The following is a 57,671-nucleotide window of genomic DNA, read 5'->3' on the forward strand; positions in this document are numbered from 1 at the left end:
ATAACTTATATATTCTTTAAACTTGTAAATATTATCGGGTTTAATTTCTTCTTTTTTACAAGAAAAAATCAATAGAAAAATAAAAATAATAGAAGGTAAATATTTTGTTTTCATAGTTGTAGCCTTTATTAGCACAACTCAAAAATACGGATTATAGTATGGCAATTTTTATCAAATGAGAATTCGTAACAATTTGTTTAGAATTTGATAAAATAAAAGAGTTTAATTTTTTAAGACTCTGATTAATTCATCTGAAGAAATTTTATATCACATTTCTTATAATTAATTCCACCATCAATTAATAACAATTCTAAACTTTGACGTTCAAAGCCTAATTCTTGATTTGGATAAATTTCTAAATTTAAACAGAAAATAACTATTATGGGAACCAACTATAGTAATAGATACACTGCATCACAACATGACGTAAAAAATTATGACACAGCAAGAATAAGAGAAGAATTTTTAATTGATAATTTAATGACTTATAACACAATAAACCCTACCTACTCTCATTATGATCGTTTTATTACAAGTAGTGCAGTTGCAACAACATCTCCTCTAAAGTTAGAAATTATAGATGCTTTTAAACCTATTTTTTTTAGATAGAAGAGAATTAGGTATTATATATATTGGTCAAGGAAATATAAATGTTGAATTTTTTAGTGATTCTGATGAAAATCCAGCATTATTTTATTTAAATTTAACTCCAGCTCATAAAGCTTTTCCTACTAAAAAAATAGGAAAAAATGATGTTGAAACTATTGAGCTTGGATCACCAGACACTGCAAATGCAAGAACATTAAGAAAGTATATTGTAAATAGTGTTGTAGATGTTTGCCAGTTACAAATGGGAATGACAACTATAAAACCTGGTAGTTCATGGAACACAATGCCTGCACATGTGCATGATAGAAGAATGGAGGTTTATTTTTATTTTGAAGTGCATCCAGATCAAGCAGTTTGTCATTTTATGGGCGAACCTCAAGAAACAAGACATATTTGGATGGCAAATAATCAAGCAGTAATTTCTCCTCCATGGTCTATTCATTCTGGTTCTGGTACAAGTAATTATTCTTTTGTTTGGGGAATGGCTGGTGAAAATTTAGATTATGGTGATATGGATCATTGTAAAATTAACGAATTAAAATAATAAATAATATGTCTATAAACTTATTTGATTTATCAGGAAAAGTAGCTTTAATTACTGGTGCAACTCATGGTCTTGGAATGGCAATGGCAAAAGGAATAGGAAATGCTGGTGCTAAAATTATTATAAACGGAAATTCTTCGCAAGAAAAACTAGACAAAGCAGTAGCAGATTATAAATCACAAGGAATAGATGCTTATGGTTATCTTTTTAATGTTACAAACGAAAATGAAGTAAAAGAAAACATAACAAAAATTGAAACGGAAGTTGGTAAAATTGATATTCTTGTAAATAACGCAGGTATTATTAAAAGAACTCCTTTAGTTGAAATGAAAGTTGAAGATTTTAAGGCTGTTATTGATGTAGATTTAGTAGCTCCTTTTATTGTTTCTAAACATGTAGTTAAAGGAATGATTGAAAGAAAAGGTGGTAAAATTATAAACATTTGTTCTATGATGAGTGAGTTAGGTAGAAATTCTGTTGGTGCTTATGCTGCAGCAAAAGGAGGTTTAAAAATGCTTACTCAAAATATGGCTACAGAATGGGCTAAATTTAATATTCAAACAAATGGAATTGGACCTGGGTATTTTGCAACAAGCCAAACTGAACCAATTAGAATAAATGGGCATCCTTTTAATGACTTTATAGTTGGAAGGACACCAGCAGGAAAATGGGGAGATCCAGATGATTTACAAGGTGCAGCAATCTTTTTAAGCTCTAAAGCTAGTGATTTTGTAAACGGACAAGTAATTTATGTTGATGGTGGAATTTTAGCTACTATTGGCAAACCTGCTAATGAAGATTAAAAAATATCATTATAAATAATGAACAAAACCTGTCTTATTCTAATCTGACAGGTTTTTAAATTTAAAATCCAAACAAAATGAATATCATTAAACTGTTTTTGATTTTACTTTAGACTTTAAAAGTATTACCATTAAAAAAGATAAAAATTACCAAATTTTATAATCAAGAAAGACCTCATTTGTCTAATTATATGTCAAGTCCTAAATAAAATACAAATGAAAACATATAAATCAAAAAAACTGAACAATGTTACCATTGTTCAGTTTTAAATATTAATTTTAATCCTTTATTAATCTGTATCGATTATTTAGGCCTTGACATATTTTTATAAAATTTCACTTCTTCTTATTTTAATTCGCATTGATCCTTCAATAGGTTTTTCAGAAACCATAATTAAATATCCAGCACCACCAGCACCAGCTAATTTCCATGCCATTGCTTGATCTTTATATTTATCGATTTCTTTTAAAATTCTATCGTTTACCATTGCTGGAAACATTTTAACTTGTGCATTAAACGAGTTTAAAAATGCGTCAGCAAAACTTTTTAAGTTTTTATCTTGTATAGCACTCCAAACATCATCAGCTGCACTAGCTAAAGATTTTACATTTTCTTCATTAATATAGGTTTCTCCCAAAAGATCTAGACCAGCTTCTCTTGGCCATAAAAGCACCATAGAAATATGTTCTTCTAGCCAAGTTAAAATACTCTCATCTTGTTCAGATTCTAATTTGGTAGGCCAATAACCATCACTATAATAATGTCTTGTTAAACCAGGCATACAAATTCCAACAGCATCTTGTGCACCAGATATCATTGTAGATCCAGGAGTATTCTCAAATTTAAAAAGAATTTCTGCTAATTTTTCTGGCTTTTCTAATGGCAAATAGTAAGGCCATATTTTTTTTGCAGCATTTCTTGTGGAAGTAGACATTCCACATCGTTCATTGTATTCAACTATAGGTTCTAATGAAACTGTAATAGCCCATCCTGGATGATATTTAGAAACATAAGGTTGATCTATCCAAGTACCTCCAAGATCTATTCTATAAGGTAAAGTACAGTTTCCACCAGTTCTAATTGCAGTAGTTGAACGCTCAGGAAGCCCTGAGTCTGGAATTCTTTTTAATTTTTTTAATTCGATATTTAGTTCCTGACACAGTTCTTCTTTCTTTGGAGAAAAACCATCTTCATTCACAACAAAGTAATCAGGTTTTAATTTGATGAGGTCTTCTTTAAAATCTAAGATTCCTGAACCCGAATTTACAAAGGCATTTTTAACATATTTAATAGCATTTATCATATAAATTCTTTCTTGTTCAGAATTTATCGTTAGCCTTCCTTTTAGTTCTGATATTGTACTATCAGAACCAATTCCAACATATAAATCTCCATATTCAGAGGCCTCTTTAAAAAATGCTATATGTCCACTATGCAACATATCAAAACATCCAGAAACAAATACTTTCTTTTTCATATTTAATATTTTAATAAGTAATTTAGTAAATCTACAACTTTTTCACAAAATAGTTGTTCCATCAATTGTTTTTGCTCTTCTTTTGACAGAGGCATGGTATGGTTAACACCTATGTTACCAAGTGTTGCTGCTCCATACATAAAAGATTCCATAAAAATAAACTCCAATGAGATTTGCCAAATGCTTGTAAAATATTGTTGAGATTCATTTTTGGTAGCATAACCAAACCGTTTCTAATCTCTCTAAGTCTATAAAACCAAAACTTAGTGAATCACAAAGAATAACCAAAACTAGGTATTCAGCAACTTAAGCACTTTTTAAACCATCTCCTCTTAAATAATCTTCTGTAAGATGATATAACAACTGAAACCATCTCTTATTACCTTCTGTTAATTTTATTCTTTTTGTAAGTGGTATATTTTGTTCATTAACACCCATTTTTCATCTTTTTTCGCAATAGGAAGTGCTTTTTGATATTTCCACATTAACTCTTCCCATTCTTGAACTTTTTTATTGTTACCATCATTAGAAGCTCTTTTATCTAAAGAAAAGTCTTGATCTACATCAGTAACCATAAACAAACGATTGCTTACACAATAAATTTCCATAGATTGAATGTCAGAATCTAGTATACTTTTTTGAATTTCTGGCCAAACGTTATTGTGATACTCAATATATTCTTGAATTAATTGTTCGTCATCAACTAAATCTAGAGCGTAACAAAATCTTTTCATTAACTATATGCTTTTAAAATTCTGTAACTATAATTAGCTACAATACAAAAATAAGTTAAAGATAATATAAAAATTCACTCCAGAAAAAAGTGGCAATTTTATACATATCTAATCACTTTTAAGCAATATGTTAGCTTTATTTCAATGATACCTAGATAAACGTTATCGAAAGAAATAATAATTAAAATGCTTAAAAAAATTGGGCTTGAAAGTCATCAAAATAATCTTTTCCTCTATAATTGGTAGTTAAATACCTACATTAAATAGGAATACCTTTAGAATAAATATGATTTTTTACGAATTGAATAGAAAACAAAGTAAATCGTGGAATTATATAAATTGTCTGGATGCATTTCATAAACTTTTCCTTTATGAGTTAATTGGCAACTTCATTTTTATTTCAATAAATTCTTCAATAAAGAAACACCATAAAATAGCAATCTCACATTCTTAAAAGTCAATATCTATAACAAAGAATAATAAGCTTAATATCTTTAATTTTTGGTTGTTAGATACAGGATTTCCTAAGTCTTATAATTTTTTTGAATATTTTTTAAAAAAACTAATGTTTAAATTAGATACAAAATTACAGATTTTAAATTTTTGATAAAGCAATTGTTGGTTTTATTTTTGTTGAATTAAATAATAATAATAATAATTATGAAAAAGTTACACTTTCATAAGATTTAGAAAAAGAAAAAGTATCTGAAGTTACAGGTTATTTATAGCTACGTGAATAGACAGAATGAAATGCAGGTAATATTTCTATGAACTTAACTTCTTTCTTCAACATAAAATATTTAAAAGAAATTGATACAGAAGTACCTTTTCACTTTTCCAAAAGGAGCTACTGAGTTTGTATTTTACATAAAAGATACAGGTTGTTATTTAAGAGATTTTGTAGAAAATATAGGTACTGAATTTGAAGTAAATGAAAAATTACTCAAATATTTTGGTTGTAATAATACTACCTATTATCAATTAATATTAGAAACCTGTAAAAAGTTATTAATCTAATATCAGATAAAAACTTGCTATTAAAATACATTTATATATCTAGTGATTTTAATAGAAATAGAATATTTATTATTAAAACAGAATTATTACATAAAAAGCATATAAAATTATTGACAAATAAATACTATTTATTTTATTAAATATAATAAAAAAATAATTTAATTTTGATAATATGATAAAATCTCTATACATTTTATACTTTCTTCTTTTAAATGTTTTTATAACGTTTGGTCAAACCTTTGAAAGAATTTCTAATAAAGAAGGTTTTAATCAAAATACCATTAGTGATATTGAGCAAGATGAATATGGCTTTTTGTGGTATGGTACCCCAAATGGCTTAATAAAGTACGATGGTTATCAATTTAAAACCTATACTACACAATCTAAATCTAACCAAGCCTTAAGTAGTAATTTTATAGCTACACTTTACAATGATAAAAATGGAATTTTATGGATAGGTACCAATCAAGGAGTAGATTTATACATTTCTTCTTTAGAAAAATTTATTAAAGTTCCCTTAACAGAGAAGTTTTTAATCACAAAGATAACCCAAGATAGTACAGGCAATATTTGGTTTTCTGGTAAAAATCAATTGTATAGATGTAAGGTTATAGATATAGAAAAAAATTTAATTGAGGTATCTAAAAATCTTTTACCTCCAAATTTTAAAAATAATATATTAGACTTTACTTTTAAAAATAAAGAAACTTTAATTCTTGCTACAGAAGAAGGTTTAACAAAAGTTGTTTTAGATACCGTAAATCAGAAAATAAATTCAACACTTGGTTTTAATTCATTTCTAAATACATCTATAAATACGATTTGTAAGGTTAACGATTTCTTTTTGGTTGGCACAGAAAAAGGAGTTTTTAAAATAGCTATTGATGATAATGATTTACACATCATAAAAGATTTTAATCAACTAACTACTAAACCATCCTTAAATAAGGCAACAAATGTAACCGATATTCTAAATGATAATTTAGGCGTTATTTGGATTGGCACAAAAAATAATGGTTTATATAAATATAATGAAGAGAAAGATGTTTTACAACATTTTAAATATAGCTCTAAAAACAAATTAGGTATTAGCAGTAACCAAATCAATGCATTATATAAAGATGATTTTGATGTTTTATGGATTGGTACAGCTCAAGGAGGAATTAACAAATTAGACATACATCAAAAGAAATTTATAAATTATAGTGATAATCCTTATGACCCTAATTCTTTATCAGGAAATTTAATTACAGCAATTTTAGAAGATAAAAGAGGCGTTTTATGGCTATCTGCCTACAATACACCTTTGTTTAGAAGCACAGTGTCAGTAAATGAAAAGACTGTAAATAACCTAAATTTCAAAAACTTAGGCGTAGAAAATTTATTGCAAGAGAAAGATTTTGTAAGATGTTTGTTTGAAGACAAAAATGGATTTATATGGGTAGGTTCCGATTTTTCAGTATTGGTTTATAACCCGAAAACAAATAAGGTTAAAAAAGTAAATTTTGTTCATAATAACGCACCTTACTCAGAAATTTCAATTCGGGCAATTTCAGAAACAGATACCAATGAAATCATTTTTTCTGGAAACAAAATTTTGGCAGTAAAAAATCCTTGGAAAGAATTAAGCAAATCTAAAATTAATTTAAATGTAGAATCAATTTATGATTTAGGCATAAATCGAGCAAAAACCATTTTAAAACAGGATAATAATATTTTTTGGTTTGGTACAAATTATGGATTATTAAAAACCTCTTATACTGATGATAAATTTACGGTCATCAATCATCTTACAAAAAACTCAGATGAGTATAAATTAAGTTACGATAATATATTTTCTTTATATAAAAATGATTCTACACTTTGGGTAGGAACATTTGGTGGTGGTTTAAATAAGATTTCTTTTAACAAAAAGAATAAACCCAACAACATAAAATATTTTAGAAAGAATAATGTTTTGCCAGATGATGCCATTTATGGTATTCTAAAATCTAAAGATTCTGTGCTTTGGTTAAGCACAGATATGGGGTTAGTGAAGTTTAACATGTTAAACGAAGAAGTAAATGTATATGATGTTAGAGATGGTATATCTCAAAACAACTTTAGACAAGGTGCCTATTTTAAGGGAAAATCGGGTTATTTTTATTTTGGGGGTTTAAATGGATTAACCGTTTTTAAACCAGAAGAAATTTTGGAGAACAAACAACCTCCAGAGATTTTAATATCTGGTTTATCTGTAAACAATAACCCTATTAAAATTGGAGAAAAATTCGAAGATAAAGTTGTTTTTGAAAAATCGATTTCAGAAACCGATGAATTTTCAATAAGTGAAAAAGCACAAATTATATCTTTTAATGTAGTTGCAAAACATACCTCTACACCATCTAAAAACAAACTGGCATATAAACTAGAGGGTTTTAATGATACTTGGAATGAAACTGAAGAAGGCAAAGAAGTAATAACCTACACAAATCTTTCTGCAGGAAGTTACAAATTTGAAATAAAAGCAAGTAATGGAGATGGAATTTGGGGTAAAAGCAAAACGTTACAATTGCATGTATTACCTCCTTGGTATAAGACTATTTGGAGTTTTGTTTTGTTTTTTATAATAATTGTTTCAACAATAACTTATGTAATGTTTTATTTCTTAAAACATCAAAAATTAAAAGAAAGATTAAAATACGAAGAGCTAGACAAGCAAAGAGTCGAAATTGTAAACCAAGGGAAATTTAGATATTTCACTAATTTATCTCATGAATTTAGAACTCCGTTAACATTGATAGCTGGGCCATTAGAACGTGTTATGGAGCAAAACTCAGATTCTTCAAACAACAAGTATTTAGCAATTATTCAAAAAAACACAAAAAGATTGTTAAGTCTTGTAGACCAATTAATTACCTTTCGTCAAGCAGAACAAGGTTATATAGATCTAAAATTGGTAAAATATACCTTAGGCGATTTTATATACCCAACAACAGAAGCTTTTGAAAATTATGCTTTAGAAAAAAATATTAATTTTTTCTACAAAGTTAATCAACCAAATGAAGAGATTATTATTGATGTAGAAAAAGTAGAACGTATCATTTTTAACTTATTGTCTAATGCTTTTAAAAACACACCTTCACAAGGAACCATTAGTATAGAAGCTGGAATACATTTTAAAGGAAATGAGAAAATAATAGAAATAAATGTAGTTGATTCTGGTAAAGGAATCCCAGAAGAAAAGTTAAACAATATTTTTGAGCGTTTTTATCAATTAGGAAATTCAGAAAGCGATGTTAGTGGTGGTGGTATTGGTTTAGCATTTTGTAAATCTTTAGTAAATATTCTTGAAGGCGATATATCAGCAACAAGTAAACCTGGTGTAGAAACGCGGTTTACAGTGAAAATACCATCAAAAGAACTCAAAGATTTCGATATTAAAACAAGTCAAGAGTCAAAAAAATCTTTTATAAAGAACTGGGTACCATTAACAAGTGATGTCATTAATGAAGAAGATCAACTTTCTAACACTAATAAAAAGAAAGAACATTCTATTCTTGTTGTAGAAAACGAATTAGATGTACAGCATTTCTTATTAAGTACTTTAGGTAATCAATACGAAGTTACAATAGCTAGCAATGGGTTAGAAGGTCTTGAAAAAATTAAATTAAAAAACCCAGATTTGGTTATTAGTGACGTAATGATGCCAGAAATGGATGGTTTCGAATTGTGTAACAAAATAAAGTCAGATTCTAAAACATGTCACATTCCTGTATTACTCTTAACTGCATTAGGGGCAAATGAAGATATTGTAAAAGGATTAGAATTTGGCGCAGACGAGTATCTTAGCAAGCCTTTCTCAATTAAACATTTAGAGCTTAGAGTTAGTAAGCTTATAGAAAATAGTATACGCTTAAAAGAATATTTTGCGAAAAATAGTGATTTACCCAAAGAAAAAAATGTAATAGAAATTTCTGCTAAAGACGAAGAGTTTTTAGAGAAAATTATAGAAATTATAGAAAAAAACCTTTCCAATTCTAGTTTTGGTGTAGAAGAACTATCTAAAGAAATTGGTTTAAGTACCTCTCATTTTTATAGAAGATTAAAGCAACTTACAGGTCAAGTACCAAATGTATATATTAGAAACTTTAGATTACAACGTGCTGCAAAACTTTTAAGCAGTAATAAAGGGTATAATGTTGCTCAAGTAATGTATCAAATAGGTATAGAATCTAGCTCTTATTTCTCTTCATCTTTTAAAAAATTACATGGTGTTTCACCATCAGAATATCTTAAAAAACATCGAAACCCCTAGGTTTTTCGCTTAAAAAGTAGATTTCAGCAATTATATGGGTCAATTGAGCAATAGTTAAAAGTACTTCTAATTTAATTTTGAGGCACTATTAACTTAAACAATATAATTATGAAATTAAAATTACTAATTCTTTTAACATTAATTACGGTTACGAATGCTTTTTCTCAGCATCATACTGCAACTTTAACAATTCCCACAGGTACTTATACTCCAGATGGATCTGGTAACATGACTTTTGAAACAGGAACGTTAACACATGAAGGAGCTACATTTACATTGCAAGTTACTATAGCTGCCAAGAGTTCTATAGATGGAGATGGTGCTTCTACAACACTAACACCACAAGGTATCATTGCTGATGGAACAAGTTGGGGTGTAACTTATCAAGATCCAAATATGGTGCTTCCTGATGATCTTGCTCAAACTTTTGATGCTGATTCTAAAGATGAAGCTACGGTTAGCTCAATTGTAGTAACTAATTTTGTGGATAACGGTTCAGGATTTACAGATGCTGCTATTACAGATATGTATTTTAAGTCTATAGGAATTGGTATTGCCAACAATAGATTTGATAAAGTAGAATTTGAAATTAATGGTGGAGATTTTATAAATATAGGGAAATTAGCTTCAACTGATGAAATTGTTCCATTTGAAGATGAGTATAATAACATAACCCTTAGTAATGAAGCTGTAACTTCTTTTAAACTTACTAATAATAACACTAATCAAGGAGGTTCAAATAGAATATCAGCAAGAAGCATTGTAATAGCTTACAAATTTGAATTATCAACTACTTGGGATGGTGATACTAGTTCAGATTGGACAAATGCTGATAACTGGTCAAATGGTGTGCCAACAGTTAATCATAATGCTATTATACCAAACGTAGGAATTTCTCCAATTATTACTTCAACACAAGAAGCAGCAACAAACGATCTTACAGTAAATTCTGGGGCTTCAGTTACAATAGAAAGTGGAGGTGCTTTAATTGTAGAAGGTGCTTCATCTGGTGATGTAACTTATCAAGTAACAGCAAATGATACAAATTGGCATTTATTAGCAAGTCCAGTTGTAGGTGCAGCCTATGATGGTACTTGGGTTGATGTTAATGATATTGATAATACAACAAGAACTGTAGGTACAAATGTAGGAATTGGTACTTATGCAAATACAGGTGCTGCAGAGGGTACTTGGACTTATGCAACAGATGCAGCTGAATCTGGTACATTTACTAATGGACAAGGGTATTCTTTTAAGAGAGATGCCACATCAAATGCATATTTAAGCTTTACAGGAACAGTAAAAACTGACAATCTTACAAGTACTATTAATCAGAATGCTGGTAATTGGAATTTTGTAGGAAACCCTTTTTCTTCTTATATTCTTGTTAGCGATTTATTAAATATTAATGCTGATAATTTAACTGATACACATGAAAATGTATATGTTTGGAATGGTTCAGCTTATACAGCATTAGCCACTACAGATTACATTCACCCAGGCCAAGGTTTCTTTGTGAGTGCAGATAACTCAAATGCTAGCAATTTTACAATTAATTCAAGGAAAATAAGTGGTCAAACAGGCGTTACCTTATATAAAGGCGCTTCTAAAACAGCAATTACCTTATCAATTAATGATGGCACTAATATTAAAACAACAGAAATCAATTTTTCAGATGATAAAACAACTGGTTTAGATCCTAGGTTTGATGTTGGTACATTTACGGGTACTACCAAAAATTTAGATGTTTATACGCAATTGGTTTCAGATAATGAAGGAGTAGCTTTTATGCGTCAATCATTACCTAATTCAGATTATGAAAGTATGATTGTTCCTGTAGGTATAAAAGCTGCAGCAAATAAAGAAATTACCTTTTCTGCAACCTCTCTAAACTTACCTTCTGGAGTTAAAGTTGTCTTAGAAGATAGAGCAAACAATGTTTTTACAAATTTAGATGATGGCAATTATAAAATTACTTTAACAGAAGCTGCTGATGGAGGGGGTAGATTTTATTTACATACATCTTCTAAATCTGTTTTAAGTGTAGATGATAATGTAGCGTTAAATAGTATTAGCATATATAAAACAACTGCTTCTACTTTAAGAATTGCTGGTTTACAACAAGGTGATGCTTCAGTTAAATTGTATAATATTCTTGGTAAACAAGTGTTAAATAGCTCTTTTGAAGCAAATGGAGTAAAAGATATTGCTTTACCACAATTAGCAACTGGTGTTTATATCGTTCAGCTTCAAACAGCATCAGGAAGTTTAAGCAAGAAAATTATTATGGAATAATAAGGTAAAAACATATTAGCGAACTCAAAAAATAAAACATTATGAATAAAAATATAGACAACACAAACAATAAAGAACAAGAAATTTCACGTAAAGATGCTATTAAAAAAATAGGAAATTACGGTAAATATGCAGCATTAACAGCACTTGGTACATATATGATTTTAAATCCACAAAAGGCGCAAGCAGCATCAGTTCCTGCAGATCCTGGAACTGGGTTCTAATAAAATGAAATAAATATTGTAATGTACTTAATAGCATTGCAGAATAGATATATTAAAGGTAGTGATTAAAAATCACTACCTTTTTTGGTTTTAGATAGTTGTCTTTTGCTTGTATTGCTTCATTTTTGGTCTACATAAAATTAGAGTGAATATCTATTAAATTTCGGTGCAATATGTCCTTAATTTTAATACTGTTGTATAATGAAAAGAACGCCTATTTTATTTGATAGAGAGTTTTAGTTTATTCGTTTTAGTAAATCTGTAAAATATGACGACTATAGAATTTCTATGAGCTTCATAGGTCTAGCAGCTATATCATATCTCCTATCATTATTTAAAAACTCGCTTGTGGTGTGACCTGTTGTAGAATCACTTAAAAACTCACAAAACGCTAATTTTTAATGCAAAAAGTAGAATTAAGCAAACATATGGGTTAAATAAGCAATGGTAAAAAATGGTTCTTACCTAATTTTGATTTAACAAATTATTAAAGCACCATAAATATTCCAAAAATATGTTCAAAAAAAAATACCACTTACCTATTCTATTCATTTTCCTCCTTTTAAGTCAAAGTGCATTCTTGCAAGACAGAGAGGAAAAGCAAGAAAGTATGGATAAAATGTGGGGAGAAACTTCTGTTGTTGATGGAAATATAAGAGAAGGTAGAGGGAAATTTTTTGATGAAAGTAATTTTGGAATGTTTATTCATTGGGGCTTATTCTCAAATTTAGGAGGAAAATGGAAAGGTAAAACCTACTATGGAATTGGTGAGTGGTTAATGAACCCAAGAGTTGCAGATATTCCACCAAAAGAATATATGGAGGTGGCAAAAGATTTTAACCCATCTCATTTCGATGCGAAAGCAATTGCACAATTAGCAAAAGATGCTGGTATGAAATATATTATAATTACCAGTAAACATCATGAAGGTTTTGCTATGTTCGATTCTAAAGTAAGTGACTTTAATATCGTAGATGCTACGCCTTTTGCTAGAGATCCAATGAAAGAGTTATCTAAAGCATGTCATGATTTAGGCCTTGGTTTTGGGTTTTATTATTCTCATAATCAAGATTGGACTGCTCCAGGAGGAGCCAATGGCCCAACAACTCATGATGATGGTTCTAAAGCTTCATTTAAAGAATATTTCTACGAAAAATGTAAACCTCAAGTAAGAGAAATTTGTACAAATTATGGTGATATAGATTTTGTTTGGTTTGATACACCTGGAGGTATGAAAAAAGAATACGTAGTAGAGTTAGCAGAAATGGTAAGAGAATTACAACCTAATGCTATGATGTCTAGCAGAGTAGGATATGGTTTAGGAGACTATGTAACTCATGGTGATATGGAAGTACCTGCAAAAAATTTAGATGTTTTATGGGAAAGTTGCGATACTAATAACGATTCTTGGTCTTATGCGTGGTATGATAACAACTTTAAAAGTCCTAAAGAAATATTACATAGACTAATTTCTACTGTTGGACGTGGAGGAACTTACCTGTTTAATGTGGGGCCTAATGCTAAGGGAGAAGTACCAAAAATTGGTGTGAAATTTTTAGAAGAAGCTGGTAAATGGATAAAAAAATATCCACAAGTAGTTTATGGAGCAGGTAGTTCTCCTTGGGGACATGCATTTCCATGGGGAGATGTTACAACCAAAGGAAAATCAATATTTTTATCCATATTCAATTGGCCACAAGATGGTAAAATTTATTTACCAGGTTTAAAAAATGATATTGTATCTGCTAAAATTTTAGGAGATAATTCCATAAAAAAAATAAATATCAGCAAAAAAAATGGATGGCTTGTATTTGATGTTCCTTATAAAATTCCAGACAATCCTGTTTCTGTGATTGAAATTACATTGAAAAATGATGCCAAAGACTTAAAAGTTGAAAAAGCTCTAGGAATTTATCCGAATATAGAAACTGAGTGTTTAGTAGAGTTTGCAGAAGTAAAAAATGCAACCAAAAAACACATCAGATGGATGGAAAAATTTGGAGAATGGAAAAAAACAAACCAAGTAAGTGACTGGGATAAAGGCAGTAAAGCCACTTTTACAGTAAATGTATTAGAACCAGGATATTATTATTTAGACTTGAATTACAAAGGTGAAGGTCGTTTAGTTTGGAAAACAACTACAGATGAAGATATTATTGTGCAAAACCAACAAGCAGCTACAGAAAAATATGCACCCTACTCAATGGGAATATTAGAATTTAGAACTACTGGTAAACATACTGTCTCTGTATCACTTGTAGAAGGAGATCCAAATACGTCAAGCTTAAAATCAATAATTATTAAACCAATTCAATAGTCTTTTTTAACACTAAAATCATTAACAAAAACCGAATGATAAAATTTAACAAATACATAGTTTTACTTACCTTCTTAACACTAGGTATTTCTTGTAAACCTAACAAGTCTGAACAAGTAACTAAAAAACCGAATGTTATTATTGTAATTACAGACGATCAAGGTTATGGAGATTTAGGGCATACAGGTAACAAGGTTATTAAAACACCTACTATAGATAAGTTTGCTGCACAGTCTGTTAGTTTAACCAATTATCACGTAGGGACAACTTGTGCGCCAACACGTGCTGGAATTTTAACAGGTAGAAATTCTAATAGAAATGGAGTTTGGCATACGATTATGGGCGCTTCTTTATTAAATAGAGAAGAAGTAACAATGGCAGATGTTTTTAAAGAAAATGGTTACAAAACAGGTATGTTTGGTAAATGGCATTTGGGAGACAATCATCCATTTTTACCAGAAGATCGTGGATTTGACAATGCATTTTATCACGGAGGTGGTGGTGTTGGTCAAACTCCAGATTATTGGAACAATGATTATTTTGATGACACCTATTTTAGAAATGGAGTGCCAGAAAAAGTAGAAGGGTATTGTACAGACGTTTGGTTTAATGAAGCAATTCAATTTATAGAAAACAAAAAAGACGATCAGTTTTTATGTTATTTAAGCTTGAATGCACCTCATTCTCCTTTTAATGTTCCTCAAGAATATTATGATTTATATAAAAACGAAGAAGGTTTATTAGAAACTCAAAAACGTTTTTATGGAATGATTACCAATATTGATGATAATTTTTCGAAACTATTAAAGAAATTAGATGATCTAGAAATAGCAGATAATACCATCGTAATTTTTACTACAGATAATGGAACATCTAATGGTTATAAAACAGATAAAGAAGGAAAAATCTATGGTTACAATGCAAAAATGCGTGGTACAAAAGCTAGCGAATATGAAGGTGGTCATAGAGTGCCTTTTATTATTAGATGGCCAAATGGAAAATTAGAAGCAGGAAAATCATTGTCAGATTTAACTGCTCATGTAGACGTTTTACCCACCTTAACTTCTTTAGCAGGTATTGATTTTACTTCTGATAAAGTTATGGACGGAACAAATATTGATTCTTACCTATTAGGAAAATCAGAAATTGAAGATCGTTACTTAGTAACAGACACACAACGTATTTCTTGGCCTGTAAAAGGTAAACAAAGTTGTGTTATGGATGGAAACTGGAGACTGGTAAATGGTGATGAATTATATGATTTATCAAAAGATCCAGGACAAACAAAAAACTTGGCAGCTCAGTATCCAGAAAAAGTAACAAGTATGAATGCTTTTTACAATACTTGGTGGGATAGTGTTATTGCAGAAACAAAATATTCTACAATAGATTTAGGTGAAGAAGAAATCGAAGTAATCACTTGTCATGATGCAAGAACAATTGATTATTTCCCTCCATGGAATCAAAGAAAAATAAGAGAAGGCAAACCAATGAAGCCAGCACCATTCTTTGTGAATTTTGTGAAACCAGGTAATTATATATTTAAACTAAGACGTTGGCCAATGGAAAGTGGTGTTGCTTTAGGCGCTGAAATAAATGATGCAATACCAGAAACATCAACTTCAGATCCTCGTATTAAAGGAAAGGCAATGAAGTTTAAAAAAGCGTTCCTAAAAATAGGCGATAAAGCTGTTTCTGTAAATGTAGATAATACAGCTAAATCTGCAGATCTTGAATTTACAGTTAAAGAAAAAGGTAAAACTGAGTTATTAGCTTGGTTTGAAATGGAAGATGGAACATTAAGTAATGCATTTTATGTGAATGTAGAAAATAGTAACAAATAGTAATAACAAAAATAATAGCAATTAAAAAACGTAAAAAATGAAAAAAATTTTAGCAATAGTATTTGTAATGTGTTTAACATTATCAGCAACAGCTCAAAAGAAAAAAAAGAAACCTGCAAATAACGACTGTTATTTAACAGAAGCCGCAACTACATTTGATTTATCAGAAGATAAAAAAAGTGAATTAAATGAACTTTTAGTTCAAGCTTCAAAAGATCGTGCTTCAATTAAAAAAGGCGTTAAAGCAGGAGAAATTACTAAAGATCAGGTTAAAGGAAAAACTAGAGGAGTTAATCGTAAATATTTTAGTGATTTAGCTAAATTAACAGGGAAGTCTAAAAAAGAGGTGATGACTTTTGTTAAAGAAGTTGGAGGTAAATGTAAAAAGAAAAAGAAAAAAAAGAAACAAGAATAACACATTCAAAAACAACTCTAAATACCATTGTTAAAAAATGAAAATTATATTTTTTAATATAAAAATCCATAAAGTTTTTACAATACTAGTTTTAAACTTACTATTTCTTCCAACTTCTGTTGCGCAAGAAATAGTAAGTTATGCAAAAGTAGATTCCAAAACAGAATTTCAAAAACTAGATGGAAATTCTAATGGAGAACTAGATGTTACAGAAATATTCCAGATTTGGAAACAGTTAAGAAAGTTTGATGTCAATAAAAATAAAAAGATAGATTTTGAAGAATTTTCAAAATTTGAAATTCCATATCTAAAAACCGAAGGAAAGAAAAATTTAAATATAAAATACAAAACTACTGAGGCAGAAGATTTGTATTTAGATATTTATTATCCATCACAAAATGCTTTAAATGGCAAAAAATTTCCAGTTGTTTTTTATACACATGGAGGAGGCTGGTTTAATGGTAGTAAAGAAAACATTGTAAGAAATCCTGTAGCATTACCTTTTTACAAACTTTTGGAGCATGGTTTTGCTGTGGTATCTGTAAATTATAGATTAACTAGAAGAAAAACGGTATTGATGCGTGATTGTGTAATTGATGCAATGGATGCTTTACGTTTTCTATCAAAAAATAGTGATGAATATGCTCTAGATATGAATAAAGTATATCCTATTGGTGATTCTGCAGGAGGTCATATTGCTCAGATGATAACATTGGCAAATCCAGAAAAGTTTAAAGGAGATAAAAAACTTCAAGGAAATTCTTATAAAATTGTTGCTGGTATTTCCTGGTATGGTCCATCAGATTTTACCATCAAAAAATTATTTGAAACTACAGACAAAACAAAAAACCCAGATAGATTTAGTTCAAGAATTACAAAAACAGAAAAGAATAAATCTAAAATAGATAAAATGTATAAGGAAATGAGTCCTATTTTTTATCTAACAAAATATAGCCCTCCTTTATTTATAATGGCAGCAGATAACGACACAACAATACCTGTTGGGCATGCCTATCACATAAAAAAGAAAGCAGATGAAATAAATGCTACTGTAGGTTTATTTATCGTAAAAAATGCAGGTCATAATTGGCGAAAATCGGGAGGTGAAATAGACCCAACATTAGAAGTAATCACTCAAAAAACAGTAGACTTCTTTTTAAAACACAAACAATAAAAACTTTAAATTAACAATAAAAATAATTATATCATGAAAAAAAACTACACATTTAAAACGATCAAAAAAGGAATAGTGATAATGGCTATTTTAGCAGGGTTTACAAAAGCAAATGCGCAAACTGAAACTGAATATGCTACTAGTATAAGACCAGATGCTACTATTTTAACCTATCCTAATGGTGCAGCTAACTTTATTTCAGATGAGATAACTAAAGAAGGAGTAACTTTTAAACTTCAACTTACTGCAACTCCCTCAGGAAATGAGAATGCATTTATTGGGAATGCAACAAATAGAAGATTTGGTGTTGGTAATAGTACAGATGAAACTAATCCTGCCAATTTGCTTAACTCAGAATTTGGTGATATGATAACCTTTAATACTTTAGAAGTTATCGACTTTAATGATAATGGAACAGGTTATACAGAAGCTGCCATTTCAAAATTAAATTTTAAAGCAATAACAATTAGAGGTGGTCATGGAGCTGCAGATAATGCTAGTCTTACAGTTGATGGGGCTACCAATGCTGGTACCTTTGAGTTAGGACAATTAGCAACTGTTAATGAAGTTTTAGAATTTGGTGTAGAATATACTAACCAAGCAAGTACTCCTTTTACTATTGGATCACAAGAAGGAGATATAACTACTGTTACTGCTACTAATGGAGCAACAGACGGAGTGAGTAATTTTCAATTATTAGGCTTGAATGTAGGGTATACATTTACAACAAATGCAACTGCTTCTATAGATGATAATGTAAAAAACGATACAAAATTAAAGGTTTTTCCAACAATAACAGATGGAGCATTTTCTGTAAATAAAGAGTTTAAAACACTACAACTTTTTGATCTTACAGGTAAAACAATAAAAATATTCAACGCTACTGATGTTTTAGAAGTATCAGGTCTTAATCAAGGTCTATATATCGTTAAAATAAAATCTGTAGAAGGTGCTATATCTACTAGCAAAATGATTGTGAAGTAGTTTTATAAACTACTACTTTGTATGCATTTTAAATGCATAAATAATACTTAGTATTTTATTAGTTTGTGCTGAACATCATTTAAAATACTAATATATAAGATTATCATATTTATGCTTCTATTTTGTTTGTTATAATCAAGCATAAGTTTTCAATCACAAGTTCCAGATCCAAATTTGGGTCTGAGAACTGATTGGATTATTAGAACTTAAGGAATAAACTAGAAACCTTGTAGAGGAGCAAATGAATCCAGAAATTTTACGATAAATCATTTTTAGATTAAATAATACACCTTAGTACTGTTGATTATATATTAAGACACAAATTAATAAACCAAGTACTTACACATCATTGATTACTAGTTATTTACAAGGCTCTTTTATTAAAGAGATGCAAGTAATGGAAAAGTAATAAACTTGTTTCTTGGCTTATATAAAATGAATAAAGAAAACAGATGTTTCTTATTTAAATTTAGGAGTTTATGTTTTTATAGGAATTCGTGAAGATGGAGAAGAAATCAAGAAAAAATTCATAAAATAAATTATACATAAAATGAACTTGCATATAAACTTCATAAAAAATAGTAGAACACTTGTGTTATATACTTTTTTATCTTCACTTTTTATGATACAAAATGCAGAAGCTCAAATTCCAGATCCAAATCAAGGTGTAAGAGCAGATTGGATGAGAGGAGCTTTGGGATTATTATGGCTGCCTGAACGTAACTATAATGGCAATATAGAAGGTATAAGAATAGATGATTTTATAGCTCAAATAAAAGATCTTAGAACCATCGATTATGTGCAACTTCCACTAACGAGTCCAAATATTTTTTCTCCAATACATGTGGGACCTCACCCTATTATTGAAAGTCTATGGGAAGGAGATACAGAGAATGGTAACCCAATAAATTTGGCAGTGCCTCGTGAATCAGTAGATGACCCTTTATTAAGTTGGCTCAAAGCACTTAGAGCAGCAGGCTTAAGAACAGAAATTTATGTGAATGCTTATAATTTATTAGCAAGAAACCCAGATGAAACACAAGAAGATTATCCAGATATTTCTAATCGTTGGATGGAATGGTGTGACACAAATACTGAAGCTCAAGCTTTTATAAATAGCCAATCATATCATAATGGAGATGGAAGACGTAAATATATGTTTTGTTATGCAGAGTTCATTCTTAAAGAATATTCAGAACGTTATGGAGACTTAATTGATGCTTGGTGTTTTGATTCCGCAGACAATATTATGGAGGAAGAGTGTGGAGATGACCCTTCTTCAGAAGATGTTACTGACCAAAGAATATATCAAGCTTTTGCAGAGGCCTGTCATACAGGAAATCCAAATGCAGCAATATCTTTTAACAATAGTATTGGAGACAGAGAAGGTAATCCATTTACATCAGCAACACTTTTTGATGATTATACATTCGGGCATCCTTTTGGTGGTGCAGGTAATATGGTAGAACCAAGAGATCCTTTATATTTCTATAATTTTGGTGTTATAGAATGGATGGAGAATTATAATGGATATGCTTTTAGAGATGATGCAAGACCTTGGAATGATAATGTGGTTTCACATTTTTTTCCAAAACAAAGCACAACCTCTTGGAATGCAGGTAATACAGCTTGTTTAACCAACGAAGAATTTGTAGAATGGACCACAACAGGACTTATAAGTGGAGGAGCAATAACTTGGGGTACTCCCTTAATTAGAACAAATTTAGAAAACTCTCCAGAACTTGTTTTAAGAGATTATGCTGTAACACAGTTTGAATTAACAGACGCAAATCTTAAGGTTAATCAATTTCCTGGAGCTCCCAATTGGGCAAGACAATACACAATTTTACCAGAAGCTTATATTGGCAAAATTTATAATCATACTTTAACAGAAGGTGTTGATTTTTGGGATCCAGAAGGTGATGCTATAACATCAATTATTGCTCAAGGAGATTTTCCTTCTTGGTTAACAATTACAGAGACGTCAAATGGTATATGGTCATTAAGTGGTACACCAACAGAAACAGAAGAAACAGATTATGAGTTTGATTTGAGAGCGAGTGATGCTTCTGGAGGAACTACCAGAAAAGTAGAATTAAATGTTTTGGCTAAGGTTACACAAATAGATGTTCAAATTAAAGCAGCAGCAAATACTAATTATGGCATAAATACTAAAGCTGTATTTTTCTCTGATGTTTTAACGGGTCCAGATGGTTTAGCATCCTATAGAATTTCAGTAGATGTTACCCCACAAAATGACAAAGCAGTAATTTCTGGGATTTCTGGTGGTGATGCAACAGCAAATTCATGGGGTATAGGAGATGGAACAGATGCAAATCAAGATGACATATTTAGAGGTTCTGATGATGAATGGGTAGAAAGTATAAATAATATTCAAATTATAGATTTTAATGCCAATGGAGGAACGCTTACTTCAGACAATGTTAATGCTAATTTTAAATCTTTAACTATTGTAAATGCACAATCTACAAACGATTTTGTTTCACTAAAAGTAGGCTCTTTAACTTTTAATCCAGGAAGATTATCAAACAAAATCGAAATTGTAGATTTAGAGCAAGAAACCGCAATCAATAATATTACAGATTTTGCAATTGGTACAGGTAATACATCAACAACTAATAAATGGTCTATTGAAAGTATTCATGCAACAGTTCAATTTAATGAAAACAGTTTATCTATTTCCGATATTAACCAATTGCAAATAGAGGAGTTCAAGTTATTTCCAAATCCAACAACAAATCAAATTTCATTTAATATACCATTAATAAATATTAAAATTATAGATGTGTCAGGTAAAGTTGTAAAAAACGTTACCTCTCAAACACAAAATATAGATATAACTCATTTTACACCAGGTATATATATTTTAAAAGGGCAAAGTAAAAAGGGTGAAACCATCATCAAAAAAATTATAAAAGTTTCTTTGTAATTACATTTAAATTAAAAAAATGATAATAAAAAAAACAGCAACCACTAAAAACAGTAACATTTTTTTGATGATACTTTTTTGTGTGATAGTTGGTATATCTGAAACAAAATCTCAGGTATTTTACGATGAAACATCATCAAACGAAGTGTTGCTTATAGAAGGTGGGGCTGTTTGGAATAACTCTTCAAGTGGAGGTTTTGAGTACAATAATAATGGCACTAATTCTCAAAACAGAGCATTGATTTACTCAACATCTGCTTACCAATCAGAAGATGGTTTCAAACTAACAATAGAATATACTACAAAATCTATAGACGATGTTACAGCACATAATTTTTCATTTGGATTAATAAGCGATGAAACAGATTTGTCTACCTATTCAGGATTTAATCCTTTTAGAGCAACTGAATCAGTTTACAGTATTGGTGCTAATTTAACAACTAATGAAGACGCTACAGCTAGAGGGTTAAATTTTACGAATACTATAGAAAGAGTTACTTTGGATCAATCTGGAACACGTACACAATTTGTTGCAGGTAAAACCACAAAGGTTACTATAGAAATAGGAATTGGAGGCTATTGGTCTTATCGCATTAATGATGTTTATGAAGCATCTGGAGTTTTATTAGATGGTTTTGATTTAAATAAAAACTATCATATTGCTGTTTATGGACAGAGTGAGAATAGCAAATCCATTCAATCCATTACCTTAGAAAAAAGATATGCATCTGGAGAAAGAGCAGAACATTTAAGAGGTACTTGGAGTTCTGAAATTCTTGTGGATTTATTGGATGATAGAATAAAAAATTTAAAAACACTAGATCGTTTAGCGGTGAGTTTTACCAACGGTGCTGTATTATCGGCAGAACATAAGGTGCCACATAAATTGTTCGATATGTTGTCTGGTGGGGATGCAGTAGCTCCATCTTGGGGAGATTTAAATTCAGATACACCAGAAGATGATAAGATGCTAGCAGATATTTTAAAAATAAAAGCTGCAGGGTTTAATGTAAAAGCTTACACAAATTCAGAAAATTTTGTTGGCCCAAATGCAGATTATCTTCAACCATTTGTAGATAGTTGGATAGCATATTGTGACACAGACCCAGATGTTCAGGCTTTTATTAATAGTAAACCTTATCATACAGGTATTTGGAATAGGACTACTGAAACCTATGAAGATGCAACAGATACTTATCCAATGCGAAAATATATGTTTTGTTATGCAGAATATTTTCTAAAAGACTATGCATTACGTTATGGAGAATACTTTAGTTCATGGATTTTTGATGATGGTGGGACTATGGAAGACAATGGAGATAATGCAACTAGCGGTATTATAGAAGAACAAAGAATTTATCAAGCTTTTGCCAATGCAGTTCATGCAGGTAATTCTGATATTCCAATTGCTTTTAATAATGGTAGAAGTACAGTAAATTATAATTCTTATCCTTTTGCACATACTATAAGATTTGAAGATTTTACTTTTGGACATGCTTTTGGAGGAAATAATAATCATGCTGAAAAAATAGATGGAAATCAATTCAATTTGAATTATCAACATATAACACGTATGACAGAAACTAATGGTTACGTGCATGCAGATGGAAATTGGGATTGGGATGATAAAATTGTAGGTAATTTTCATTCAAAATTATCAACAACAGCATGGAAATATGGACCTAACCAAGCATGGGAGCAAGACGATTTTAATCAATGGAATCTAGAGGCTATGCAAGCAGGTGGTTCTATGACTTGGGGTGGCTCTTTTAATAGAGATGAAACAACAATTTATGATTGGGTATATGTTCTCTTAGAAAACCTCGATGATTTCCTTGCTACAAACGAAAATCCTGGACCACCAAATTGGACAAGAGCTTTTACAATTCTACCTCCAGCTTATAAAGATGTATTTTATTCTCATACATTAACAGAAGATGTTGATTTTTGGGATCCTGAAGGAGATACCATTACATCTCTTTTAGCAGTAGGTAATTTTCCTTCTTGGTTAACCATTGCAGAAACCGAACCAGGAATATGGTTGTTAAGTGGTACACCTACTGAAACAGAAGAAACAAATTATGAATTTAGTCTACAAGTTAATGATGCTTCTGGAGGAAATAATAGAAAAGTAGACTTAAAAGTTATTTCAAATTACACTTTAAAAGATGTTTTGATTAAAGCAACTGCAAATACTAATTATGGAATAGGTGCAAAGGCTGTAATGTATTCTGATATTCAAACTGCACCAGATGAATTGGCAACTTATAGAGTTTCTATAGATATTACGCCTCCAAGTGATAAAGCAGTAATTTCGGGTAATTCAGGAGGGTCAGCAACTGTAAATTCTTGGGGTTTAGGTGATGGAACAGATAATACACAAAATGTTATTTTTAGAGGGAGTCATAACGAGTGGGTAGATAGTATCAATAATATTCAAATTGTAGATTTCAATGCTAATGGAGGTTCGTTAACTTCAGATAATATAATCGCTAATTTTAAATCTGTTACTATTGTAAATGCACAATCTGTAAATGATTTTGTTTCATTAAGATTTAATGACACTAATATTGATGTAGGAAGATTAGATAATCAAACTCAAGAAATAGATTTAGCAACTGTTTTAAATGCAGATACTATACAGGAATTCGGAATAGGTGTTGGAAACACAGAGCCTACCAATAAATGGTCAGTAGAAGGCATTAATGTAGCTGTTCAATTTAAAGATAACACCTTATCTATTTCTGATATAAATCAAGATCTAATAAAAGAATTTAATTTATTTCCAAATCCGGCAAAAACACATTTTTCAATAAATATCAACCCTGTAAAAACGCAAATATTTGATGTTACCGGAAAATTAGTAAAAGTGGATAATAATAGAAAAAATAAGATTGATATATCAAATTTAAAAAAAGGAATCTACATTGTTAAAGTACAAAGTGAAGAAGGAACTATCCACTTAAAAAAACTATTAAAAGAATAAATGAATATAAACCGTATTTCATATAATCATACTATAAAGATGAAACTTAAAGTAGTTTTTATAATTTGTTATCTAACTACTGTAACTGTTGTTAGGTCTCAGACTATTGGCCCTGAATATATCAAAAACACATTAACAGAAGCTGGTGTTTTTAATACCCCAAGTTATACTTTTACAACGGACTATGATGAATATCGTGAACACGATAATATTAAAGGCTTATTTATTGATGCACTTGATAGTAATGGACAACCAACAAAAGTATTTTCTTGGTATGGTGTTCCAGAAAACTTAGTATCTGGAGAAAAAGCACCAGCAGTAGTTTTAGTACATGGAGGAGGTGGAACTGCTTTCCCTAATTGGGTAAAACAATGGACAGATCGTGGTTACATAGCTATTGCAATAGCACACGAAGGGCAATTACCTGGAGCAAAAGATCCTTGGTATCCTACTTGGGAATTTTCAGGCCCAAGACGTGCTGGTTTTTTTAGAGATGCAGATGAAACGCTAGATCAACAATGGTTTTATCATGCAGTAGCAGATGCAATTTTAGCCAATAGTCTTTTAAAAAGTTTTCCAGAAGTTGATGAAAATAATATCGGTATAAACGGTATTTCTTGGGGAGGCATATTAACAAATGTAATTACTGGAATTGATCAACGTTTTAAATTTTCAGTACCTGTTTACGGTTGTGGGTATTTATATGATAGCCCACATTATAGTCAAGATTTATTGGTGATGAGTGATGCAGAAAAAGAGTTTTATTATAACAATTGGGAACCATCATTATATATTCCTTTACAAACTTTACCCGTTTTTTATGTAAACGGAAATAATGACAAACAATTTGCGATGAATATTGCTACACCCAGTTATAATCTTATACCTAGTGAAAAATATCTTCGCATAGAACATCTTATGAAACATAGTACAGTAGCTGGATATGCTCCTGAAGAAATCTATAGTTTTGCAGATTTTATCACTAAAAATGGTAAAGCACCTGTTACAGTATCAATTGATAATGTACAAAATAATAGTGTAACTGCTTCGTATGTTGGAGATATACAAAGTGCTGTATTACATTATACAACAGACGTTGACAACTGGGAACAAGACACTTACGATTGGCTGAATGTACCTGCTACAATTAATCAAACTACAAATAAAATTACAGCTGAGATACCAGAAAACACAAAATATTATTACATCAATGTAACTACAGATAACGATTTTATCTATAGCAGTGTAATGAAAGAAGTAATTGACACATCAAAAACCACTGTTGAGGTTTCTATAAAAGCAACAGAAAATACGACATACACTTCTGGTGCAGTAACTATGATAGGTATTGGATCTGTGCCAGAATCTGATGCAACTTTTGAGATAGAGATAACAGTTACACCAAATGGTGATTTTACAACCTATCCAAATGCAGTAATTGTTTCTGGAACAAGTGATAATAACGGAACTTCAACGACCAAAAGTTGGGGAATTAGTGATGATGGAGCAAATGCCGCAAATGGAGATAGAATTTTTCAAGGAGATCAACAATTAACAGCCACAATTAGTGATGCTAAATTGGGCGCAATTTCAGGGACAAGCGGTTTAACAGCAAATGATATTACAATAGACACATTTAAATCAATTACAATTTCAAATGGTCATAATACAGGTGATCGATTTACTTTTTCAGCAGATAATTCAGCAGATATTGAACTAGGAAGATTTAATGGAGAAGCCATCAAAATTGTAGACTTAGTAACAGAAGCATCAGATACTAATATAGAGTCTTTTACCATCAAAAACGGATCAACAGCAACTAACAACAAATGGGCCGTAGAAAACATTTCTGTTTTGGTTGATGTTGATGTATCAAACATAACTTTAGGAGTCAATAACACTATGAAAAAGATACAAGAATCTTTTGTAATTTTTCCTAATCCTGCAAAAAATACACTTACCATTTCCTATGATTTTGATGATATTGAAATTTATAACTCGTTAGGAAAAAAAGTAAAAAACTATAAAATCAATAATAAAGTTTTAAATATATCTAACTTAAATAAGGGGGTTTATATAATAAAAGCAAAAACAAATAAAGGCAATACATATTCTAAAAAATTTATTAAATTATAACTATATGAAAATAAAAATAGTAGCATTTTTTTGCGCAGTAATTTCTTTAAGTTGTGTATCATCAAAAGCACAACAAAAGGTAGAAAAAAAACCAAACATCATTTTCATTTTTGCAGATGACTGGGGTTATGGAGATATAAGTGCACATGGCAGTACTTGGATAGAAACACCTCATATTGATAAAATGATTAAAGAAGGTATGGATTTTGCGAATTTTACAGTAAACAGCCCTGTATGTTCACCAAGTAGAGTTGCAGTGATGACAGGTCAGTTTCCTGCAAGGCAATCTATTCATCAACATTTTCAAGGATGGAAAGCACATAAAAAAAGAGGGATGCCAGATTGGATGGACGCTACAGATATGTCGTTTCCAAAACATTTTCAAAAAGCAGGTTATACAACTGCTCATTTTGGAAAATGGCATTTAGGTTGGAAAGCAAAAGATGGTCCTAAAGAAAGCGATTATGGTTATGACGAATATGCAACGTTTAACGGTTCAGGAACAATAAGTATTCCTAAATCTAAATCTGTAGGTGTAGATTATGCAGAAAACTTCATCAAAAAAAATAAAGACAAACCATTTTTTATAAATCTTTGGCTACATGAAGCACACACAGCACATTATCCACAAGAACGTTTTATGGATAAGTTTGGTAACCTAGATGAACAAAAACAAGTATATGCTTCCATTATTGCAGAAGGTGATGAAGCTGTTGGTAGAATCACGAAATTGTTAAAAGAATTAAACTTAGATGAAAATACATTAGTGGTTTTTTCTACGGATAATGGTCCAGAATGGGAAGGTTCAGAAAAAGAAAAACTACATAAAGGCAATGAAGAAAATGGTGTAGCAGGTCTTGGTAAATATTATTCTGTTGGTGAAACTGGAGGTTTAAAAGGACAAAAAAGATCTTTATTTGCAGGTGGTATTCGTGTACCATTTGTGGCTAAATGGCCAAAAGTTATTCCTGCAGGTGTAGAGGATAAAAATTCTGTGGTAACTGCAGTAGATTTATTACCTACATTTTTCGAGGCAGCTGGTATTGCAATGCCAAAAGATTACAAACCTGATGGAGAAAGTATGATGTCCGCTTTTAAAGGGAAAGGATTGGAAAGAAGTAAACCTATTTTTTGGGAATGGAGAGGTGGCTCAAATCAAGATTATACTTGGCCTTCATTAGGTGTCAGAGATGGAGATTGGAAGTTAGTTGTTGATAAAACTGGAGAAAAATATGAGTTATTCAACGAAAAAGAAGACTGGAAAGAAGAGAATAACCTTGCAGAAGAAAATCCTGAAAAAGCTAAAGAATTGCTAACTATGGTAAACAACTGGAAAGCAACTTTACCAACAGAACCAAGAGCTAATGCATTATCTTCTGTAAGAAATAAAACAAAAGCTAAAGGAAACAAGAAAAAGAAAAAGAAAGAATAAAAAAAGATTAATTGTATCAATAATCAAAATTTACTATTTACTTAATATGAAACATACTGCTAAAATATTTTTATTATTATTTTTCGCAATAAATTTAGGTTGTAAAAAAGAGCCTGAACTTACTTATGAACAAATGAGTTCATCAAAAGAAAAATCTAAAGAAGCTTTTAATGATGCCAAATACGGTATGTTCATACATTGGGGTTTGTACTCAATACCTGGAGGTATTTGGAAAGGCAAAAAAATGGAGGAATTAAAAGGGCCTAGAGTAGCAGAATGGATTCAATTTGGCGCACAAATACCAAGAGCAGAATATGCAGCCTTAGCACCTCAGTTTAATCCAGAAAAATTTGATGCGGATGCCATTGCAAAATTAGCAAAAGATGCAGGTATGAAATATTTGGTAATAACGTCTAAACATCATGATGGTTTTGCAATGTATGACTCTAAAGTAAGTGAATATGATATTACTGATTCAAGCCCCTATCCAAAAGATATTGTACAAGAATTGTATGATGCTTGTAAAAAATATGGTGTAGATTTTGGATTGTACTATTCTCATAATATAGATTGGATGGACGCCAATGATTGTGGTTTGTCTGAATATATAGCATCTGGAGGAGAAATGCATGCCAGAGTAAAACGTAAAGCAGGTGTTAATACTTGGGATCCAAGTCCGAATACATTTTCAGAATATTTAGAGGATAAAGCATATCCTCAAGTTAAAGAAATTCTTACAAAATTTCCTGATATGACTAGTTTGTGGTATGATTATCCACACTATGTTACTCCAGAACAAAGTCATGAGTTTTACAAAATAGCCTATGATTTACAACCTAATATGTTAGTAAATTCTAGAGTGGGTAACGATTTAGGCGATTTTGATATTCCTGGTGATAATAAAATTCCTAAAGACCATTTAGCAATTACAAAACCTTGGCAAACTGTTGGCACAACCAATAATTCATGGGGATATAAATCTTATGATAAGGATTGGAAATCTGTTAAAGAGTTGTTGTTTTGGTTAACAGAAATAGTGAGTAAAGGAGGTAATTATATGTTGAATATTGGACCTAAAGCATCAGGTGAGGTTCCAATAGAATCTGTCAATAATTTATTAGAAGTAGGGAAATTTTTAGCAGTAAATGGTGAGGCTATTTACAATACAAGAAAATGGAAAGTTACCAAAGAAGGACCTACTAATATTGAAATGAATGGTACACACGACAGAGCAAAAAAAGCAGATTTAAAATTTGAGTTTGCTCCTCAAGATTTTTGGTTTACTCAAAAAGAAAATACAGTGTACGCAATTGCACTGGCATATCCACAAGAAAACGAAAAGGTGATTATTGAAAGCTTAACTCAAGAAAACTTAGCAGAAATAAAAAGTGTAACCTTATTAGGTGATGATTCAGAAGTATCTTGGAAACAAACCAATGATGGTTTGGAGATAGAATTAAATCAGAAAGAATTGAATCCGAATGGGTATGCTTTAAAAATTGAATATTAATATTTTATTTTCGAACAATAAAAACTAAAATACTTAGAAAATATTCTATAAAAATGATACTTTCATTGTAAACTCTTTCATATTTCCCAACAAAGTTCTTTTGAGTCAAGTTATAAATGATAGCTGTGATGTATGCAAGAATTCTTGGACAAATTAAAGTAGATTTAGTAGTTGTGTATTGGTATAATTACCTTTCATTTTTATTGAAGATTTAAAAAAATAATAGTTAAAGTTCCGAATCAATATCTTAGAAATTTTTGAGAAGTATTTAAGGTTTTATGTGGCAAAGATAATCTATCAAATATTTTTAAAAGCCTCTATGTTTTTATCAGTTTAATAAAATCAGCCGTTATTTTTTATTAAAAAGTAGATTTAAGCAACTGAATGGTCTAATTCAGCAATGATAAAAAACACATCCGTGGTATTTTTGAAAAACTAATTAATGTAACAAATAAAAAACTGACAATTAACACCTTACATACTAAATAATTAACTAAAACTAAATTATGAGAAATATTATAACCACATGCCTTCTAATGGTTTCTTTTTTTGCATTTGCCCAACAAAAAACCATAAAAGGTAAAATTGTTGATAAAAAAGGGGTACCACTTTTAGGTGTAAATGTTATTCAAAAAGGAACTAAAAACGGAACTAATTCAAATTTTGATGGCGAATATTCTATAACATTAAAAGGAAAGGGAAATAAATTAGAATTTAGTTTTTTAGGCTATAAAACAATAACCGTAATTGCAGATAAAGCAGTTGTAAACGTGCAATTAGAAGAAAGTGCACTCTCATTAGATGAAATTACTGTTACAGTGGGTTTAAGAGCAGCTCAATTAAAAGCTATTAAAGATAAAAGAGACTCGGATGATATTATAGAATCTATTACCTCAGAAGATATAGGTAGCTTTTCAGATAATAATACTGCAGATGCTTTAGAGCGCGTTGCTGGTGTTCAAGTAGAAAGAAATATAGATGGAACTGGGGGAGATAGAATTTCTATACAAGGTTTAGGACCAGAATTTGTAGAAGTAACCATTAATGGGAGGACTCCACTTTCAGCAGGAGATGATGGGTATAGTGGTTTAAGACAGTTTAACTTAGATGTTCTACCAACAGAAATTATTAGTGGTGCTACGATTAATAAAACTGGGGGAGCAGGAAGTTCTGGTGGTATTGGAGGAAATGTAAACTTTAATACTATGAGACCTTTAAATATGCGTTATAAAGGAGGTAAAAAATATTTTGGTGTGGTTTCTTCTAGGACTACAGCCAATAGTGACAAACCAGAATTGGGAAGCAGAAATTCAATGGCATTTGGAGGTAAAATTACCGATAAACTTGGTGCATTTGTAACTTACCTACAATCAAATGAGGTAACCGTTCAAAATTCATATGGTCTAGGAATTCAAACACCTAGAGATTATAGAATTGATATAAATGGTAACGGAGTATATGATGAAGGAGTTGATACTTTTTACGCAGCTATTGATAGTACGCATTTTGGACCTGCTAATGGTGGTGCTACTATAAATAAAAGAATAAATAAAAGAGCAGCATCGTCATTTGGTATTCAATACAAACCAAATAAGAAATTAGATATTATGCTGGATTATACATACACTAGTTTAGAGATTGATTCTCAAAGAGATGTTTTGCAAACGTTTTTTAATGGTTTTTATGGTGATAACACATTGTGGGCACCAGATGCCCTTGAGTTTAATGGATCTCATTTAACATATTTTGACATAGATGGTGCTGTAGATGCTGGGTATTTTATAAGAAGTAGAACAACTCAAACTAAGAATACAACAAAAAGTGGCTTAGGGGGTTTAAACGTTAGATACAACGCCAATAAAAAATTAAACTTAGCTGCAGATATATCTTATTCTACTATTGATTTTGTGGGTCAGACAGTAAATGCTGGAACTATAATATATAACCAGGATTTTGATGAATTTAATCCTCAAGATTTATCGTTAGATGTAAGAGGAGATAAACCTTCTTTTGGATACCCTAATATATATGATCCTAATATCTTTGATGGTGGCGTTCCAAATGTAGGAAATGCCAAAACAAAAAATATAGGAATTAAATATCAGGCTAAATTAACCGCAGATTATAGACTAAATAAAAACTTTAGATTAAATGCTGGTGTAACTTATGATTATAGCGATACTCAATCTAGACGATTTATAATAAACTCAAATACTTTTGTAAAAGAAAATGGTACTATTGGGCTTACTGCTGAGCAGTTACAGACTTATATAGATTTTGTTGATCAAGGTGATAGAACAGATGGAGTTTTCTTAGAAGGAGGTACTGGTTTAGATAATTGGTTAGCTAGTTCTGGTTTTGCACTTTTTAATGCAGATCCTGAATTTGCCTCTTATAATGGAGGAGAAGTTTTTAATTTTGACAAACATCTTTCAGAAATTCCAGGAGAAGAAGATAACGTTGGATTTACTCCAAGTAGATCGTATCAGATTATAGAAAGTAATCTTAAAGCATATTTGGATGTAAGGTGGATTACTAAAATTTTTGGTCGTAAATCAGTTTTTAGGTTTTCTTCATCAGTTGTTAAATATGATAATGCTTCTTCAGGATTTTCATCGATTGAGTTCTATGATCCTATAGATGATACAGAGACTGCGGATACTGGTTTTTCTCAATACCTTGTAACAGATAATACCACCATAAATTTCTTACCTAGTTTTAATGGGACGGTTGATTTAACTAAAAAGTTAAAATTTCGATTAGCTGCTAGTAAAAGATTATCAAGACCTAGAGTTAGAAGTTTACTGCCTAACAATACAATTAGATTGATAGATCCAGAATCAGAAATATTAGACCCTAATTCTGAAAACTATAGTCCTAATGATCCTAATTTTCGTAACACAATTACAGCAGGAAATGCTGCTTTAGTACCTAGAACAGCTTGGTCTTTTAATACTGCTTTAAGTTATTATACTAAAAATGGAGGTATTTTTACAGTGGGTGGTTTTTATAGAGATATTAGAAATAACTCTAGTATATTACGACTATTGGATCAACCATTTCCTAGTGTAGATCAAATAGGTATCGTAGCTCCTGAAGGATTTGAGGATACTTTGGTAGATATTAGACAACCTGTAAATAATGCATCCAATGCTCAGGTGTACGGGTTTGAAGCAGGGTTTAATCAACATTTTACTTTTTTACCAGGTTTTCTTAGTGGTTTCGGTTTTTCTGCTAACTTTACCTATACCGAAAGTGAATTTGTAACAAACCAAGGAATTGACTCACCACTAGGCTTACCAGGAACTTCAAAATATAGTGGAAAAGCAATTTTATATTACCAAAAGTATGATTTTACCTTTAGAGCTACGGGGTCTTACAGAAGTAATTATTTAAGCCGTCTTGGAAGTTTTGGTAATATAGGTCAAGATATAACTCAGTACACGATTGGAAACGCGGTATTTGGATTAAATGCTCAATATAACCTTGGTAAACAGATAAATATAAATATGAGTGTTTCTAATTTAACGGGGGCGGATAATCAAAAATATTTAGATAACGATGTAAATAATTTTTTAAATTTTACTGCCTTACAACCCGTATATACACTTGGTGTATTATATAGATTATAAAAAATTAAATATAAATTTATTAACAATTTAAAAATATATAGAAATGCTAAAAAAAATAATATTATCGCTTTTTTGCTTAGCTATAATGGCTTGCGAGCTAGAAATACCTAAGTCAAATTTAATTATTATTGATAGTGATGCAACTTACACACAACTTGGTCATACAGCTGTGCCAGGAGGTCATATAGGTGTAATAAGAAGAGTGGCTAGCCTTACACTAGAAGAAGGAGTTTTTGATTTACTTGCAGAAGAAACCCTAGTAGACCCAACCATAGAAGAAGCAAGTCTAGACGGTTTTACCTTTCAACTTATAGACCAATCTGTAGAGAATGCAATTGAGTTAAGTAGCACAGGTGTTATTACAATAAATGATATTAATGCTTTTGATCCTACCAGATATGATCGTATCACTGTAAATTATGTAGCATTTCTTGAGGATAAATCTAAAGAAGGTACTTTTTTTATTGATATTATTATTGATACTACAAATTCTGAATTTATAACGGAATGGAATGTTGAAGCAGGAAGTACCATTGTACTGCCTTTATATGCTGGAGACGACACAGACTATAATTTCACTGTAAATTGGGAGAATACTGGTGATCCAGCAGATGATGTAGCCGTAACCTCTTTTGATGATCCAGATGCACAACATACTTTTGCTGATGCGGGTTTAAAAACTATTACCATTAAAGGTTTGATTAAAGGGTTTAATTTTGGTCAAAATGGAGCTAGTTCATCTAATTTTGTTGATGTAAAAAAATGGGGTTATATGTATTTTGGTAGTCAACCTAGCGTGTTTCAATGGTGCGATAATTTAGTGGAATTTACAGCAACAGATAATCCTTTAATAGGAAGTACAACCAATATGCAACTAATGTTTTTTAACGCACGTGTTTTTAATGGTGATTTAAGTGGTTGGAATGTTTCTCAAGTTACCTCTATGCATTCAACTTTTAGAAATTGTTTTGCTTTTAATGGTGATATTAGCACTTGGGATGTTTCTTCAGTTACTACTATGTATCGAATGTTTTTTAATAGTCCAGCTTTTAATCAAAACCTAAATAATTGGGATGTTTCCAATGTTACTGAATTTGGACAAATGTTTAGAAGATCAAACGCTTTTAATGGTGACATAAGCAATTGGGATGTTTCTGGTGCAACTAGTATGGGGCAAATGTTTAGACAGGCAGCTGCTTTTAATGGTGACATAAGCAATTGGGATGTTTCTAATGTTGTTGGTTTTACCTCATGTTTTCTTCAAGCAACATCATTTAATCAAGATATTTCAGATTGGACAGTTTCTTCTGCTTCAGATATGGCTACTATGTTTAGTGGTGCAACAATTTTCAGTCAAGATTTATCAGGTTGGGACACGAGTCTTGTTAGTACTTGTACCAATTTTGATCTTAACTCAGCATTAACAGAAGATCAATTACCTAAATTAGGTTGTTTTGGATTCTAACCTATACTATTTATATACAAAACTAAAATTAACACCCTCATAAACATACATTTATAAATCCTTACTTTAAGTAATATCTTATATTAAGTAAGGATTTAAAAACTAAAAAACATGGAGAGACGAAAGGCTATCAAGTTAATAGGATTATTTGGGTTAGCATCTTGTGTGCCAACTAAGCTTTCAAGTCAGGTGGTAAATAACACTTGTGATATATGTAAAAATGCTTGGGAAAGTTTAGGGAAATTTACTAGAAGACGTTATCAATTTAGATATATAAAACCTTATACTAATTTACCAAAAGTCTTTATTTATGGAGATTCTGTATCTATTGGATATACTGAATATGTTAGAGCGTCTTTAAAAGATAAGGCATGTGTTTATCGATTACATACAAATGGACAATCTAGTAACCATTTTATTGCTAGAATGGAAGCAATGAGAAAAAAAATGTTTCAACCTTACCTAAAAGGAGGATGGAATTTTCAATGGGATGCTATTCATTTTAATGTTGGTTTACACGATTTAAAATATTTAGCAGGTAAAAAATTAGATAAAGAAAATGGAAAGCAAGTATCTACTTTAAAAATCTATGAAGATAACTTACATAAAATTATAAAGTATCTTAAAGCAAATTACCCAAAAGCAAAATTAATATTTGCTACCACAACTCCAGTACCAGAAGGTGCAGAAGGAAGGTTTGCAGGTGATTCTATAAAATATAACAAAGTGGCCTTAAATGTAATGAAACAATATCCTGAGGTTCTTGTTAACGATTTATTTACGTTTTCAGTTCCTGTTTTAAAAGAGCATGGTGTAAAAAAAGGAGACGTACATTATAAAGCAGAAGGTTCTCGATTACAAGGTATTCAAGTTTCAAAAAAAATTGCAAACGCAATAGGTATAAAACCTATTGAATGCCCATCAACAGATATTATTAATGCTCAATTTAAAGCATACGAATCTAAAAAGAAGAATTAAAAATGAAGTATAAAAGTGTTTTTTTTATAATGATGTTATTTGGCTTTTTAAGCCTACAATCTTGTAATTCTCAAGTTCAAAAAGAAAAAAAACCGAATATTATTTTCTTTTTTACTGATGATCAATCTTATGATACTCAGAAAGATTTTGGTAATCCAGATGTAAAAACACCAAACCTAGATATTTTGGCAAGTAAAGGAGTTGCTTTTAAAAGACATTACAATACTACTGCAATTTGCATGGCAAGTAGAGCAAACGTTATGACTGGGCAATTCGAGTATAAAACAGGTTGTAATTTCGATCATGGTTCTTTAAAAACAAAACAATGGTCTACCTCCTACCCTGTTTTATTAAGAGAAGCAGGTTATAATGTTGGTTTTGCTGGAAAGTTTGGTTTTTCAGTTTCTGATACCAATGGAGGATGGAAAAAAGAAGGTGAAGTTGCAAAAAAAGATTTCGATTTTTGGGCAGGTAGTCCACATCAAACATCATACAAAACAATAGAAAATAAATCTTTAGCTAAGTATGCAGAAGAATATCCACATAGTACACGTGCTTATGGAGCAGCAAGTATAGATTTTATTAGAAAATCTGTAGAAGAGGATAAACCTTTTTGTATGAGCGTATTTTTTAAAGCACCTCACAGACCAGTTGAACCAGATCCAATGTTTGATTCTATTTATGCAAACACTACTTTTAGAAAATTACCTAATTATGGAAGAGAAGCAGGAGAACATCTTTCAAAACAATCTAAAATGGGTAGACAATATCCAAGATTTGAAGGATGGGGTTATGATAAGGATGAAACGTATCAAGAAGCTTTACGAAAATACAATCAATTAATTTATGGTGTAGATTATTCTATAGGAATGGTGTTAGAAGAATTGAAAAAATCAGGTTTAGAAGAAAATACAATTATTATTTTTTCTTCTGACAATGGATATTTCAATGGTTCACATGGTTTAGGCTCAAAAGTATTGCCTTATGAAGAAGGTGCAAGAACTCCACTTATTATTGTAGATCCAAATCAAAAAAATAAAGCAATTAAAACAACGTCATTATCTGGAAATGTAGATATTTCTGCAACAATTCTTGATTATGCAGGTGTAAAAATTCCTGAAGTTTACGATGGTAAAAGTTTAGCAGAAGTATTAGAAAATCCTAACAAACAAGTTAGAAATACATTGCCTATCATTCAAGTTTGGGGGCCAAAAGCTACACACTGTTTAACAGTTATGGACAATCAGTATAAATATGTGTATTGGTATTATGAAGATAAAGAAAAAGGAATTCATCCAACAGAAGAATTATTTGATATAGTAAATGATCCTTACGAAATGCAAAATATTGCAAATCAATCAAAGTATCAAAGTCAACTTGAAGAAATGAGAGCATTGTATGATCAACAATTAGAACATTGGAAAAATGAAGGTGTTAAATATAATGGATATGCAAAATATGAATCATTATTTGAAAGACGCTAGCAGTGTAAAATAGACTTTATTGTAATTAACAGAAAATTTAATATGAGGTTAGCTTTTATTCAAATAATGCTAGCTACATTTCATAACTTAATTATAATTTGAACTAATGAAACACTTTTATCAACTTACATTTATTTTAATTCTGATATTTGGTTGTTCTTCAACAAAAACAATAGATAATAGAAATACTAAATTAAACCCAACATCTATTAATCAATTTGTAATTAATGGTATACATCTGGGAAAATCCAATATTAATGATGCTAAAAAATTAGGATATACTCTTGAAAATTATGAAGATGGTTGTAAAACGATAGCTAAATGGGATGGTCAAACTTTTTGGGATCATAATTGTAATGGCTTATTAGAATCCATCAGCATAACTAAATATAAAAGTATGCCTCAATCATTAAAAGAGATGGGATACAATTTCTCATTATCTTATAACGAATGGATTGAACTTTTTAGAAAACAAGGCTATACAATAGAAATTAAGACGCCACCTCATCAAAAATTTGTAGAGCATAAAGGGTACGAATGTTTTACTGCTAAAGTTAGATTAACAAAATATAATATTAAAAGAATAGATTTAAATTTTAGTTTTCAAGTAGGTAATGAAAAATCAAAAAATACATTATGGCGTATTAGAATAGTTGCCAACGATTAAATTCAAGAAAACTTAGATAAACAATATTATATGTATGGTTACTTCTCTGCTTTTCCTTGACAAACTTATATTAAAGAGCTAGTACTTATCTTAAATTTATTGATAAAAAAAACAAATATGAAATCCTTTTTATTAATTATTCTACTGTTTTTTAGTTGCACTATTTTTTCACAAGAAGAGAAAAAAAATATTTTACTAATTCACGCTGCTCAACGTGATTCTCAAAATGGTAAATTTCCTTCTACTGGAGATGAAAGTTGGTATGCTGAAAGCACACAAATGAGTCAATCTGATGCTACTCTAGAATATATCACAGAATATTTACAAGGTCTTTTATCTTTAACTGATGATTTTGCAGATGTAAATGTAGATTTTAATAGTATTGGAGATGCCAATTCAATCGCAGATATTTTCTACGACCCAAAGTTTGCTGATACAAAATCTAATATCATCAATGGAGATTATAAATATGTTATCTTTTTTGATTCTGAACAAGCCTATACCTATCCAGAAATTATATACGAAGCCTGTAAGCAGTTTTCACAACCAATTTTAGAAGCTGGAGCAACTCCAATGTTAATGATGAATTATTCATCTTATATTGATGATGTAAATCAATTAGGAACGTCTTTTTATCGCGCAGCAAATGGAAATGGAATAGAAGTAATTCCTGCAGGTTATGCCATAAATACAGCAGGTTTACAAGGTAGAAAAGTGGGGATTGAAAGAGCTGAACAAGCAATGATAAGTGCAAGTGCTATCTATAGAAAAATAACAGGTTTTAATGCAGCTGATGCTAATTATATACCTACTTATGCAAATACAGATATAAATCCAGCATCTCAATATACGTTATCAAATTCTACAATTACTCAACTTGCTAATTATGCTACTACTGCTGTAGATACGCATCAAACTCTTGAACATTACAATACCAGTTACGAAAATGAAGGAGCTGTTGTTTATCGTAATTTAGACATTACAAACGCACCTTTTAATAGTGAAGTAAAATATTTTTATAAAGGCACAAGTACTCACGATTTTACAAAAGATAGGTTAAATACCATTATTAGTAACTCATTAACGGCCACTGAAAGAAAATTAAGCCAACAAGTTTTTGGCACAAGAGATTGGACTGCAGAAGACACTCCTTTAAGAGCAACCGTTTTTCAAGAAAGTGCAGACCAAGGTGTATTTTTATACGTTGGCGGAACAGATCCTGGTGCAAATGCTCAAGACATAATCAACTCAAATCAAACCAATATGATTCCTCTAGTTTTCGATTGGATTAAAGGTTTTGAAAGCGCTAGTGGTGTAACTTCAACAACAAATGCTTTAAATAACGACGCTTGTGCTGCTTTATGGTACAATTATCATTTTAGAGGATGGAAAACCATTCCGCTTACAGTAGGTATGGGTAGATTAAATGAAACGTTTTCTAATTTTATTGCAGCAGATGATGGTTTACACGTTTCAGATCCTCTTGTGTATATGAATGCAGCTATGATGATTGCATCTTCAATGGGTACAGAATTACCAATACCAGCAAATTTACCAACAAGAAGAGGAAGTTGGACACAAACACAGCTAGAAACAGCTATTAAAATGGGGCACGATTTGATAAAAGAATTGGCATATATGTCAGAAACTTTTGATTATGTTCCAGATAGTAATCTTTCAATTCAAACAAAATCTATTCCTAAAGTTAGCGTAAATCAGGCTTTTAATCATCAGTTAATGGCACAAGGTGGTTCAGGTAACTATACTTGGAAACTTATTTCAAGTTCAGCACTTCCAACTGGTTTGTCACTCTCTGAAAATGGTATAATTTCTGGCACAGCTACTACTGATTTTAAATATCAAAATGTTGCTTTTAAAGTTACAGACAGTAATGGAGCGTTTCGAAAAGTTGGTTTAAATTTAATATCAACCTTAGATGTTTTGGGTATTTCATCACCAGATATGATTACTGATGATATCTTCATTTATCCAAACCCAATTACCAATAACAAGCTAAATATTTCATTTTCTAAATCGTTAACTAAAGATGTTCAGATTGATTTATATACTTTAGATGGAAAGCATCTTGCTCAAAAAAACAATGCTAGTTCAAACCAAATCATAAAGCTTTTGGTTAACAATATTCCATCAGGTATTTACTTGCTGAAAATTAAAACGAAAAGCACAATAATCACCAAAAAAGTAATTATTAAATAGCATCTATTGTAATTATCGCTGTTTGTATTACTTATCTTTCATAAATGGGAGAATTCAGCAATACAAAGACCGAAAAGAGAGTGGTGTTTTGTGTTGTTAACTTTATGTTTGTTTAGCTCATAGTGTACATCTAGAATCATATTTAGAAAAAGAAATATGAATCAATTTTTCACTTAAACGAAAAGCGTAAACAACAAATGAATAATAGATATTGGTTCTTCTTTATAGTAAATTTAGCTTTTATGTATTCAGCTTTTTCTCAAACTGAATCACATAGAAAAGATAAACCCAATGTCATTATTGTAATCACAGATGACCAAGGAACTGGAGATTTATCTTGTATGGGAAATCCATATATCAAAACACCAAATATCGATAAGTTCTATCAAGAATCTGTAAGATTTACAAACTATCATGTTTCTTCTACTTGTGCACCTTCAAGAGGCGCATTAATGTCTGGTAGACATACCAACAGAGTAAATACATTTCATACCATTACAGGTCGCTCAATCTTATTTGAAGATGAGGTGCTGCTTCCGCAAGTTTTTGCTCAAAATGGATATACAAATGGAATGTTTGGCAAATGGCATTTAGGTGATAATTATCCTTATCGCCCAGAAGATAGAGGCTTTCATGAAGTAGTTAGAATTGGTGGAGGTGGAATAACTCAAGGACCAGATTTTTGGTGGAATGATGGTTTTGATGATACTTATTGGCACAATGGAGAATTACAAAAATACAATGGGTATTGTACAGATGTGTTTTTCTCTGAAGCTTTAGATTTCATCGAAGAAAATAAAGACAATCCTTTTTTCTGTTACATTTCAACAAATGCACCACATAAACCTTGGAATCTTCCTAAAGAGTATTTAGATATTTATAAAAATGCTGAAGGTGTTGGAGAAACCTATAAGCGTTTTTATGGAATGATAACCAATATAGATGACAATTTTAAATTGTTAGAGCAAAAGTTAGAAGCCCTTAATTTAAAAGAAAATACAGTCGTTATTTTTACTACAGATAATGGAAGTGCAGGCGGACAAAGAATATTTGATGCAGGTTTACGAGGAGGAAAAGGAAGTGTTTACGAAGGAGGTCACAGAGTGCCTTTATTTATAAGATGGCCAAATGGAAAAGTAACCGGAGGTAAAGATATTGATGAATTGGTTGCGCATTACGATTTACTACCAACCTTTGTAGACTTATTTGATTTTGATTTTAATCCGATGAAACCTTTGGATGGTATAAGTCTAAAATCATTACTTGATGATAAAAAATCAACATGGGAAAATCGTATTCTGTATGTAGATACTCAAAGATTACAAAACCTAATAAAATATAGAACTTACTCAGTAATGGACAACAATTGGCGTTTGGTAAATGGAAAAGAATTGTACAATATAAATGCTGATAAAGGGCAAACAAAAAACATCATTAAAGAACATCTAGAAGTTGCTAATCGTTTAACAGAAGGATATGAAAAATGGTGGCAATCCATCATGTCAGAAAAACCAAATGAAAGATATGGTTATATCAAAGTGGGTTCTCCAAAAGAAAATCCAAGTAGAATTTCTGCGCACGATATGTTTACAGGGAAACACAATGGCGCTTGGCATCAAGATGGCGCCTCAAAAGCAGTACAAGCTTCAGGTAGATGGAAAATTGAATTTGTAGAAGATGGTAAATATGCCATTTACTTAAGAAGATTTCCAAGAGAAAGTGGATTGGCAATTAATGCAACTTTTCCAGAGCAAGAAAAAAGAATTGAATTGCAAAAAACAATGGCTGGTAGTACAAAATCAGATTTTGAAAAAGCGTATTTGTATGTGGCAAATATCAACAAAGAGATAAGAATTAATACAGGAAAATCAGAAATAAAATTTACTGGAAATATTCCTGCTGGAAAATACGATATGGAAGCACAATTAATTGATAAAGATGGTAAAGTTTACCCAGCATACTATGTTTATATAGAAAAATTATAAAAAAAGAAACTATGAAAAAGTTAATAGCTATTATTTTTTTAACCCTAATTATAATGGGCTGTAAAAACAATAAAAAAGATGATATAACTTCAATTGATTTTGTTACTGAAACAATAGGAGATGTTGATTTTGGAAAAACAAAAATGTCTGATTATTCTCCTGAAATTAGAGAGAACATGAAGAAATTATATGAAGATAAATTCGGATTATTTGTTCATTTTGGACCCTATGCGCAACTTGAAGGAGAGTGGAAAGGTAAAGAAGGTGCTGCAGAATGGATTATGAGAAGAAGTTTTATCCCTGTTGCAAAATACGAAAAAGAAGCCGCTGGAAAGTTTAAACCTGAAAAATTCAATGCGAAAGAATGGGTAGATATTGCTGAAAATGCAGGGATGAAATTCATCGTGCTTACTGCAAAACATCATGATGGCTTTGCCATGTATAAATCAAAACATCCTTATAACTTATATGACTTTTCAGGATTTAATCGTGATATTTTAAAAGAACTGGCAGAAGAATGTAAAGAAAGAGACATGAAGTTGGGCTTTTATTATTCGCAAGATCAAGATTGGCACGAAAAAGGTGGTGCTGGTAATGATTGGGATTTTGGTAGTGTTATAAAACCAGCTGATGAATTTGATACCTATTTTAGAGAAAAAGCGGTTGCACAAATAAATGAGCTAACCACCAATTATGGTGATATTTTTATGGTTTGGTTTGATACACCTTTTCAAATTACAGATGAACAAAGTCAAATGATGATGGATGCTGTGAAAAAAAATCAACCAGGAGCATTAGTAAATGCACGACTAGGAAATGGCTATGGACATTTTGATGTTTCGATTGATAATGGTACCACACCAAGCGTAAGCAAAGCAACTTGGCTTTCAGATTTAAAAGTGCCTTGGCAAACACACGAATCTGTTACAAAAAATGGATGGGGTTATACATCACGTGGTGCAGAATTAGATCGTTCTGAAGATTATTCAGATTTTATTTATAGTTTATGTAGAATCGTTGGTAATGGCGGAGTTTATCTTTTAAATGTAGCACCTAGACCAGATGGAACCATTCCAGAATCGCAAGTAAACAGCATTAACGCTATTGGAGATTGGCTAAAAATAAATGGAGAAGCAATTTACGGAGCAGATCCAAGTCCGTTAAAATTCCCACCTTATGCCATTACTAGTAAACCTGGAAAAGTGTATTTACATTTTAAGGATTTAGAAGAAGATCAAGTAGAAATTTCAGGCATTTTATCCAAAGTAAACAAGGCCTACGTTTTGGCAGATGCGTCTAAACAATCCTTAATTTTTAAACAAAAAGGGGAACAAATAAGTGTTACAGTTCCTGAAAACTTAAAACAGCCAAGAGTAACTGTTGTTGTTTTGGAAATAGAAGATAAAGAAGCCAAAGTCATTGACGAAACTATTCAACAGCAAAAGGATGGAACCATAAATTTACCAGTGGCAAAATGTGAATTTGCCATTAGAAGAATAAGTTATGATTACGATAAAAAAGTAACAAATCGTTGGGGAGAAAATACCAAACAAGGTTTAATTTGGACGATTAATGTAACTCAACCTGGAACTTTTAAAATTAGTAGTGAAGATACAGGTGATGATAATTTTACCTACAATTTAATCACACCTAAAAAAACGATTGAACTTAATGCGAAAGGAACCATTGGAGGTTTGACAAAAAAAGAACAAAAAGGCAGTGTTACTTTAACCAAAGGAATTCATCAAATTAAAGTGTATCCTAAAATAAAAACGACTAAAAAAACAAAGCAGAGATATAAGTTTAAGGGACTAGAGCTAATTCCATTAACAGAATAACATCGTCTTAGAAATATTAAATTTCATAATAATGAATAATCAAAATGATTAAAAAAATAACATTTCTTCTTTTCGTAATTGGGCAATTTGTTTTTGCGCAACAAAACCCTATTCTTAAAGAAGGTGAGTCAAATTTTTTATATACTGCTGATCCAGCTGCAGAGGTTTTTAATGGTAAGGTGTATTTGTATTGTTCACATGATCAACCAAATGCTATTAATTATGAAGGAATGAAAGATTATGTAATTTTAGAATCATCAGATTTAAAAACTTGGATAAATCATGGAGTTTCTTTAGACCCTCAATTAGACAAAGGTTTTGAATATGCGCAATCTAATATGAATGCACCAGATGCTGTATATAAAGATGGATGGTATTATTGGTATTTTCCTAGCGATATTACTCACGTAGGTGTGGCCAAAAGCAAATCTCCAACAGGTCCTTGGCAATCTGCTGTCACCAATGAGATGACCACGATTTTTGATCCAACAGTTATTGTTGATGATGATGGTCAAGCATACATCTTTGGTAATGATCATTGGGTTGATATTGGAGAGAAGGGTTCACATATTATGGGAGCCAAATTAAAAGATAATATGGTTGAATTAGATGGACCTTGGGTTCGTTTAACAAAAGAAACTGTAAATGAAGCAGTACATGTTTTTAAAAGAAATGGAATTTTTTATTTCAGTGCTAGAGTTGGGCCAATTACTAAATATTGGATGGCAGATTCTCCTTTACCAAAAAACTATGCAACATTTAAAGGTGAACTTGCTCCTAATTCTCCAGAATCTCCAAATCATACTTCTGTAATAGAATTTAACGAACAATGGTATCTTTTTTATCATAGAGGAGATGTAAATAATGGTAATCGTTATAAAAGATCAGTTTGTTTTGATAAGATCACATTTCGAAAAGACGGAACCATAGAACCAATTGTATATACATTGGATAAAAATGTGGAAATAACGAAACCAGTTTATGCAAAACGAAAAAGAAGAGAACAGAAAAAGAACAATCCTAAAGGAAAACAAGTGGTTTTTGAAGCAGCTGAAAGTATTCGTTATGAAGCCGAATATTTTAGTTCAATGTCAGGTAATTTAAAAGTAGAAAAAATTAAAACGGATAAAAATAGTGAAAGCGTAATTCAGCTTTCAAAGAATTCTTGGTTGGGTTATACTGAAATTGAATTCGGCAAAAGTGCTGCACCATTTTCTTTTCGCGTAAATGTTTCTGCACCAAAAGAAGGAGCTAAAATTGTGGTACGAATTAACAGTCCTACAGGAGCTATTTTAAAAACCATTCCAATACCATCAACAGGAATAAACAATTACAAAACCATTGCAACAACACTAAATAGAGTTAGAGGAGCACAAACAATTTACTTATGTTCAGAAGGTGATGATGAAGGTATATTCAATCTAAATTGGTTTGAATGGACACCATCGAAAAGAGAAAATAAGAAGCACTAATATAGCATGATATTAAATAAAATACATCAATTCAAGATATATAAAAATATAAGACTCATAGTTTTAATGACTATTGTAGCATGCAGTTCAGTAAAAGAAAAAAAGAAAGTTAGTGAGTTAAAGTCTCAAAAACCAAATATAATTCTAATTATGACTGATGATCAGGGTTATGGAGATTTGGCTTGTCTTGGAAATCCGATTTTAAAAACGCCTAATCTAGATAAGTTGCATAGCGAGTCTGTAAGGCTTACCAACTTTCATGTAAGTCCATTTTGCACTCCATCAAGAGCAGCCCTTATGACAGGACGTTACCCAGGTAGAACTGGAGCATATCGCACCAGTAGTGGGCGTACCTTGCTTCATATAGATGAAAGAACAATGGCTAATGTGTTTTCAGAAAACGGATATACTACAGGAATGGTTGGGAAATGGCATCTAGGAGATAATGCCCCACATAGACCACAAGACAGAGGATTTCAAGATGTAATTTGGCATAAATCTGGAGGAGTTGGTCAAGCATCAGACTACTGGGGCAATGACTATTTTGATGATACTTATGAGCGAAATGGTAAAAATGAAAAATTTGAAGGCTATTGCACTGATGTATGGTTTAATGAGGCTATCAACTTTATAGAGAAAAACAAGGAAGAGCCATTTCTACTTTATTTAGCAACCAATGCACCACATGGACCTTATATTGTTGGTAAAGAATGGAGCGAACCATACAGAGACAAGGCTAAATGGAAATTCGGCCCTGAATTTTATGGTATGATTGCCAATTTTGACTACAACTTGGGGATTCTTAGAAATAAACTTGAAGATCTAGGAATAACTGATAACACCATATTAGTATTTATGTCTGATAATGGTACAGCAAAAGGGGCGAGTTTTAAAGGACTGAATTCAGAAGCATTGAAGGGATATAATGCTGGTATGCGAGGAAAAAAATCTTCGATTTATGAAGGAGGTCATCGCGTGCCTTTTTTCATTCATTGGCCTGATGGAGGTCTGCAAGGAGGAAGAGATGTTGATGCACTTACTGCTCATATTGATGTATTGCCAACACTAGCTGATTTATCTGGAATATCAATCTCAGATTCCCACAATCTTGATGGAATATCTTTTAAACCTATCTTGGAAAATTCTAAAAATGCAAAAAAACGAGACCATCTTGTAGTACAATTTCAGGGAGGGCCATTTTTTAAAGGTTCACCAAAAGAGTGGGAATATACATGCGTAATAAAAGATAACTGGCGATTAATTAACGGAACAGAACTTTATGATATTCAAAATGATCCTAGTCAAAAAAGAGATATTTCATCTGCCAATTCAGAAAAGGTAGCAGCGTTGCGAACACTTTACACACCGTTTTGGAAATCTGTTTCACCACGTATGACTCCTGTTTCTATTGATATTGGTAACACCAAAGAAAACCCTACGTTTTTATGTTCACAAGATTGGTACTTGCCTAGTGGAAATCCTCCTTGGAATTTTGGTTCAATCAAAAGACTTCCATCAGTTACTGGACCCTGGATGGTAAACGTTAAAAAAGCAGGTTTATATCGATTTACACTTCGTCAATTCCCTAAAGAAGCAGATAAAGTAATTAAGGCTGTGAGAGCTAAAATTCAGATAGCTGGAAAAGATGAGGAAATGAAAGTGAAACAAGGTAGCAAAGAGGTTGTTTTTGAGTTGGAAATCCCTGCTGGGAAAACGGAACTTATTACCTATCTCTATACAAGTGAAGGGAAAATGGGAGGAGCTTATTTTACTGAAGTAGAAGCACTATAGGATAGGAAGGTTTAATAACATATTCTTAAAGAATAGCCGAAATGAAAGCAAATTTATTCCCTTAAAAAAGCGAAGGGTTTTTTAAAAGGATTTAGAGTAATCAATTTTATGAATAATTATTAGAATAAATATGGATAGTAAACAAATAAGACCTTTTTTAGAAATAGTAATTTGTTCAGTTGCATTACTGATGCTATTTTCATGCAAGCCAAACTTAACTATTAAAGAATCTTTTTTTAGTAAATCACTTGTTCCTGGGAAATTTATTTTACCCGCAGAAGAAGGTTGGTGGAATTGGGGAATGTCTCCCATTTATGATGAAAACGGAAAATTACACGTTTTTATGTCTACAATTCCAAATAAAGGACGTTGGATAAAAGACAGTAAAATTGTTCATTTTACAGCAGATAAACCAGAAGGACCTTATCAATTTATTGACACCACATTTTCGAGTAAATCATCAACTTATCACAATCCACAAGTATCTAAAGTTGGAGATACCTATGTAATGGTGTATTTGGTAAAAGAAAGAACAACGCCAAGATTGGCACAACAAATAGGTATTGCAACTACAAAATCTTTGGATGAACCTTGGATAGAAAGTCCACACAATCCTATTATAAAAGCATCAGGAAAAATGAATGGAGCAAATATCATTCACGCTTCTAATCCTACTTTTTTGGTGGATGAAAATGGAAAATATCGAATTTATTACAAGTCAGTTACGGATAATCACAAAGATTTTAGAGAAATTTCTTTAGCGATTGGTGATAATTTAGAAGGACCTTATGAAAATTATCAAGAAAATCCATTAATATCTTATGCAGATATGGACTTGGATATAGAAGATCCTTATGCTTTTTATTACAAAGGGATGTATTATCTAATTGTTGAAGATCGTATGAACGTAAAAAGTGCTCTAGAAGGAAATCCAAAAACTTTAGGTAAGAAAGAATTAGGAGGAAAACGACCAGGTTTAATCTATAAATCAAAAGACGGAATCCATTGGGACAGACCAGAAATTGGATATAATACAAACAGTCATTATTTCAATCACGAATTGGCAAGAAGCGAAAGGCCTAACATTTTATGGGAAAATGGCAAACCAGCCTATTTGTTTTTGGCTTGTCACGATGAAGATCCAACAGCAGGATATTTCTTAAAAATTGAAAATTGGAAATAAAAAGTTAATTAATAAGGACAACTTTAAAATGTATATCAAAATGAAAAATAAAAACATTCTATTAGCGATTGTTTTATCTTTTATTTCAGTCGTAAGTTTTTCTCAGAAAAACCTTACACATCCATATTGGGCACCAAAAACCTGGCAGCTCAGAGCAGATGATATCACTACAATTATGGGTTTTAGAGCTCAATTGACTGGGAATTTGAATCACCTAGAAAGACCAACACCAGAAGTTGTGAACAATGCTTTTATCCGAGGTTTTTTTACTAAAGATGATGTAATGACTTGGGAAGTAGAAGCACCTTATGAAGCTGAATATAGCATTGCGCTTTTGTATACGGGTAGTAATAATATTCTTTCAAAATCAACATTTGAAGTTACTTCAGGAAATACAACAATTATTGAAAAAGCAAATATCAAAAATTGGGAAACAAGACCAATTGTACAAAGACATTATTTAAAACAAAATTTAAAACTCAAAAAAGGAATCAATAAAATCAGTTTTCGTTTAGTGACTTTTGGCAAAGAAATTGAAGGGAAAGTCAATAAAGAAATAAAAGCCAATACAAACAAAAAGCCAAATCCTTTTGCTTTTTGGTCCATAGAATTGGTACGTCCAATAGCACATACAGCCATTAAAGCCAGAGCAAAAGCTATGAAGGCAGATATACAATGGATGGTGGATGGAAAATATGGGTTATTTGTACATTTCTCATCAGGATCAAGACCATTTAATGGAGGTCCAAAATTAGGCGAACAGTATCAAAAATTGGTAAATGAATTTGATGTGGATGCTTTTGTAGAAAAAGTAGTAGAAACAGGTGCTTCTTGGGTTACGTTTACCTGTGCTCACGGAACTCAACATTGGCCAGGACCTAGTAAAACTATAGATAGCATAAAATCAGGTTTTACTTGTGAAAGAGATTTAATCAGAGAATTGATTGATGGATTAGAAAAACACAATATTCGTTTAATGTTGTACTACAACCCTAATAGTGGAATGGAAGATTTGTATGGTAATACCTATGGAAATGGTAAAACTCCAGATCCATCAGGATATTTCAATTTCTTAGAAGCTCATTTTCGTGAGGTAAGTTTACGATATGGTGAAGATTTAGCAACCACAGGAGGTTATATTGATGATGGAGGTTGGAAAATATATCAATTAGATCCACCTTGGGAAAAATTTGCGAAAGCCATTAAAGCAGGGAATCCAAATGCTCCTGTAGGTTTTAGTCAAAATCTATTCGCAAACTTAACGCCTTTTAGTGATCTAGTTGTTTCTGATGGATCAGGCAGAGTTCCTGAAATTCAACCTGATTTCTTATTTGAAGAAGGAGGACAATTAGAAGGACAATACCCAGCAAGTTGGTTTTATATGGATGGTTGGTCAAGTAGAGTTAAAAACGGAAAGTTTACGCAAAAACCTAAATTTTCAGCAGAGCAATATATTGAAATTTTTCAGAAAGCTGATCAAGCAAATATACCAATTACCATCAATTTGGTAATGACGCCAGATGTAACAAAAGATCACCCTATTTTTAATCCAGAAAGTATTGAAATTATGAAAAAGGTACGTAAAGCAGTAAAAGGATATTAATCAATAAAAAACATCATTAAAAGGAATCAAAAATGATAAAAGCAAAAATTTTAGTACTACTATTAACCTGTGTAGTTGCCACTGGTTTTGAATTAAGTGCACAAGAAAAAACATATATAAATAGCGATGGAAGTACATTTGTACCTAAAGATTTTTATCCAAAATTTAGTTGGGAAACAACACCTCAATATTTTATGTTTCAGGATAAAAACCGCTTATTAACTTCTGAGGAAGTGAAATTTATAGCAGCGCGAACAGATTTTATTTGCATTGAAAAATCGCACGGAAAAAAACAATTAGGATCTGCTGAGCTTGGAGCTAAAAAAGAAGCAAAAGCATTTAGAAAAGTAAACCCTAACATCAAAGTGTTGTTTTATTTTAATTCTGCCTATGCTTGGACTTATACTTCTTATACCAAAGATTTTACCAAGAAAGGTGTCAAGAAAAATCCAAAATTAAAAGAGTTTTTAATTAATAATCCAAAAACAGGAGAACTAGCAGAACATTTTGGGGCATATTGTTATGATTTATTAAATCCTGAATTCCGAGAATGGTGGGTAGAAACTGTAGCAAAAGGAGTTAAAGAGTCTAATTGTGATGGTGTTTTTATCGATCAAATGCATGGAAACAGTAGGTTTCGTAAGGAAGAGAAACCTGAGCTTCAAAAAGCAATGGGAGAAATGATGGCTGCACTAAAAAAGAAGTTGGGGCCTGATAAAATATTGTTAGGTAACAATGCCAATAATAAAGATGCAAGTGATGTATATCCTGTTTGTGATGCAGTAATGTTCGAAAACTATTCAAAAGCAAGATTTAAAAAAGAAAGCTTACTAAGTGAATGGGGAGATATGCTAAAAAATGCCAAAGAAGGAAAAATATCCGTTTTTCGACTTGGAGTTGATGGGTTTGGAAGAGGAAATATTCAGCCTAATATGCCAGAATTATCTAAAGAAAAATTGGAGTTTTCTCTTGCTTGTTATTTAATAGGAGCTCAACCCTACTCCTACTTTATGTACAGTTGGGGATGGAAATTAAGAACAGGGCCTTTAGTAAATTATCCTGAACTACAAAAACCTCTTGGTGCTCCTAAAGAGGCTTACAAGAGAATAACACCAAATGGTTGGGAATTTACTCGTGAATTTGAACACGCCAGTGTTTGGGTAAATACAGAAAGTAGAAAAGCAAAAATATCTTGGAAATAAAGTAATTAAGTAAAATATTTAAAAAATGAAAATTAAAAATAAATCTATTTTATATACGTGTAATTTGTTAATGTTGATGGTTTTTAATACGTCAATTTTTGCTTGCGCAGTAAATAAATCTTCGTCAACTAATCCTCTTAAAAAAAACAATACAGTTACCAGTAAAGTTGGTAAACCCAACAAAACATTACGTCTTTGGTATAATCAGCCAGCGACTAATGATAATAAAGGTTGGATAAATCGTTCAATTCCAATGGGAAATGGTTACATGGGCGTTAATGTTTTTGGTGGTATTGCCACAGAACGAATCCAAATTACTGAAAATAGTTTATATGACTGGGCAGAAAAAAATCGTGGTCTTCGACGTAAAGGGTTGAATAATTTTGCCGAAGTTTATATTGATTTTGATCATCAGAACACTAAAAACTACAAGCAAGAATTAAACTTAAATAAAGGTGTTTCTTTTGTAGAATATGAACAAAATGGAGTAAAATATTCAAGAGAATACTTTACAAGTTATCCAGACAAGGTAATGGCAATTCGTTTAAATGCCTCCGAAAAAGGTAAATTATCATTTACATTGCGTCCAACAATCCCTTTTTTAGGAGAAGCAAAATCAGGCACTGTTTCTGCTAAAGACAATATAATTACCCTTTCTGGGATAATGAATTACTACAAAATCAAGTTTGAAGGGCAGTTCAAAGTGATTCCTATAGGAGGTAAAATGAACGCAACCAAAAAAGGTACAATTAGGGTTTCTGATGCTGATAGTGCTTTAATTCTGATTGCAATCGGAACCAATTATAAACTAGATTCTCAAATATTTCTAACGGATGAACCGACTAAAAAATTGGAAGGTTTTCCAGATCCTCATAAAAAAGTAACTGCATATTTAGAAGATGCGTCAGCAAAATCTTATAACGAATTATTGAAAAATCATTTAGCAGATTATACCAACCTTTATAATAGAGTGAATTTTAATTTGGGCGCTGATGAACCTAAAATTCCAACAAACGAGTTGATTGATGCATATCCGAATGGAAATTCTAGCAAATACCTAGAGGAATTGGCATTTCAATATGGACGTTATATGTTAATATGTTCTTCTAGAAAAGGGACACTTCCCCCCCATTTACAAGGAATTTGGAATGTTTATGAAAGACCTCCTTGGTCATCTCAATATTTACACGATACAAACTTACAAATGGCGTATGCACCTGTTTTTTCAACTAATTTAACTGAGTTGTTTGAATCTTATGCAGATTATTTTAAAGTTTTTGAAGCACGTCAACGTTTATATGCAACACAATATATTAAAGAGTTTAATAGTGCAGAGCTTGATGCTAATGGAGATAATGGTTGGTCTGGGCCATTTTGGAGTAATCCTTATGATATTCCTGCCAAATCTAAAGTAGCAGGTTTTGGAACAGGTTCATGGATTGGTTTACTATTTTGGGATTATTTTGATTATACACGTAATAAAACCTTGTTAGCAAATAAAGTATATCCAGTAATTTATGAACAAGCTAACTTTGTGTCTAGATTCGTTACAAATACTGATGGTTTTTTATTAGCCAATCCATCATCTAGTCCAGAACAAAAGTTAAGAAATACAGTAGGTACAACTTTCGATCAACAAATGTTTTTCGAGAACCACCACAACACCCTAAAAGGTGCTGAAATTTTAGGAAAATCTGATGTCAGACTACCAATATTCAAGTCACAACTTCCTCTATTAGATCCAATCCAGATAGGAAAATCAGGTCAAATTAAAGAATTTCGTCAAGAAGAATTTTTCGATGATATAGGAGATCCTAATCATAGACATACTTCAATGTTGTTAGGTTTATATCCAGGACAATTGATTAACGACAAAACTCCAGCTTGGTTAGATGCTGCTGAAGTTAGCCTCTTAAAACGAGGTCATAAAACCAACATTGGTTGGGCACGTGCAGAAAGAATAGCAATGTGGGCAAGAGTACATAATGAAGAAGAAGCTTATTCTTATTATAAAGAATTACTAAGCGAAAACTATTTACACAATTTATTTAACGATCATCGTGGAGATCCATTGTTTCAAGCAGATGCGAATTATGGTGCTACAGCTGGAGTTGCAGAAATGCTTTTGCAAAGTCAAGATTATGTAATTGCACCTTTAACTGCTTTGCCAAAAAACTGGTCAGAAGGGAGTTATAATGGTTTATTAGCTCGTGGTAATTTTGAAGTTTCTGCAGCGTGGTCAAAAGGTCAAGCTAAGAAGTTTGAAGTATTGTCTAAATCAGGAGGAATCTTAGAGTTTAGATATCCAAATGTTGCCAAAGCAATTATTAAAACATCAAAAGGAAAAACTGTAAAATTTGTTGTTAAGGATAATGATTTAATTACTATTAAAACAGAAGTAGGGCAAATTTATGTTATCAATGCGATTCCAGAATTTACTTCTGTAGAGGCACCTTCGAAATTGAAGATTGTTAAAAAAGATAATGAAGTTAAACTTTCTTGGAATAAAAGTAAGGATGCTGTTTCGTACAATATTTATAGAGCTGTAGGCAACTCACCAACTTATGAGTTGGTCGCTTCTAAAATTACTAATACTGATTTTGTTTATAAACTTTCTGAACTTAAAAAAATCAGTCAGATGATATTCAAAGTTACATCAGTAAGAAACGATGGACGTGAAAGTAATAAAGGTGCAACAACAATTTTGCTATTACCTTAAAGTTTAAATTTTAGCAAATGAAAATATTAAAAAATATTAGCTGCCTGTTTATTGGAGTATTCATTATTTTTTTGAGTATTACTAGTTGTAAAAAACAAGTTGAGGTACCCTCCTATTTAAAAGGATATGAAGATGCCTATGCAAAAAATCCAAGAGTTGCTGCTTTACAATGGTTTGAAGAAGCAAAGTTTGGCATGTTCATTCACTATGGATTATTTAGTTTAACGGAAGGATATTGGGGAGAAATACATTCAAAACCAGCAGAATGGGTGCAATTGCGTGCAAAAGTTAGACCTGATGAATATGCAAAATTAGCAGATAAATTTACCGCTGAAAATTTTGATGCAGATTTAATCACAGATTTGGCTGTAGATGCTGGCATGAAATACATCAATATTACTACCAGACATCATGATGGATTTAGTTTGTTCGATACAGAATTTAGCGATTTTAAAAGTACAAATAGTGCTGCGAAACGAGATTTGGTAGCAGAATTAGCAGAACAGTGTCATAAAAAAGGTTTAGGCTTATTTTTCTATTATTCTCATGGACGTGATTGGAAACATCCACATTCGCCTAATAGAGAAGACTGGCGTGGAAACCCAAAGCCAGATTATAATCCTAAAGAAGAATCATATAAATATGGTGAAGAACAAGACTTGCAATTATATGTAGATTTTATGAAGAATCAAATAACAGAGTTGTTAACCAAATATGGCCCAATAGCTGGAATTTGGTTAGATGGTAGAGCCGTGCCTAATTCTACGCCTGGAAAAATTGATGAGTTGAAAATTCAAGAGTTATACGATCATATACATTCACTTCAGCCTCAAGTTTTGGTTTCGTACAAACAAGGCGTTCTTGGTACTGAAGATTTTAAAGCTCCAGAGCGTCATTTTAAAGGTGAATCAGACGTTCCTTTAGAAATTTGTAACACCATGCAACCTTATGCTTGGGGTTATGATAGAGATAATGATGTAGGACACAAAACAGCAGATGAAGTGATGGAAATGTTAGCACACACAAAAAAGATGAAAGCTAATTTATTATTAAATATTGGGCCATTACCAGATGGAACTGTTTTTCCAGATGACATTAAAACGTTAAAAGAAGTTGGAAAACGCTTAAAGAAATAAACGATGAAAACGATTTTAATCCAATTTAAGTGGATACTTTTTTCACTTTGTATAATCCTTTTAACAGGATGTAACAATTCGAGTGAAAAGATAGAATTATACGTCTCCATTTCAGGTGATGATAAATCATCTGGAACCACTGTTGCTCCTTTAGCAAGTATTCCAAAGGCTCTTGAAATCGTTAGAGAATTTCGTAAAAAAAGAAATTCAAATCCCGCTTTTATCTATTTAAGTGGAGGACGTCATCAATTAAATAAAACACTTGTTTTAGGTATAGAAGACGGAAATCAGAAATCAAATTCAGTATCAACACAGTTAACTTTTGCTGCGTATCCTAAAGAAAACCCTATTGTGAGTGCAGGAATTTCCGTAAATGGATGGGAATTATTACAATCGCATCCTGAATTACCACAAGTAGCAAAAGGCAAAGTTTGGGTGGCAGATATTCCTGAGGAAATTGATAAATTTTATACACTCTATGATGGGAAAGGACGCCTAAATCGTGCAAGAGCAGAAGGTTTTATACCCACTAAAATGGGGGATAAAAGAACAGTTCACTTTCCAAAAGGAAAAATAAAGAATTGGGAAAATCTTAAAGATGTTGAACTAAATATAAGACCCAGTCGTGCTTGGATGATTAATATGTTACCATTAGAATCTGTAGATGAAGAAAAATTAGTAGCAAAAACAAAAGTATCATCAACGTATGCTATGGGAGAATTAGCACATTGGGTACATAAAAAAGATGGAAATTCTGCTTGGATTGAAAATACACTCGAAGCTTTAGATGAACCTGGAGAATGGGTAATGAATTCTAAAACACGAAAAATTTATTTGTGGCCAAGAATCACAACAAAAGAGGGTGCTCCAAAAGGAATTTTAGCACCCACAACAAATGAACTAATTCGCGTAGAAGGAAATATCGATTATAAAGGCACTAAAGACCAACCAGTAAAAGGTATTTCATTCTCAGGGATTACATTTTCTCATGCAGATAGAAGAGCTTGGGTAGATGATAAAGAGCAATTGGGTTGGGGTATGCAACACGATTGGGATATGTTTGATGCGCCAACAGCAGCTTTACGTTTTAGAGGTGCAGAAAATTGTGAAGTTATCAATTGTAAGTTTATAAATTCTGGTGGATCTGGTGTTCGTTTTGATTTGTACGCACAGAAGAATAACGTAGAAAATTGCGAATTTTCGCATCTAGGTGAAGCAGGAATTTTATTAGCTGGGTATGGACCAGGCACCAAAGATGTTAATCACCATAATAAAATTATCAATAATCATATTCATCACTTTAGTGAAATAACATGGCACTCTCCAGGTATTTGGGCGTGGCAAAGTGGTTACAATCAAATTGCACACAATTTTATTCATCACAGTGGATATGCTGGAATTTTAATTACCAATCGTATTGAACCCGATAGAAAATTAAATGGTGAAGGAGGCAGAACTGTAAGGCATCACGAAATTCCTGATGAAGTTATTAAAAATACAAAAGAGAATTACGAAAACTGGAAAGTCCGTGAAAAATTTAATCATTCAAGACACAATATTATAGAATATAACGAAATTACAAATGCGGTACAGTTATTGTCTGATGGTAACTGTATTTATGTTTCTGGCGCAGGTACAGGAAATATTGTTCGCTATAATTATTTACACGACAATTTAGAACATTCAATGCCAGCACCAATTCGTTGTGATGATGATCAGCATGAAACATTGATCTTTGGTAATGTTCTTTATAATAATTACGCTTTTAGTGCAGGAATTGCTTCTAAAGGAGTCAATGATATCATCAACAATATTATTGTAGCGCCAAGAGTAGCACCACGATTTGGATACATCAGTTTTGAATGGGTTCCAGTAACTGGTTCAAAAGCACATAAAAATATTATTATTTCTCATCCTGATGGAGGAAATGCCTATGCAGAAAGACCTCGTAAAAACCAAGTAAAAAACCTTCCAAATTTAGAACAAACTGATATGGATGGAAATTTGTATTATCATTCTAAAAATCCAAATTGGATGACTTCACATTTTAAAAGAATGCGTTCATTGGGAAAAGAGAAAATGAGTCAATTTGGAGACCCGATGTTTATTGATGTAGAAAATGCAAATTTTGGATTTAAAGCAGATAGTCCAGCTTTAAAACTAGGTATAGAACCATTAGATGTAAGCAAGATGGGAATGATTAAAAACTAAATTAAATTTTTCTGGTTTTTCTTGATTAAACTGTAAGATAGTACAATTGAGGTCATAAGAATTCCAATATGGTAGTTTTTAGCAAATTAATAGTTGTTAAGAGCAAGTATGTTAAGATATTTAAGAGCAAATTTGTAATAAATAGAAATTTTTAATCAGGAGTAAAAATTGCTATAAGTTTTCAAAATATAGTATTGCATTACTCCTTAAATGTACTTACAAAATGAAACAAAAACTATTAGTTGTCTTCACGTTATTTTTAATTTACACAGTTAGTGGTCAAAATAAATCTCAGAACAAAAAACCCAATATCATTTACATATTAGCAGATGATTTAGG

At 31.4% G+C, this 57,671-nt stretch carries 35 protein-coding genes and 1 pseudogene (2 of these 36 running past the window's edge); 33 read left to right on the top strand and 3 right to left on the bottom strand.

Translation table 11 applies throughout. The annotated features are described in order from the left end of the window. Window positions 1-114, bottom strand: partial view of an alpha-2-macroglobulin family protein gene (locus tag ACJJVK_RS03685; RefSeq protein WP_405563277.1) — the beginning only. It extends 5,439 nt beyond the left edge of the window; only the first 114 of its 5,553 coding nucleotides appear in the window; the start codon lies at window positions 112-114; its stop codon lies off the left edge, out of view. A 267-nt stretch (window positions 115-381) separates the two neighbouring features. Between ACJJVK_RS03685 and kduI the strand changes: the two are divergent. Further along, window positions 382-1,153: pseudogene (gene kduI, locus ACJJVK_RS03690) on the top strand (5-dehydro-4-deoxy-D-glucuronate isomerase). An 8-nt stretch (window positions 1,154-1,161) separates the two neighbouring features. Then, the gene (locus ACJJVK_RS03695) at window positions 1,162-1,956 is read left to right on the top strand and encodes a gluconate 5-dehydrogenase (RefSeq protein ID WP_405563280.1); all 795 of its coding nucleotides are present in this window, start codon (window positions 1,162-1,164) and stop codon (window positions 1,954-1,956) included. Window positions 1,957-2,282: 326 nt separating this feature from the next. Here ACJJVK_RS03695 and ACJJVK_RS03700 read toward each other — a convergent pair whose 3' ends face one another. Both ACJJVK_RS03700 and ACJJVK_RS03705 read right to left on the bottom strand, forming a co-directional pair. Beyond that, window positions 2,283-3,434: an adenylyltransferase/cytidyltransferase family protein gene (locus tag ACJJVK_RS03700; protein ID WP_215994038.1), complete on the bottom strand. Its 1,152-nt coding sequence runs from the start codon at window positions 3,432-3,434 to the stop codon at window positions 2,283-2,285. 395 nt (window positions 3,435-3,829) lie between these two features. Then, the gene (locus ACJJVK_RS03705) at window positions 3,830-4,168 is read right to left on the bottom strand and encodes an L-rhamnose mutarotase (RefSeq protein ID WP_405563283.1); all 339 of its coding nucleotides are present in this window, start codon (window positions 4,166-4,168) and stop codon (window positions 3,830-3,832) included. Window positions 4,169-4,978: 810 nt separating this feature from the next. Here ACJJVK_RS03705 and ACJJVK_RS03710 point away from each other — a divergent pair. The 31 genes from ACJJVK_RS03710 to ACJJVK_RS03860 form a co-directional block, all read left to right on the top strand. Then, window positions 4,979-5,185 carry a hypothetical protein gene (locus ACJJVK_RS03710; protein ID WP_405563286.1) on the top strand — a complete coding sequence of 69 codons (207 nt, stop codon included), beginning with the start codon at window positions 4,979-4,981 and terminating at the stop codon, window positions 5,183-5,185. A 172-nt stretch (window positions 5,186-5,357) separates the two neighbouring features. Next, window positions 5,358-9,482 carry a two-component regulator propeller domain-containing protein gene (locus ACJJVK_RS03715; RefSeq protein WP_405563289.1) on the top strand — a complete coding sequence of 1,375 codons (4,125 nt, stop codon included), beginning with the start codon at window positions 5,358-5,360 and terminating at the stop codon, window positions 9,480-9,482. A gap of 108 nt (window positions 9,483-9,590) precedes the next feature. Beyond that, window positions 9,591-11,777 (top strand): T9SS type A sorting domain-containing protein, encoded by a 2,187-nt coding sequence (locus tag ACJJVK_RS03720; protein WP_405563292.1) that lies wholly within the window; start codon window positions 9,591-9,593, stop codon window positions 11,775-11,777. A gap of 41 nt (window positions 11,778-11,818) precedes the next feature. Then, on the top strand, window positions 11,819-12,001 hold the full coding sequence (locus tag ACJJVK_RS03725; protein WP_215994411.1) for a hypothetical protein: 183 nt from the start codon (window positions 11,819-11,821) through the stop codon (window positions 11,999-12,001). Window positions 12,002-12,515: 514 nt separating this feature from the next. After that, the gene (locus ACJJVK_RS03730) at window positions 12,516-14,318 is read left to right on the top strand and encodes an alpha-L-fucosidase (RefSeq protein ID WP_405563295.1); all 1,803 of its coding nucleotides are present in this window, start codon (window positions 12,516-12,518) and stop codon (window positions 14,316-14,318) included. Between the two features lie 35 nt (window positions 14,319-14,353). Beyond that, window positions 14,354-16,162, top strand: a complete 1,809-nt coding sequence (locus ACJJVK_RS03735) for an arylsulfatase (protein ID WP_405563298.1) — start codon at window positions 14,354-14,356, stop codon at window positions 16,160-16,162. Between the two features lie 37 nt (window positions 16,163-16,199). After that, window positions 16,200-16,577: a hypothetical protein gene (locus ACJJVK_RS03740; protein WP_405563300.1), complete on the top strand. Its 378-nt coding sequence runs from the start codon at window positions 16,200-16,202 to the stop codon at window positions 16,575-16,577. A gap of 37 nt (window positions 16,578-16,614) precedes the next feature. After that, a complete protein-coding gene (locus tag ACJJVK_RS03745; RefSeq protein WP_405563303.1) occupies window positions 16,615-17,751 on the top strand; it encodes an alpha/beta hydrolase fold domain-containing protein in 1,137 nt (378 codons plus the stop codon). Window positions 17,752-17,784: 33 nt separating this feature from the next. After that, window positions 17,785-18,735 (top strand): T9SS type A sorting domain-containing protein, encoded by a 951-nt coding sequence (locus ACJJVK_RS03750; protein ID WP_405563306.1) that lies wholly within the window; start codon window positions 17,785-17,787, stop codon window positions 18,733-18,735. 622 nt (window positions 18,736-19,357) lie between these two features. Beyond that, on the top strand, window positions 19,358-21,685 hold the full coding sequence (locus ACJJVK_RS03755; protein ID WP_405563308.1) for a T9SS type A sorting domain-containing protein: 2,328 nt from the start codon (window positions 19,358-19,360) through the stop codon (window positions 21,683-21,685). Window positions 21,686-21,752: 67 nt separating this feature from the next. Then, window positions 21,753-24,671, top strand: coding sequence for a T9SS type A sorting domain-containing protein (locus ACJJVK_RS03760; RefSeq protein ID WP_405563312.1), 2,919 nt, complete (start codon window positions 21,753-21,755; stop codon window positions 24,669-24,671). A 39-nt stretch (window positions 24,672-24,710) separates the two neighbouring features. Continuing rightward, window positions 24,711-26,807, top strand: coding sequence for a T9SS type A sorting domain-containing protein (locus tag ACJJVK_RS03765; RefSeq protein ID WP_405563314.1), 2,097 nt, complete (start codon window positions 24,711-24,713; stop codon window positions 26,805-26,807). Window positions 26,808-26,811: 4 nt separating this feature from the next. After that, on the top strand, window positions 26,812-28,239 hold the full coding sequence (locus ACJJVK_RS03770; protein ID WP_405563317.1) for a sulfatase: 1,428 nt from the start codon (window positions 26,812-26,814) through the stop codon (window positions 28,237-28,239). Between the two features lie 46 nt (window positions 28,240-28,285). Beyond that, a complete protein-coding gene (locus tag ACJJVK_RS03775) occupies window positions 28,286-29,749 on the top strand; it encodes an alpha-L-fucosidase (RefSeq protein ID WP_405563320.1) in 1,464 nt (487 codons plus the stop codon). A 506-nt stretch (window positions 29,750-30,255) separates the two neighbouring features. Beyond that, the gene (locus ACJJVK_RS03780; RefSeq protein ID WP_405563322.1) at window positions 30,256-33,381 is read left to right on the top strand and encodes a TonB-dependent receptor; all 3,126 of its coding nucleotides are present in this window, start codon (window positions 30,256-30,258) and stop codon (window positions 33,379-33,381) included. A 43-nt stretch (window positions 33,382-33,424) separates the two neighbouring features. Next, window positions 33,425-34,846: a BspA family leucine-rich repeat surface protein gene (locus ACJJVK_RS03785; RefSeq protein WP_405563325.1), complete on the top strand. Its 1,422-nt coding sequence runs from the start codon at window positions 33,425-33,427 to the stop codon at window positions 34,844-34,846. A gap of 111 nt (window positions 34,847-34,957) precedes the next feature. Beyond that, entirely contained in the window at window positions 34,958-35,824 is an 867-nt protein-coding gene (locus ACJJVK_RS03790) for an SGNH/GDSL hydrolase family protein (RefSeq protein WP_405563328.1), read from the top strand. A 2-nt stretch (window positions 35,825-35,826) separates the two neighbouring features. After that, on the top strand, window positions 35,827-37,308 hold the full coding sequence (locus ACJJVK_RS03795; RefSeq protein ID WP_405563331.1) for a sulfatase: 1,482 nt from the start codon (window positions 35,827-35,829) through the stop codon (window positions 37,306-37,308). A gap of 106 nt (window positions 37,309-37,414) precedes the next feature. Further along, window positions 37,415-37,975, top strand: coding sequence for a hypothetical protein (locus tag ACJJVK_RS03800; protein WP_405563333.1), 561 nt, complete (start codon window positions 37,415-37,417; stop codon window positions 37,973-37,975). A 117-nt stretch (window positions 37,976-38,092) separates the two neighbouring features. Next, on the top strand, window positions 38,093-40,192 hold the full coding sequence (locus tag ACJJVK_RS03805) for a T9SS type A sorting domain-containing protein (protein WP_405563336.1): 2,100 nt from the start codon (window positions 38,093-38,095) through the stop codon (window positions 40,190-40,192). 197 nt (window positions 40,193-40,389) lie between these two features. Next, window positions 40,390-42,177, top strand: coding sequence for an arylsulfatase (locus ACJJVK_RS03810; RefSeq protein ID WP_405563338.1), 1,788 nt, complete (start codon window positions 40,390-40,392; stop codon window positions 42,175-42,177). A gap of 11 nt (window positions 42,178-42,188) precedes the next feature. Next, a complete protein-coding gene (locus tag ACJJVK_RS03815) occupies window positions 42,189-44,015 on the top strand; it encodes an alpha-L-fucosidase (protein ID WP_405563341.1) in 1,827 nt (608 codons plus the stop codon). Between the two features lie 44 nt (window positions 44,016-44,059). Beyond that, window positions 44,060-45,487, top strand: a complete 1,428-nt coding sequence (locus tag ACJJVK_RS03820; protein WP_405563344.1) for a family 43 glycosylhydrolase — start codon at window positions 44,060-44,062, stop codon at window positions 45,485-45,487. Between the two features lie 66 nt (window positions 45,488-45,553). Continuing rightward, complete coding sequence (locus ACJJVK_RS03825; RefSeq protein WP_405563346.1) at window positions 45,554-47,278, top strand: arylsulfatase; 1,725 nt, start codon at window positions 45,554-45,556, stop codon at window positions 47,276-47,278. 130 nt (window positions 47,279-47,408) lie between these two features. After that, a complete protein-coding gene (locus ACJJVK_RS03830; protein ID WP_405563349.1) occupies window positions 47,409-48,461 on the top strand; it encodes a glycoside hydrolase family protein in 1,053 nt (350 codons plus the stop codon). Between the two features lie 40 nt (window positions 48,462-48,501). After that, entirely contained in the window at window positions 48,502-50,064 is a 1,563-nt protein-coding gene (locus tag ACJJVK_RS03835; protein ID WP_405563351.1) for an alpha-L-fucosidase, read from the top strand. A gap of 32 nt (window positions 50,065-50,096) precedes the next feature. Next, entirely contained in the window at window positions 50,097-51,266 is a 1,170-nt protein-coding gene (locus tag ACJJVK_RS03840; RefSeq protein WP_405563353.1) for a putative glycoside hydrolase, read from the top strand. Window positions 51,267-51,291: 25 nt separating this feature from the next. Next, window positions 51,292-53,985: a glycosyl hydrolase family 95 catalytic domain-containing protein gene (locus tag ACJJVK_RS03845; RefSeq protein ID WP_405563355.1), complete on the top strand. Its 2,694-nt coding sequence runs from the start codon at window positions 51,292-51,294 to the stop codon at window positions 53,983-53,985. A gap of 17 nt (window positions 53,986-54,002) precedes the next feature. Beyond that, on the top strand, window positions 54,003-55,121 hold the full coding sequence (locus tag ACJJVK_RS03850) for an alpha-L-fucosidase (RefSeq protein ID WP_405563357.1): 1,119 nt from the start codon (window positions 54,003-54,005) through the stop codon (window positions 55,119-55,121). A gap of 3 nt (window positions 55,122-55,124) precedes the next feature. After that, window positions 55,125-57,332 carry a right-handed parallel beta-helix repeat-containing protein gene (locus tag ACJJVK_RS03855; protein WP_405563359.1) on the top strand — a complete coding sequence of 736 codons (2,208 nt, stop codon included), beginning with the start codon at window positions 55,125-55,127 and terminating at the stop codon, window positions 57,330-57,332. Window positions 57,333-57,555: 223 nt separating this feature from the next. Then, window positions 57,556-57,671, top strand: the 5' end (the start) of a protein-coding gene (locus ACJJVK_RS03860) for an arylsulfatase (RefSeq protein WP_405563362.1). 1,453 nt of this gene lie beyond the right edge of the window; the window shows 116 of its 1,569 coding nt (coding positions 1-116); the start codon lies at window positions 57,556-57,558; its stop codon lies off the right edge, out of view.

Origin of the sequence: Polaribacter sp. Asnod6-C07, assembly GCF_045063625.1 — a bacterium.
GTDB lineage: Bacteria > Bacteroidota > Bacteroidia > Flavobacteriales > Flavobacteriaceae > Polaribacter > Polaribacter vadi_A.

Excerpts from the sequence above, each read along its gene's own strand:
- ACJJVK_RS03800 (WP_405563333.1), top strand. The coding sequence starts at position 37,415 with ATGAAACACTTTTATCAACTTACATTTATTTTAATTCTGATATTTGGT.
- ACJJVK_RS03715 (WP_405563289.1), top strand. The coding sequence starts at position 5,358 with ATGATAAAATCTCTATACATTTTATACTTTCTTCTTTTAAATGTTTTT.
- ACJJVK_RS03835 (WP_405563351.1), top strand. The coding sequence starts at position 48,502 with ATGAAAAATAAAAACATTCTATTAGCGATTGTTTTATCTTTTATTTCA.
- ACJJVK_RS03725 (WP_215994411.1), top strand. The coding sequence starts at position 11,819 with ATGAATAAAAATATAGACAACACAAACAATAAAGAACAAGAAATTTCA.
- ACJJVK_RS03740 (WP_405563300.1), top strand. The coding sequence starts at position 16,200 with ATGAAAAAAATTTTAGCAATAGTATTTGTAATGTGTTTAACATTATCA.
- ACJJVK_RS03780 (WP_405563322.1), top strand. The coding sequence starts at position 30,256 with ATGAGAAATATTATAACCACATGCCTTCTAATGGTTTCTTTTTTTGCA.
- ACJJVK_RS03830 (WP_405563349.1), top strand. The coding sequence starts at position 47,409 with ATGGATAGTAAACAAATAAGACCTTTTTTAGAAATAGTAATTTGTTCA.
- ACJJVK_RS03755 (WP_405563308.1), top strand. The coding sequence starts at position 19,358 with ATGATACAAAATGCAGAAGCTCAAATTCCAGATCCAAATCAAGGTGTA.
- ACJJVK_RS03770 (WP_405563317.1), top strand. The coding sequence starts at position 26,812 with ATGAAAATAAAAATAGTAGCATTTTTTTGCGCAGTAATTTCTTTAAGT.
- ACJJVK_RS03855 (WP_405563359.1), top strand. The coding sequence starts at position 55,125 with ATGAAAACGATTTTAATCCAATTTAAGTGGATACTTTTTTCACTTTGT.
- ACJJVK_RS03700 (WP_215994038.1), bottom strand. The coding sequence starts at position 3,434 with ATGAAAAAGAAAGTATTTGTTTCTGGATGTTTTGATATGTTGCATAGT.
- ACJJVK_RS03840 (WP_405563353.1), top strand. The coding sequence starts at position 50,097 with ATGATAAAAGCAAAAATTTTAGTACTACTATTAACCTGTGTAGTTGCC.
- ACJJVK_RS03745 (WP_405563303.1), top strand. The coding sequence starts at position 16,615 with ATGAAAATTATATTTTTTAATATAAAAATCCATAAAGTTTTTACAATA.
- ACJJVK_RS03805 (WP_405563336.1), top strand. The coding sequence starts at position 38,093 with ATGAAATCCTTTTTATTAATTATTCTACTGTTTTTTAGTTGCACTATT.
- ACJJVK_RS03760 (WP_405563312.1), top strand. The coding sequence starts at position 21,753 with ATGATACTTTTTTGTGTGATAGTTGGTATATCTGAAACAAAATCTCAG.
- ACJJVK_RS03810 (WP_405563338.1), top strand. The coding sequence starts at position 40,390 with ATGAATAATAGATATTGGTTCTTCTTTATAGTAAATTTAGCTTTTATG.
- ACJJVK_RS03820 (WP_405563344.1), top strand. The coding sequence starts at position 44,060 with ATGATTAAAAAAATAACATTTCTTCTTTTCGTAATTGGGCAATTTGTT.
- ACJJVK_RS03695 (WP_405563280.1), top strand. The coding sequence starts at position 1,162 with ATGTCTATAAACTTATTTGATTTATCAGGAAAAGTAGCTTTAATTACT.
- ACJJVK_RS03750 (WP_405563306.1), top strand. The coding sequence starts at position 17,785 with ATGAAAAAAAACTACACATTTAAAACGATCAAAAAAGGAATAGTGATA.
- ACJJVK_RS03845 (WP_405563355.1), top strand. The coding sequence starts at position 51,292 with ATGAAAATTAAAAATAAATCTATTTTATATACGTGTAATTTGTTAATG.
- ACJJVK_RS03730 (WP_405563295.1), top strand. The coding sequence starts at position 12,516 with ATGTTCAAAAAAAAATACCACTTACCTATTCTATTCATTTTCCTCCTT.
- ACJJVK_RS03790 (WP_405563328.1), top strand. The coding sequence starts at position 34,958 with ATGGAGAGACGAAAGGCTATCAAGTTAATAGGATTATTTGGGTTAGCA.
- ACJJVK_RS03705 (WP_405563283.1), bottom strand. The coding sequence starts at position 4,168 with ATGAAAAGATTTTGTTACGCTCTAGATTTAGTTGATGACGAACAATTA.
- ACJJVK_RS03720 (WP_405563292.1), top strand. The coding sequence starts at position 9,591 with ATGAAATTAAAATTACTAATTCTTTTAACATTAATTACGGTTACGAAT.
- ACJJVK_RS03850 (WP_405563357.1), top strand. The coding sequence starts at position 54,003 with ATGAAAATATTAAAAAATATTAGCTGCCTGTTTATTGGAGTATTCATT.
- ACJJVK_RS03795 (WP_405563331.1), top strand. The coding sequence starts at position 35,827 with ATGAAGTATAAAAGTGTTTTTTTTATAATGATGTTATTTGGCTTTTTA.
- ACJJVK_RS03785 (WP_405563325.1), top strand. The coding sequence starts at position 33,425 with ATGCTAAAAAAAATAATATTATCGCTTTTTTGCTTAGCTATAATGGCT.
- ACJJVK_RS03735 (WP_405563298.1), top strand. The coding sequence starts at position 14,354 with ATGATAAAATTTAACAAATACATAGTTTTACTTACCTTCTTAACACTA.
- ACJJVK_RS03825 (WP_405563346.1), top strand. The coding sequence starts at position 45,554 with ATGACTATTGTAGCATGCAGTTCAGTAAAAGAAAAAAAGAAAGTTAGT.
- ACJJVK_RS03815 (WP_405563341.1), top strand. The coding sequence starts at position 42,189 with ATGAAAAAGTTAATAGCTATTATTTTTTTAACCCTAATTATAATGGGC.
- ACJJVK_RS03765 (WP_405563314.1), top strand. The coding sequence starts at position 24,711 with ATGAAACTTAAAGTAGTTTTTATAATTTGTTATCTAACTACTGTAACT.
- ACJJVK_RS03775 (WP_405563320.1), top strand. The coding sequence starts at position 28,286 with ATGAAACATACTGCTAAAATATTTTTATTATTATTTTTCGCAATAAAT.